Annotated in this window: 57 protein-coding genes; 5 read left to right on the top strand and 52 right to left on the bottom strand. The window is 42.2% G+C overall.

Annotated features, from left to right (window positions below; all coding sequences use genetic code 11):
- Window positions 1–61 precede the first annotated feature (61 nt).
- The 40 genes from CSD97_RS15805 to CSD97_RS15590 all read right to left on the bottom strand — a co-directional run bounded on the left by CSD97_RS15805 (window position 62) and on the right by CSD97_RS15590 (window position 42124).
- The gene (locus CSD97_RS15805; RefSeq protein WP_005644214.1) at window positions 62–2335 is read right to left on the bottom strand and encodes a Helicase associated domain protein; all 2274 of its coding nucleotides are present in this window, start codon (window positions 2333–2335) and stop codon (window positions 62–64) included.
- Window positions 2336–2659: 324 nt separating this feature from the next.
- Complete coding sequence (locus CSD97_RS15795) at window positions 2660–4006, bottom strand: sugar phosphate nucleotidyltransferase (RefSeq protein WP_098032687.1); 1347 nt, start codon at window positions 4004–4006, stop codon at window positions 2660–2662.
- An 18-nt stretch (window positions 4007–4024) separates the two neighbouring features.
- Window positions 4025–4969 (bottom strand): GDP-L-fucose synthase, encoded by a 945-nt coding sequence (locus CSD97_RS15790; protein WP_036657607.1) that lies wholly within the window; start codon window positions 4967–4969, stop codon window positions 4025–4027.
- Window positions 4966–6054, bottom strand: a complete 1089-nt coding sequence (gene gmd, locus CSD97_RS15785) for a GDP-mannose 4,6-dehydratase (protein ID WP_098032686.1) — start codon at window positions 6052–6054, stop codon at window positions 4966–4968. Before gmd ends, CSD97_RS15790 begins: the two co-directional genes overlap by 4 nt.
- Window positions 6051–6821, bottom strand: coding sequence for a glycosyltransferase family 2 protein (locus CSD97_RS15780; RefSeq protein ID WP_008777768.1), 771 nt, complete (start codon window positions 6819–6821; stop codon window positions 6051–6053). The genes gmd and CSD97_RS15780 overlap by 4 nt, the downstream gene beginning before the upstream one ends.
- Window positions 6822–7063: 242 nt before the next feature.
- Window positions 7064–7981, bottom strand: coding sequence for a glycosyltransferase family 2 protein (locus CSD97_RS15775; protein ID WP_244284044.1), 918 nt, complete (start codon window positions 7979–7981; stop codon window positions 7064–7066).
- 15 nt (window positions 7982–7996) lie between these two features.
- The gene (locus CSD97_RS15770; protein ID WP_098032685.1) at window positions 7997–8635 is read right to left on the bottom strand and encodes a thymidylate kinase; all 639 of its coding nucleotides are present in this window, start codon (window positions 8633–8635) and stop codon (window positions 7997–7999) included.
- The gene (locus CSD97_RS15765; protein WP_098032684.1) at window positions 8628–9794 is read right to left on the bottom strand and encodes a glycosyltransferase family 4 protein; all 1167 of its coding nucleotides are present in this window, start codon (window positions 9792–9794) and stop codon (window positions 8628–8630) included. The genes CSD97_RS15770 and CSD97_RS15765 overlap by 8 nt, the downstream gene beginning before the upstream one ends.
- A complete protein-coding gene (locus CSD97_RS15760) occupies window positions 9791–10321 on the bottom strand; it encodes a DapH/DapD/GlmU-related protein (RefSeq protein ID WP_098032683.1) in 531 nt (176 codons plus the stop codon). Before CSD97_RS15760 ends, CSD97_RS15765 begins: the two co-directional genes overlap by 4 nt.
- On the bottom strand, window positions 10318–11442 hold the full coding sequence (locus tag CSD97_RS15755) for a glycosyltransferase (protein ID WP_098032682.1): 1125 nt from the start codon (window positions 11440–11442) through the stop codon (window positions 10318–10320). The genes CSD97_RS15760 and CSD97_RS15755 overlap by 4 nt, the downstream gene beginning before the upstream one ends.
- A complete protein-coding gene (locus tag CSD97_RS15750; protein ID WP_034530101.1) occupies window positions 11439–12110 on the bottom strand; it encodes a hypothetical protein in 672 nt (223 codons plus the stop codon). Before CSD97_RS15750 ends, CSD97_RS15755 begins: the two co-directional genes overlap by 4 nt.
- 1060 nt (window positions 12111–13170) lie before the next feature.
- Window positions 13171–14220 (bottom strand): glycosyltransferase family 4 protein, encoded by a 1050-nt coding sequence (locus tag CSD97_RS15735; RefSeq protein ID WP_098032679.1) that lies wholly within the window; start codon window positions 14218–14220, stop codon window positions 13171–13173.
- Window positions 14220–15179 (bottom strand): glycosyltransferase family 2 protein, encoded by a 960-nt coding sequence (locus tag CSD97_RS15730; RefSeq protein WP_098032678.1) that lies wholly within the window; start codon window positions 15177–15179, stop codon window positions 14220–14222. Before CSD97_RS15730 ends, CSD97_RS15735 begins: the two co-directional genes overlap by 1 nt.
- A gap of 1 nt (window position 15180) precedes the next feature.
- A complete protein-coding gene (locus CSD97_RS15725) occupies window positions 15181–16089 on the bottom strand; it encodes a hypothetical protein (protein WP_008777777.1) in 909 nt (302 codons plus the stop codon).
- Between the two features lies 1 nt (window position 16090).
- Window positions 16091–17017, bottom strand: coding sequence for an acyltransferase family protein (locus CSD97_RS15720; protein WP_098032677.1), 927 nt, complete (start codon window positions 17015–17017; stop codon window positions 16091–16093).
- A complete protein-coding gene (locus CSD97_RS15715) occupies window positions 17017–17973 on the bottom strand; it encodes an acyltransferase family protein (protein WP_098032676.1) in 957 nt (318 codons plus the stop codon). The genes CSD97_RS15720 and CSD97_RS15715 overlap by 1 nt, the downstream gene beginning before the upstream one ends.
- Complete coding sequence (locus CSD97_RS15710; protein ID WP_159461936.1) at window positions 17970–18527, bottom strand: acyltransferase; 558 nt, start codon at window positions 18525–18527, stop codon at window positions 17970–17972. The genes CSD97_RS15715 and CSD97_RS15710 overlap by 4 nt, the downstream gene beginning before the upstream one ends.
- A 154-nt stretch (window positions 18528–18681) precedes the next feature.
- Window positions 18682–19740 (bottom strand): alpha-1,2-fucosyltransferase, encoded by a 1059-nt coding sequence (locus CSD97_RS15705; protein ID WP_244284043.1) that lies wholly within the window; start codon window positions 19738–19740, stop codon window positions 18682–18684.
- A gap of 8 nt (window positions 19741–19748) precedes the next feature.
- On the bottom strand, window positions 19749–21080 hold the full coding sequence (locus CSD97_RS15700; RefSeq protein WP_008777782.1) for a hypothetical protein: 1332 nt from the start codon (window positions 21078–21080) through the stop codon (window positions 19749–19751).
- A gap of 2 nt (window positions 21081–21082) precedes the next feature.
- Window positions 21083–22519, bottom strand: a complete 1437-nt coding sequence (locus CSD97_RS15695) for a lipopolysaccharide biosynthesis protein (protein WP_098032674.1) — start codon at window positions 22517–22519, stop codon at window positions 21083–21085.
- Window positions 22520–22541: 22 nt separating this feature from the next.
- Window positions 22542–23312, bottom strand: a complete 771-nt coding sequence (locus CSD97_RS15690) for a hypothetical protein (RefSeq protein WP_098032673.1) — start codon at window positions 23310–23312, stop codon at window positions 22542–22544.
- A gap of 166 nt (window positions 23313–23478) precedes the next feature.
- Entirely contained in the window at window positions 23479–23973 is a 495-nt protein-coding gene (locus CSD97_RS15685; protein WP_098032672.1) for a hypothetical protein, read from the bottom strand.
- 741 nt (window positions 23974–24714) lie between these two features.
- Window positions 24715–25254 (bottom strand): hypothetical protein, encoded by a 540-nt coding sequence (locus CSD97_RS15675; protein ID WP_008777786.1) that lies wholly within the window; start codon window positions 25252–25254, stop codon window positions 24715–24717.
- A gap of 117 nt (window positions 25255–25371) precedes the next feature.
- Complete coding sequence (locus CSD97_RS15670; RefSeq protein WP_098032671.1) at window positions 25372–26088, bottom strand: CpsB/CapC family capsule biosynthesis tyrosine phosphatase; 717 nt, start codon at window positions 26086–26088, stop codon at window positions 25372–25374.
- Window positions 26089–26090: 2 nt separating this feature from the next.
- Window positions 26091–28487, bottom strand: coding sequence for a polysaccharide biosynthesis tyrosine autokinase (locus CSD97_RS15665; protein WP_098032670.1), 2397 nt, complete (start codon window positions 28485–28487; stop codon window positions 26091–26093).
- Window positions 28488–28496: 9 nt separating this feature from the next.
- Complete coding sequence (locus CSD97_RS15660) at window positions 28497–29294, bottom strand: polysaccharide biosynthesis/export family protein (protein WP_008777789.1); 798 nt, start codon at window positions 29292–29294, stop codon at window positions 28497–28499.
- A 12-nt stretch (window positions 29295–29306) separates the two neighbouring features.
- Window positions 29307–30452 (bottom strand): MraY family glycosyltransferase, encoded by a 1146-nt coding sequence (locus CSD97_RS15655; protein WP_098032669.1) that lies wholly within the window; start codon window positions 30450–30452, stop codon window positions 29307–29309.
- Window positions 30453–30462: 10 nt separating this feature from the next.
- Window positions 30463–30999 (bottom strand): UpxY family transcription antiterminator, encoded by a 537-nt coding sequence (locus CSD97_RS15650; protein WP_098032668.1) that lies wholly within the window; start codon window positions 30997–30999, stop codon window positions 30463–30465.
- A gap of 464 nt (window positions 31000–31463) precedes the next feature.
- Complete coding sequence (locus CSD97_RS15645; protein WP_098032667.1) at window positions 31464–32672, bottom strand: site-specific integrase; 1209 nt, start codon at window positions 32670–32672, stop codon at window positions 31464–31466.
- A 327-nt stretch (window positions 32673–32999) separates the two neighbouring features.
- Window positions 33000–33788 carry a PRTRC system ThiF family protein gene (locus CSD97_RS15640; protein ID WP_005644258.1) on the bottom strand — a complete coding sequence of 263 codons (789 nt, stop codon included), beginning with the start codon at window positions 33786–33788 and terminating at the stop codon, window positions 33000–33002.
- Window positions 33785–34486, bottom strand: a complete 702-nt coding sequence (locus CSD97_RS15635) for a prokaryotic E2 ligase family D protein (RefSeq protein WP_034530108.1) — start codon at window positions 34484–34486, stop codon at window positions 33785–33787. The genes CSD97_RS15640 and CSD97_RS15635 overlap by 4 nt, the downstream gene beginning before the upstream one ends.
- Before the next feature lie 5 nt (window positions 34487–34491).
- Window positions 34492–35574, bottom strand: coding sequence for a hypothetical protein (locus CSD97_RS15630; protein ID WP_077154663.1), 1083 nt, complete (start codon window positions 35572–35574; stop codon window positions 34492–34494).
- A gap of 37 nt (window positions 35575–35611) precedes the next feature.
- Entirely contained in the window at window positions 35612–35833 is a 222-nt protein-coding gene (locus CSD97_RS15625) for a PRTRC system protein C (protein WP_005644262.1), read from the bottom strand.
- A gap of 4 nt (window positions 35834–35837) precedes the next feature.
- Window positions 35838–36785, bottom strand: a complete 948-nt coding sequence (locus CSD97_RS15620) for a PRTRC system protein E (RefSeq protein WP_077154662.1) — start codon at window positions 36783–36785, stop codon at window positions 35838–35840.
- A gap of 37 nt (window positions 36786–36822) precedes the next feature.
- Complete coding sequence (locus tag CSD97_RS15615) at window positions 36823–37041, bottom strand: hypothetical protein (protein ID WP_034530139.1); 219 nt, start codon at window positions 37039–37041, stop codon at window positions 36823–36825.
- A 49-nt stretch (window positions 37042–37090) separates the two neighbouring features.
- Complete coding sequence (locus CSD97_RS18855; protein WP_159461935.1) at window positions 37091–37312, bottom strand: hypothetical protein; 222 nt, start codon at window positions 37310–37312, stop codon at window positions 37091–37093.
- A 113-nt stretch (window positions 37313–37425) separates the two neighbouring features.
- Window positions 37426–37662, bottom strand: coding sequence for a hypothetical protein (locus CSD97_RS18935; RefSeq protein ID WP_172718843.1), 237 nt, complete (start codon window positions 37660–37662; stop codon window positions 37426–37428).
- A 197-nt stretch (window positions 37663–37859) separates the two neighbouring features.
- Window positions 37860–39956, bottom strand: a complete 2097-nt coding sequence (locus CSD97_RS15600) for a type IA DNA topoisomerase (protein ID WP_173675119.1) — start codon at window positions 39954–39956, stop codon at window positions 37860–37862.
- Between the two features lie 98 nt (window positions 39957–40054).
- Complete coding sequence (locus CSD97_RS15595) at window positions 40055–40321, bottom strand: DUF4099 domain-containing protein (protein ID WP_008777807.1); 267 nt, start codon at window positions 40319–40321, stop codon at window positions 40055–40057.
- Between the two features lie 42 nt (window positions 40322–40363).
- Window positions 40364–42124, bottom strand: coding sequence for a DUF3945 domain-containing protein (locus CSD97_RS15590; RefSeq protein ID WP_098032665.1), 1761 nt, complete (start codon window positions 42122–42124; stop codon window positions 40364–40366).
- A 946-nt stretch (window positions 42125–43070) separates the two neighbouring features.
- On the opposite strand from CSD97_RS15590, the gene CSD97_RS15580 reads away from it, so the two are divergent.
- Entirely contained in the window at window positions 43071–44327 is a 1257-nt protein-coding gene (locus CSD97_RS15580) for an ATP-binding protein (RefSeq protein ID WP_005644277.1), read from the top strand.
- A 186-nt stretch (window positions 44328–44513) separates the two neighbouring features.
- Here the strand turns inward: CSD97_RS15580 and CSD97_RS15575 are convergent, their stop codons facing one another.
- The 8 genes from CSD97_RS15575 to mobA form a co-directional block, all read right to left on the bottom strand.
- Window positions 44514–44804 (bottom strand): DUF4120 family protein, encoded by a 291-nt coding sequence (locus CSD97_RS15575; protein ID WP_005644280.1) that lies wholly within the window; start codon window positions 44802–44804, stop codon window positions 44514–44516.
- An 11-nt stretch (window positions 44805–44815) separates the two neighbouring features.
- Window positions 44816–45313, bottom strand: a complete 498-nt coding sequence (locus CSD97_RS15570) for a hypothetical protein (protein WP_009276708.1) — start codon at window positions 45311–45313, stop codon at window positions 44816–44818.
- 11 nt (window positions 45314–45324) lie between these two features.
- Window positions 45325–45579, bottom strand: a complete 255-nt coding sequence (locus CSD97_RS15565; RefSeq protein WP_005644282.1) for a hypothetical protein — start codon at window positions 45577–45579, stop codon at window positions 45325–45327.
- Between the two features lie 10 nt (window positions 45580–45589).
- Window positions 45590–45856, bottom strand: a complete 267-nt coding sequence (locus CSD97_RS15560) for a hypothetical protein (protein ID WP_098032664.1) — start codon at window positions 45854–45856, stop codon at window positions 45590–45592.
- 24 nt (window positions 45857–45880) lie between these two features.
- Window positions 45881–46417 carry a DUF4326 domain-containing protein gene (locus tag CSD97_RS15555; protein ID WP_009276706.1) on the bottom strand — a complete coding sequence of 179 codons (537 nt, stop codon included), beginning with the start codon at window positions 46415–46417 and terminating at the stop codon, window positions 45881–45883.
- A 223-nt stretch (window positions 46418–46640) separates the two neighbouring features.
- Complete coding sequence (gene mobC / locus CSD97_RS15550; protein ID WP_098032663.1) at window positions 46641–48668, bottom strand: conjugal transfer protein MobC; 2028 nt, start codon at window positions 48666–48668, stop codon at window positions 46641–46643.
- Between the two features lie 34 nt (window positions 48669–48702).
- On the bottom strand, window positions 48703–49956 hold the full coding sequence (mobB, locus tag CSD97_RS15545) for a conjugal transfer protein MobB (RefSeq protein ID WP_005644299.1): 1254 nt from the start codon (window positions 49954–49956) through the stop codon (window positions 48703–48705).
- A 1-nt stretch (window position 49957) separates the two neighbouring features.
- Entirely contained in the window at window positions 49958–50416 is a 459-nt protein-coding gene (mobA, locus tag CSD97_RS15540; RefSeq protein WP_005644301.1) for a conjugal transfer protein MobA, read from the bottom strand.
- Window positions 50417–51024: 608 nt separating this feature from the next.
- Here mobA and CSD97_RS15535 point away from each other — a divergent pair.
- The 4 genes from CSD97_RS15535 to CSD97_RS15520 are packed head-to-tail and all read left to right on the top strand — an operon-like array spanning window position 51025 to window position 53264.
- On the top strand, window positions 51025–51777 hold the full coding sequence (locus CSD97_RS15535; protein ID WP_005832182.1) for a ParA family protein: 753 nt from the start codon (window positions 51025–51027) through the stop codon (window positions 51775–51777).
- A gap of 7 nt (window positions 51778–51784) precedes the next feature.
- Window positions 51785–52204, top strand: coding sequence for a DUF3408 domain-containing protein (locus CSD97_RS15530; protein ID WP_005832181.1), 420 nt, complete (start codon window positions 51785–51787; stop codon window positions 52202–52204).
- 2 nt (window positions 52205–52206) lie between these two features.
- Entirely contained in the window at window positions 52207–52995 is a 789-nt protein-coding gene (locus CSD97_RS15525; protein ID WP_005832180.1) for a DUF4122 family protein, read from the top strand.
- A gap of 2 nt (window positions 52996–52997) precedes the next feature.
- Window positions 52998–53264, top strand: coding sequence for a hypothetical protein (locus CSD97_RS15520; protein WP_005832178.1), 267 nt, complete (start codon window positions 52998–53000; stop codon window positions 53262–53264).
- Window positions 53265–53336: 72 nt separating this feature from the next.
- Here the strand turns inward: CSD97_RS15520 and CSD97_RS15515 are convergent, their stop codons facing one another.
- From CSD97_RS15515 to CSD97_RS15495, 4 genes are all read right to left on the bottom strand, one after another.
- On the bottom strand, window positions 53337–54131 hold the full coding sequence (locus CSD97_RS15515; RefSeq protein ID WP_034522585.1) for a TIGR02391 family protein: 795 nt from the start codon (window positions 54129–54131) through the stop codon (window positions 53337–53339).
- Between the two features lie 24 nt (window positions 54132–54155).
- The gene (locus tag CSD97_RS15510) at window positions 54156–55679 is read right to left on the bottom strand and encodes an RNA-directed DNA polymerase (RefSeq protein WP_005832174.1); all 1524 of its coding nucleotides are present in this window, start codon (window positions 55677–55679) and stop codon (window positions 54156–54158) included.
- A 58-nt stretch (window positions 55680–55737) separates the two neighbouring features.
- Window positions 55738–56994, bottom strand: a complete 1257-nt coding sequence (locus CSD97_RS15505; RefSeq protein ID WP_005832172.1) for an ATP-binding protein — start codon at window positions 56992–56994, stop codon at window positions 55738–55740.
- 509 nt (window positions 56995–57503) lie between these two features.
- Window positions 57504–57671: ATP-binding protein (locus CSD97_RS15495; protein WP_008664993.1), on the bottom strand; the 168-nt coding region annotated here is incomplete at its 5' end.

The raw sequence follows: 57671 nt of genomic DNA, 5'->3' as shown, positions 1-57671 counted from the left end.
AATAAGGCTGCGGAAACTCTATTGTTTCGTATGAAATGAGAGTATTTCCATTTCTTCTGTATTACTTGTCTCCTTTCAAGGGTATAAATCCTATTTGTTCCAATTGGGCGATTTTTTGATCCGACAAGCTTCCTCTTCGATAATTCCGTCTTTGAACCGTACACCAACGCCCCAACGCCCCTTCACGACATCCAGGCCACCGTCCATTTTGGACATGAAACTGGTGCAACTGTTCCAAGTAGCTTCGCCAGACCTGCTCCACCGACCAGACAAATCCTATTCGATCTAATAGTGTTTGACGATTAGGGGAAAGTTTCCCTTGCTTGCGCATTTTCCGCTGTGTACTGCACCACTCGCCCAAATAGCCTTCGGCTGATTTGGGAAAGCGCTGCTGTTTGTCGAGAAAGATTTTCAACGCTTCATAATTTTTCATCCATTCACCGTTCAAGTCCTGACTCCACACAAATCCGATCTCATCCAACACACGAATGCGTTCTTTGCTCAAACGTCCTTTCTTACGTCTTTCCCGTTGAGTATAACACCAGGTAGCCAAGGCACCATCCTCCCGTTTGGGCCAGCGACCTTGAGTCGCAAAGAAGACTTTCAATGATTGGAATTCCTTCATCCAGTTTGAATCCAGCAGGTTCCATTCAAAGCCGACAGACTCCAGCAGTTTGTAACGCTCCTCCGAGAGTCTGCCCCGTTTGTAAGCCATGCGCTGCGTATTGCACCACAAGCCCAGCTTCCCCTCTGTAACCGAAGGCCAGTCATTTTCTTTCTTACGGAACTCAATAAGCCTCTCATACATGATCTGCCAAGGTTCCAACTCTGTCAATATCTCCTCAATACGAAGCCGTATGTCTGATAGGAAACCTGTGGTCAGAAAAGAGGTCACCCCTTCAAATCCCTTGGGTGAAGGCTGACAGGCAAGGCGTTCCATGTGCAAGGCCATCATGTCATATACAGATTTGCCCGATAGGTTGTTCACAAAATCCAATACGACAGGCTGTTTCCCGCTTCCGGCATCCAAGCAACGGCCCAGCTGTTGCAGGGTAACAATATAGGATTCTGTCCGCCGTAGAAACATGACGGCATCTATGCCCTCCACATGCAGTCCTTCTATCAGCATATTGACAGAGAACAATACATGCAATTTTCCAGATTCTTTTTGGAAAACCTTTAGTATTTGATTATTAGTCCGTTCGCTTTGAGTGTGATGGATCTCAAATGGTATGATTACCCGTCCGGCTTGTGTCAGCCAGCCACACACCTCAGGAACCATCTGTTTCAGATCGGTAAGATCACGGCAAAAAACCAGCAGTTTACATACATCTTTGGGCAAGAACTTTCGGATTACCTCAGGAGCTCCTAACGCCCCTTTAAAATCAACGCGAGCCACATCCAGTTTCTTTTGGACTTGTTCTTTTCGTCGAATTGAACATCCGCTTCGATCCAATCGCTTTTGTAAACGATTCAGTTCACCGTCTAATCCATAGGCACTTTGTACCAGGATTGGGACTGGTAAAATACGGTAATACCAAGCCTGAGGTAAGGTAAGTTCATAAAACAGATTTCCCTCGAAATAAAGATCCACCGTATCAATCATTCCCTCCGGGCGAATAGGAGTCGCCGATGTTCCTAATATATAGGCCTGCGGATTGGATTCAATTACCTCCTGCAAAGCAGCCCCCCATATTTCTGCACCGAAATGATGAAACTCATCAATCAAAATATGATCTGCTTTGAGTTGTTTATCATTTTTTCGATAATATATCAATGACTGAAACGTTCGATAGCAGATATAAGGAGAGGTAAAGCCTACCGCTTTTTTGATCTCCTCCAGGATTGTGACATTTGGAGCAAATACGCAAATTCGTTCTGTGGCATGGTCTGATATATAACGAGCCAGCAGATATGACTTTCCCGTCCCGGTCGCTTGCACAACGGTACCGATACGATGCTGTTCAAAGCCTTTTATAATAGCACGATAAGCTTTCTCGTTATGCGGGTAAAGTTCTACATGTCTGCCGGAATTAAGGCTTCTGAGGTAGTTGTCGTCAGAAACAGTCAAACCATGCAACTCATAAGCCAACGCCTCTTTCAGAAATCCACCATGAGCTACAATCCGAAAATAAAGACTCCCTTTACCTTGGGTTAATACTGTAAACTCCTCATAATATCTCTCAACATCCGTTCGGGTCAAGGGGCGAATATTCCAAACCTCTTTAGCAATAAAATGTACCATTCCCGGCTTGAATCCGACCCATAGGAAGCCGTCCGATTCTATTACGTGATAAGCAAGTTTTCGATAATAAACCGATAACGAAGAAACCATGTTATACAATCAATGTTTTCAAGATATCAAAAGAACAAAAAGTGATGTACAAGACGCAGTTTGTTCCAACACTTCTTGTTCTTTCTTCATTCCCATACGAAATAGCATAAGATAAATTCTTAATGGATTAACACCGGAATATTTTGATACTATCCACTGAACATTTGCATTTTTGGAATGCAATATAAATTTTGATTCTCCCATAAACTCGATTTTCATAATCAATGGAAGAATCACAAAAGCCCTTGCCTTTTATAATACTGAATTTTGTGTAAAATATTTAATCGGATTTGATTATCTGAAAGTTCTAGCCAAACTTTGTATCTACTTTTGCCAATTCCAATCAAACAATTCCACATCATCTTCAAGAAGATCGCTTCCGGTTTGCGTTTCTATCAGGGTCAAGTCATTTATGGCTTTTAGACCGTGGCGCATATCTTGAAGGATACAAACAGTATCTCCCCGTTTAACTGGGGTAATTTTTCCTTCTATAGCCAACAGTCCCTCTCCGTCAACAACCGTCCATACCTCTTTCCGTAGATGATGAGCTTGATATGTGAGACTTTTTCCTGCCTTTATAATCAATTGCTTCGTCAACGACTGAAAGCCATCTGAATATTGAACATTATGAATAATCTTGTATTCTCCCCAATGTCTTTCCTCATACATTGGACAACACTGTAGCCGGTCTGCATATTTTTTTATGTTCTCGCTCTTGTTCTTTTCGGAAATTAAAATACCGTCATTCGATGCTGCAATCACCAAATCTTTGGTTCCTATACACATAATCGGAAGATCCAATTCATTAATGATATGTGTATTTTCCGCCTCTCCATCTGTGATAACATTACCTATTACATGGTCTTCCAACTCATCTGTAAGTGTATTCCAAGTCCCTAAATCTTTCCATTTGCCAGAGAAAGGAACTACTGCTACCAATTTGGCCTTTTCTGCCACCTCATAATCGAAACTGATTTTGGGGAATTCACTATATCTGTTACGGATTTCCGAAAAAGAAACAGTCCGGATATATTGCTCCACAATATTCATCATATATCCCAACTTAAAAGCAAATACGCCACCGTTCCAAAATGCATTTTCTTTTATAAGATATTCCGCTGTAGCTACATTTGGTTTTTCCGTAAACCGTTTGACCGAAAAGATTCCACCTTTCAGTTTCGATTCATCAGGCACTACATATCCATATTTAGCAGATGGATAGGTTGGAGTAATCCCCATAAGAACCAGCTCGGCTACATTGTCATCCACCGCATGCACCATCTGCTCAATAACTTTGAAATATCCAGCTTCCGTAAAAGGGTCACAAGGCATAACAACAACTACTTCTTCATCGGCACATGATTTCTCATATTTCAGATATGAAGCTGCCAAAGCAATGGCTGGAAATGTATCACGTCTTTCCGGCTCCACCACTACATCGATGTATTCACCCAGCTGATTGTAAATAACATCAGCCTGAGACAAGCTGGTAGCCACGGTTACATGACCTTTTAAATCGGATTCTCCCAATTGACGAATAACCCGTTGTACCATCGACTCTTTTTGACCATCGGGAGAATTGAGTAATTTTATAAACTGTTTGGAACGGCTGTTATTTGACAGAGGCCAAAGGCGTTTCCCAGAGCCTCCGGATAATAAAAGAATTTGCATAAATAATGTTTTAAATCGTTACCTTTCTGCACGCATGGGATTATGCAAGAAATCATCATAAGCCAATCGGATACCATCTTCCAATTCAGTTTGGTAAGACCACCCCAAAGCCATGGCTTTCGATACATCCAAAAGCTTTCGGGGTGTACCATTCGGACGTGTCGTATCCCACTTGATTTCGCCTGTAAATCCTACAACCTTAGCCACCAATTCTGTAAGATCTTTAATGGTCAATTCTTTACCGGTTCCTGCATTCACAGTTTCATTCCCCGAATAGTTGTTCATCAAGAACACGCACAGATTAGCCAAATCATCTACATATAGAAACTCCCGGAGCGGGCTGCCGTCACCCCAGCAAGTCACTTCATCCAGACCCGCCTCTTTCGCCTCATGGAAACGGCGAATCAAAGCAGGAAGTACATGACTATGTTCAGGATGATAGTTGTCATTGGGACCATAGAGGTTAGTCGGCATCACGCTGATGAAGTCTGTGCCATACTGTCGGTTCAAAAATTCGCAATACTTCAACCCCGATATTTTAGCCAAGGCATACGCCTCATTCGTTTTCTCCAGTTCTGATGTCAGTAAACAAGATTCCGGCATGGGCTGAGGGGCTAAACGCGGGTAGATACATGAAGAACCTAAGAACTCCAATTTTTTACATCCGTTCTTCCAAGCTGCGTGAATCACGTTCATCTCCAGTATCATGTTGTCATACATGAAATCAGCCAATGCAGATTGGTTGGCAATGATGCCACCTACTTTGGCAGCAGCCAAAAAGACATATTCCGGTTTTTCTTCCGCAAAAAACTTTTCCACAGCTTCTTGCCGTGTCAAATCCAATTCTGCATGAGTACGAGTGGTAATATTCATATACCCTTGCCGATGCAACTCACGGACAATGGCAGAACCCACCATTCCACGGTGTCCTGCCACATATATTTTTGCGTTCTTATCCATCATTTTACAATCCCTTTCTCCAGGTATTCAGCTAAGTTGGTATGCATTACACTGGCTACATGCTCCGCTGCCACCTTCCGCATATCATGTGCGACCATAATTTTCACCAGTTCCTCGAAAGAAGTAGATTGCGGATTCCAACCCAATTCATTCTTAGCTTTCGTAGGATCGCCCCACAAATTAACAACATCCGTAGGACGATAGAAATCTTCACTGACAGCTACCAGTACTTTTCCTGTTTTCACATCAATACCTTTCTCTTCTATACCTTCACCTTCCCAACGCAGTTCAATGCCGGCATAGTGGAATGCCAATGTAGCAAATTCGCGAACGGTATGCTGTACACCTGTTGCAATAACGAAATCCTGCGGTTTGTCCTGTTGAAGAATCAACCACATACATTCTACATAATCTTTAGCATATCCCCAATCACGTAGGGAATCCAGATTACCCAAATACAGACAATCCTGTTTCCCTTGTGCAATACGGGAAGCAGCTAATGTAATCTTGCGCGTTACAAAGGTTTCGCCTCTGCGTTCCGATTCATGGTTGAACAGGATACCCGAGCAGCAGAACATATTATAAGCCTCGCGGTACTCTTTTACAATCCAAAAACCATAAAGTTTAGCGATAGCATAAGGACTATAAGGATGAAACGGTGTATTTTCATTTTGAGGAACTTCTTCTACCTTGCCATAAAGTTCGGAAGTTGAAGCCTGATAAATCTTACAGGTTTTCTCCAGATGATTGGTACGAACCGCCTCCAATATGCGGAGCACTCCTACAGCGTCCACATCAGCTGTAAATTCAGGTGCATCAAACGACACCTGTACATGGCTTTGAGCAGCCAAATTGTAAATCTCAGTAGGCTGTACTTTACCCACTAATTTCACTAAAGACATAGAGTCCCCCATATCCGCATAGTGCAAGTGAAAATGAGGTTTCCCCTCTAAATGAGCAATACGCTCCCGATAATCAACTGATGAACGACGGATGATACCATGAACATCATATCCTTTGTCCAATAGAAATTCTGCAAGAAACGAACCGTCTTGCCCGGTAATTCCGGTGATTAAAGCTGTTTTCATCTTGTTATTTTTGTTAGTAATACTTCATGAATTTTATAAATATACCTCAATGATTCCAAAAAGGCATTACTGTATATGCCATTACGTTTGAATGCTTTTTGATGATCGGATATAATTTGTTTATGGCTGGCAAAGCCACTGGTGGAAGTCCCTCCTGTGCGCATGGTTACAAAATCCATTGGGATATATGTTGTCTGTATTTTATGTACGAAAATAAACCGTAAAAGACATTCAAAGTCGGAAGCAATCTTATAAGACAAATCAAAGCCACCATACTTATCATATATAATTTTGCGGCAGTAGAAACTTGGGTGTGCAGGCATAAAGCCAAGTCGCATCCAGCTACGGTGGAAAAGTCTTGACGAATAATAACGGACACATTTACCCAGGTCATTGCCATCCACGAAATGAATATCTCCATATACTGCATCCACTCGGTTGGTAGCAAGCTCTTTCTCTAATTTTTCCACTACATCCGAAGAAGTATAAAAATCATCCGAATTCAAGATACCAACCACCTCCCCCGTGGACATCCGAATCCCCTTGTTCATAGCATCATAAAGACCTTTGTCCGGTTCACTTATAAACCGCAATCGTCCATTATAACGAGGTTCATACTCCCGGACTATTTCCATCGTATTGTCTGTACTTCCCCCGTCCACGATGATATGCTCTATGTCGGGATAACTTTGGCTGAGTACACTATCCAAGGTCGTGCAAAGTGTTTTACCGCTGTTCCATGTAGCGGTAATAACTGATACTTTCATGTAAGTTATAATGTAATGTTATGTTTTGGGCTTCTATGCGTTCTCTCTTCTATATTGTTAAGTATAACTAACAATGTCGGTATATTTGCCATAATTTATAAATCATACTTAATAATAGAATACATGAAACTGCCCCAAATATGTCGTCAGCCTTGATGAATGGACGATAGGCAGCAATTACGAAGGAATCCACCACATTCATTTGCTCGATTTCCTGCAACGGCAGGAGTTATAAACCTATATTACTCCAAAGATATGCCATAATGATCTTTCAAATATTGGCATATCTTTTTCTTGTCATTTCCACAAGCTCTTTTTATTTCAAAGATCTTAGCATCCACCAAAGTACGGTACCACCAACCTTGCAAGAAGTCCCAGAGGAATCCTTCCTTGCCATCTAAGAACCCCAACTTTATGATATAACGATAAACAAAGTAGCCGAAAGCCCTCCAAAATAAAGGCATCTTCGCATATCGGTTTTTCTGTGCCCGCTTTCGTTCAACCTCTTTCCCATGATCTTGTGATACGATTTGAGAACCCGTCAAATGAAACTCTGCATCCAGCAACAAAGCCGCTTCCCGCGAAGCATAATTATTATGCTTATCTGTAAACTGCCCGAAAGTCATTCGGTTGTCATCCACAAATTGATGTTTCAATTCTGCCGTCTCGCCGTCCAATATCTCCAAATGCTCATCCATCAACCGCTGCTCATAACGAGCCATTCCTTTCCGGAAAACACGCACGATCTTGACATTATTTACAATGCCATGATGTAAGATCTTACCACAATAAGCGCGCGAGCGAGAGAGAGAGAGGGCTGAAACGCCCTCCGGCATTACAGGTAATCTCTCTTTTAATTCTTCAACCAATTCGGGTAACAAATACTCATCCGCATCCAGACGAAGAATCCATTCGGTCTCTATCTGCAATGTATCCAACGCCCAGTTGAACTGTTCGGCTTGATTACCCGGATACTTATGTACCACTACCTCCACATTCTCAAACTCCCGGCAAATCTCTACTGTCCTGTCAGTTGAAGGCGAGTCAACCACAAATACCTTCTTGGCAAAAGGTGTTACATTCTCCAAGCACCTACGGATATGTATTTCCTCATTATAGGTGAGGATAATTACCGTAATATCCAATGTCTTATTCAACATAACTACATTTACATGTTACAATTTTTCTTTTGTTCTTATGGATTCTATAACCAGGGAAACGCTTTTTTCGATACTTCCTGTATTATCTATTTTTATGACTTCTGGCTTTTGAGCTATCTTTTGATATAACCTAAACCGATAATCAAAAGCCTCATTAAAGGTGTTTTCAATTCTGCAATTCAAAACATCTTCTCGATTACGGCTTATCACAAACTGAAAGCTATCATTAGGCAAAAGCCGTTGGTATAATTTATACCATTTGCCGTCAAGTATGTCGAGGTTATGAGTTTCACTTCCCATATCAATGATTATGTCATTTACCCATCTGTCACAGATTACATAATCAGTTCTTAACTTAGTTGGTTTTTTGCGAGCAAACCAACTATCTATATAAGAACTATATAAGTAGAACCAGCAAAACAAAGGGCTTTTATAGAAATAGTGCAACCACATTTCTCCCATTGCGGTATTCTCCTTTTTACTTAATCCTGTAAGTTTAGCTATGGCATGCATTATTTTTATCAATTTATGATGATAACGCATCCAAATATATCCAACAGTCTTACCTTCTGCTTCCAATTGGGCACGCACACCTTCGATGACTGTAGTTTTTCCACTGCCATCCACGCCTGATATGATGATGTATTTAGTCATTTTGTTTCAATAAGTTAATCCATTCCATCCCCACTTGACTCCATGTAGGATGCGCATTCATTATTATTTTACCCTTATCAGACCTTGAATTTCTCAAAGCAACATCGTTCCAAGCCTTTTCGATTGTAATGGCCAATCCTTTGATTGACTTATCAGCAGTCAGCAGTCCATACTTAAGATATTCCGTAGTACCTCCATTGACAAAGGTGATTACAGGTGTACCGCAACTCAGCAACTCAAAATATGTCAAAGGCACCTCACTTGGAATCACGATGAAAGGCAGAATTGCATACCAAGCAGAGCCAAAAAAAGCCCTAAGCTGTTCTCTCGTCAGTCTATCCTTGATAATCTTTACTCGTTCCGGATGTTTCAGTCCGGACAATGTCTTTTCAAACCGCTTATATTGGGAACCCACATCCGTACGCATCAACATGACAAGCCGGACACCATCATCCTTCACGCTGTCTAAAGCCTCCAGCAACACCTCTGCCCCACGAGTAGGTGCAGGAGCGCCACTAAATAGTAGCCATTTTCTTCCCTTCAAATCATATTTATCCAAGACACTGTTGTCTGGTACAATTTCATCAAACGAATCCTTGCCAGGGTATATGGTTGTCACATTTTTAAAGCCGCCTCTCTTCACTGCTTTGGCACTCACATCGGTCAAACCAATCACATGGCTCACACCAATATTTTTCAATGTATGAGCAAAAATGCACTTGGACGTTATAGCCTCCATCAGGTAAGGCTTTGCAGCGGCTAAACCACCGTTCTTCTTCAGCAGCATTCCACTCTTCAGGTCATACACCCCTCCTGTCATGTAACCAATCTTCTTGCAGTTGATTTGAGCAATCCACTTGGCTGGTGTCAGCCCATCACGAAAAGTAAAAGGGATGAAAAGTATCTCCGGTTTTAGTTCCGTGCATTGGACAAAGATTGCCTCATTATTCTTTATCACGGAACACACATGGACAGGTTTCGACGAATCGCTTCCTGCCCAATCATAATCAATGACATCCTCACTGTTGCTGCAAGCATTCAAAATGCTTGCCTCATAGCCGTATTCCACCATCACCTTGGCAACCTCCAATATTGTTCGCCAAGGCATGAGATGTTCCCTTCCCTTAAAACAGTCAATCGTAAAGAATATAATTTTCATTTTCTCATTCTGATTACATTTGCAGGATTACCTCCTACAATGGCGTAATCGGGAACATCATACGTTACAACGGCACCAGCAGCCAAAATAGATCCAGTACCAATGTGCCTACGTTTCGAAATGATGACATTTGCTCCAATCCACACATCGTCTCCTATGATGATGTTCGAGTCCTTGGTTTTTTCCACGTGACCTTGGAAGCACATCGGGGTTGATGTATCAGACACCTCATGTCCAAAAGTAATGCAATACAGGAACGGCCCCATCATTACATATTTACCTATATGGATGTCATTGGGAATGCTACAATTGGCACCAATACCACTATAATCACCTATCACGATATCCTTTCCGTTCCCAAAATAAATATTTCTGTTTATTGTTGATACTTTCCCGCACTCCTTAAATATGCGCTTGCACAGGAAAATACGGATTCGATTACTTACCCCCCCCAATACAGGAGTGTACGAATCTGGCAAATGGTTTGCGAAACCATAAAACAAGACCAGCCAAAACTTTCTCATCATATTTTGTTTTGATTTATTGTTGCATTCTTTAATACCTCACACAACTTCTTTTTCATTATATCCTCCGTAAAGTTTCTGAGGAATCTTTCACGTGCATCATGTCCCATCTTCTTTCGTAGGGATTCCGATTCGATAAGTTTCACAAGAGCATCAGCAATAGCTTCCGAATTCCTCGCCGGCACAACAAGAGCTTCCTTCCCATCCTCGACCGTTTCAGGGTTGCCACCTACAGAGGTACATACAATAGCCTTTCCTGCCCGCATTGCTTCCAGTAATGCAATGGAATGATTTTCTTGAAGAGAAGGCAGACAGAATATGTCCCATGCTTTTAACCAAGCAGGTACATTATCCTGATATCCCTCGAAACAGATTAACTCCTCAACTCCAAGTTCTCTTGCCAAATTGCGCAAAGCCTCCTCCTCTGGACCGTCACCAATGATATAGATGTGGAATTTTTCATCCACACGCTTCCTGACTTCCGGGATAGCTTTTATTAAGAAATTCAATCCCTTGATAGCGTCCAGTCGTCCGGCCATTCCGATGCTGACCCCATCGGATTTTAGCACAACAGGTTCTAGGGCAGGCTCGTTTTCCACAATACCATTATACACCACTTCCAGTTTGCTTTTGGGCACTTTGCGCTCCAACAGGTACAGTCCGCTATATTCCGCCACCAGAACCACCGTTCGTGCAAATCTTTTATACATCCAGGCTTGCAATTTATTAATGGCGTCTGCAATATACCGCCTGCCCTCAGTCGGAGGATTGTACAGACCATGGTAAGTACATACCATCGGCACCCGAAGAGACCGCTCCAAACATGCTACCAGCTTGATGACCACAGGCCCGTTAAAACCATGACAGAACACAACATCAGGCTTTACTTCGCGGGCAATGCCGCCCAAACGTTTCACCCAACTCATATCTTTTCTGTTTTTTATGGCAATTACCCGTATTCCGGCCTCAGTCAGAGGTTTTCGGTCATACTCACAATTCTGTAGGTCAATGCACACAGAAGAAATCTGCAATTCGAGGTCATATTCTCCCAGTGCAGCATAGGTCAGAAACAACTTGCCTATACCACCCGTACCAAATGCCCAAATAACGTTTAAAACTTTCATCCTTTATAATCTTTTCTATATGTTAAAGGATTTGCTTTCAAGGCTTCGTATGAATCACCTTTCATATCATAAAAACTGTCATACTTATTATATGCTATTATTGGATGCTCATCCTCGCGCATCTCCTTACGCAGATAATCCTGGCTGTCAACAATCTTCAAATCCATTGGAATTTTGTACTTCCAGATACCGACAGCCCTCAATTTGATACCTATTAAATACGTTTTCAAGCTTGAATAATCCTGTACAATGCGCAGGTCAAAATCACTACGGTCATGGTACATGTGTCGGCAGATACTTCCGTATATAGTAACAGCACCGATGTTATCACAATCTTTCAGTTCCTCAACAGCCCAATCTACATAATCTATTACTGACTGTATGCCCTTACCTTTGAAACCGGTATAGACTTCACGGAACCCTACCAGCCATGTAGAATCAAACAGCCAGAATAACGTATGTAGCACTACAAATAGAGCCAAGGCCACCCACCACGAATAAATACAAACTGAAGCCAATGTCACTATTACTGCAACGGGTATCAGCTCCAATCCTATACGAAAAGCTCTTTCTTTCCTGTCCAGGACATGTACCGCCTGCAATGTCCAGCTAACGGGGAACCATCTGAAAAACAGAAATTTGCCCCAGTTAATTGAATAACTACGCATATCTTGAATTATTTCATTAAACCAGTCTAAAGATTTCCTTCCATCTGAAATCTTCTTTTTCAAATAGTTGCTTAAATGTTCTACCTAATGTCCTCACGGCGTATGCCAATAGAATAACCTCAACAACCAAGATGATAATATTCAACGGGAACAGGTAATTTATTTTATCTGTAAACAATACATACTGAACAATGTATGATTCCAAACACAATGCAGCAATAGCCTGAATACCATACCCAACATTAGACTTCATCAGTAGTTTAAATATATCCGCCTGAAACAGATTGTACAAATAGATACATGTGCCCATTAAGGGCACTAACGATAACATCTGGTAAGGGCAGAGATTTTCTTTTTTAGTACACGCCAACAAAAGGCCCAAGTGTAACCCGGTACACACTAAAGTCATAATAGCATCGCGCCAAACCTTCTGTTTCAGAATTACATTCTTCGAACCTATGTATGCTCCCATCAGCATAAATGGAAACCAATAAAAGAATCTAAAGGTATGGTTTCTATACATGTGATAACTGCCTATGTCTTCATACATTACAAACCTCACTATCGGTATTATGCAAGCCACAACAAATACCCACCACTTAAAACGCATCAGATATTTACGAACAAAGTACAGCAGTACATAATACATCATAATGCAAGGGATAAACCATCTACTGGCACCTCCAACAATTTGTCCAATGTTCATGTCATCTGCAAAACAATAGAACGAGAATATCGCCTAAGCAAATACACTGGGGTATATTCTATTAATACGCCTCTTATACCAATTGTCGAATCGGTCTATTCTGCCAAGAAACAATGTGTATCCAGAACAAAACATGAATAGTGCATCACCAATCGTACCGCCAGTAGCAAACATTTCGTATTTGGGTGGATACATCATGTAACTATGCACATTTATAATCAATATCATAGCCACGAACTTTAACAGTTCAAGTGACAAGTCTTTACCCTTAGCTTGACTGTGATGGGGGGTAACCAAAACAGGGGAAGGAATGCCTGTTTGAATGGCATGCTCAAAAGTCATATACTCCATGGCTTATCTTCTCTTGTATTTATCAAGATAAGTTTTTACGGTAACTTTGATATCATACAGGTCCAGCACTCGCTTGTAAGCAGCTTCTACCTGCTGCTGATCGTTTTCATGTTTCAGAAATACCTCCAGTTTATCTGCACAATCAATAGGATTGCCATTCTTGAACACATAGCCGTACTTACCATAATCAATAACCTCTTCAGGGCCTTGGCCGGAAGATACCACCACAGCCACTTTTGCAGCCATTGCTTCGGCTACAGTATTTCCGAACCCCTCACGTATGCTTGGCTGAACGAATACATCATAATCACATACATGCTCAAAGATATACGATTGGGATTTCATGCCATGGAAGGTTACATTCTGTCCTAAGCCAGACTTTTGCACCATACCTTCAAGATATGGGCGTGAAGATCCATCGCCTATAAAATTGATCATAAAGTTATGGTAACCACGCTTCAAAAGTTCTGCACCAGCCTGTATCAAGATATGTTGTCCTTTGTCATCATGGTCAAGACGTCCAACCTGTACTATCTGCAACATATCTTTCCAATCACCCGATTGCCGTTGTTTGATAAGTTCCGGACGAATACCATTGGGATTACAGATACTCTCCGTTCCATTATATGCAAGAAGGGCTCGTCGAACGGAATCAGAGATAGCAAACACACGAGGTACAAGATCTATACTTTGGGTATTCTTCGGTTTGGGGAGTGCATGTAATGTAGCATTAGTAATCTTCTTATGCCAGGGTACAAGTATTAACTTATACATAGACGAACTATGAATATGAATTACATTGGGATGCAACTCGTACAGGAGATAATTCAGTCGCAACATCGGCAATAAAAGGTTAGCACCATTCTTGCGATGGCCATAATGGAGCTTTATTCGCTTGTCAAGACTGTCATAGAGCGTGCTCTCAACCGTAGAGTCCTCCATAACAATCAGATGCACATCATGCCCCAACTTTATCTGTTCATTACAGATGTTTACCAACATGGTCTCAATACCTCCGAATGTAAACATCCAAGTAACATGTACGATTTTCATTATTTTATATTTGATCTTAATAAATAATATCTGACATACACATAAATACAACCGGCATAAAAATACAAACCACCCAAATTGAATGTATATACGAATCTCAAATGTGTAGGAACCTTACCTCCAATAGATACTAGTTTTTGTTTACATACCATTGCATCTTTATAATTACCAATCAGAAGATTGCAATCCAGCATAACTTTATAAGCATTTCTAAGAATCGATACTCCTTTGGGCTTTTGCGAGAGTTCCTCACCATACCACTCAACAAGCAGTTGTTTAGAAAGAAGCCCCTTTGCAATCTGTTTTCTATCATTTCGAAGAACGTTTCTGGTTACGCTATCAGTACGATTTCTTTCGCGAATTGTAACAATTCTATTTGTATAAAGAATCTTCTGAGCCTCACGATAGAAACGCTTGAAGAACACTCCTTCGTATATTCTCAAATCTTCATCAAAAGGGTATTTCTGTAAAGTTTCCGTCTTGATGCAATGAACAAAGTCTCCAGTAACCTCCTCAAATAGAAAGTTCTCGAAAGTTAGCTCAGCCTTTTGCTTACCCATCAGCAACGAACAGCTCTGGTAGTATTCAACCATATCATCTGCGGCAAAGCAATAGTGCATATACTTTTGATTGCTAGCAATAGAATTTATAAAATTGATTGCCTCATTCACAAAATAGTCATCACTATCCAAGATGATACAATACTCACCAGTAGCCGCTGCAATAGCTGCATTACGGGCCGCATTGGTACCTCGATTCTGTGAAAATGGGATGAACTTAATATGTGGGTGTTTATCAGCATAGTTTTGCACAATCTTCGGAGTCTCATCATGAGAACCATCATCCACAACAATATGCTCCAGTTCCACACCCCATTGGAGGTTGCGAATCACGCTATCTAAGCATCTCGCGACACAATCAGCTCGATTATAGACAGGGGTTATTATTGAATATTTCATACTATTTCAATTTTAGCAGTTCCTTCTGACCATTCTTGCATAGATAAACAGTCTCGGGATATTGTTGGAATTCGAGGATCTCATCAGGCACGATATATTCCAATCGTTTGCCTTCGAGATAATAATTGTTTAAGTCCTCTATAGATATGCCCATGGATTCATTGTCGGCAATCTCCTGTACCATATTGATTGGGAAACTTAGAATGAAAGGATACTCGTATGTCAAGCCATGATCCATCAGGTTTCGAGGCATGACATAATGAACTATATTTGCTTCAAGTGTAGTGGGGTTGGCATAGATGATTTTTGACTGCAACTTCAAGCACAGCTTGGTGCTATAGATATGTGCGTCAACAGAGAAGTTATAACCCCAACTGCGAGCATCGCGGTGATTATGAAAATCCCATTCAAGCTTACCGTTATTAACAGGGATACTTGCTGGACGTTCTGTAATGTTCTTGCCTAAACGAAGTGAAATCTGATTTATATCCGGATTCTGTTCAATGAATGCAAGGTCATTCTTTGACAGTTCAACGTCACGGATGAATGCTGAATCATCGGTCAGGTACATGGTGTATTCACAACTGGAAGTAGCCAACATGTTATTAAGCAAATCGCGAAAGTTGGATTTTTGCTTACGTATGTGGTGATACTTCAATAGTTTTTTCAGATTGTATGGGGTCATGTAATCCGAGACGTGATAGCCAGAAGTCTTACGTGTTTCCTTAATAAACTCATATGCTGGATATTCCTTTTGAAGGATATCATAACCCTTCTGGAAATCATCACCACTGGTATTGTAAAGCACGGAGAGCTTATAGTTCGTCTTCTGCCAATGGCATTGGATACTTGATAGTAATGCCTCAAGCTGCAAAGCGCGATTGAACGAGAAAATAATAATATGAATCATACTATGATAGTTTTATCAATGGTTTGAAGCCACATATCTGTGGCAAATATTTAAATAAAAGAAACGAAACAAGGATGGTTGTTAGTGTGACGATTCCGTATGATAACCATATATTTAAATGCAATGGCGAAATTGCCAAAACAATATAAGGGTGTATTAGTAATATCAAAAGCGAAAATTTTCCGATGATTGCCAACTGTTTAGGAAGATAAGAACAAAACTGGATCAAAGCCAAACTTTCTATTGCACCAACTAATAACAGTTTCAACCAATTATCTTCATAATGATTCCAGTAGTTATCTTGAATACCAGACGGAATTATTACGACAATACATAAACCGGTAATTATCAGCAAGATAGAATACCACCCCCTATATAGGAAATACTTCCTAACAAACTCACCTATTGCTAGATAACCCATGGCTGTTAATGCTGTACTACAAAATAGAGGAAGTACAAGTTTGTGGCCATGAAAAGAATACGTACTGGTGATATAATAGCTCACAGCGGACAAAACTATCATTGCAAGGAACAACAGTTTGCTATTATGTATGTATTTATGTAGAATATAGTTGATGACATAACACCACAATGTGCATATAAAGAACCACGAAACGCCATGAATCATACTATATGGATTTGCAACTTTCAACAATGTGGTCATAAAGCCTTTCTCAAATATGCTTATGATAAACATCGGAACTGAGAAAAAAGCCATTGGGATCACAATGGTGTTGAGTTTCTTTATAGCCATCACCTTGAAAGAAGACTCCTGCTTGTAGAATACGCCCATAATGATAAAGAAGATGGGCATTACCCAACCATCTGTCCATGTTGTATGCATGCCCACAACATGCCACTGAATGATGACAAGCATTGCTAACCCACGAGCAACGTCAATGTTATCGTATCTTACTTTTTCAGACATTATTTTGAAATGAGTATTTTGAATCTTTGATTGATAACTTTGATTACAGGTATCTCAACAAAAAGTAAAATGAAAAATCCAATGATGATGGATAATGAATTTATATGCAAGACCTTATTAACAAACACAGGTATATTAACAAACAACATGTGAGTACAGAGAACGATTAATGAGTTTGCTCCATAATGGCAGAATGCATTAGATGTAAACTTCGTATATTTGGCAATGTCACCGGAAAGAAGCACAATACCGATAGTGGCTAAAGAGGAAACCAAAGCAAACTGAAACATTGAGCATGAAATATAGCATTGACTGACATTACATGACGGTGTATTGGGTAAATAAAGAAACCACGATATCAGCAGTAACCCAATACCCACAAAAGGATATTTTTGCTTTTTCAAGAGAAAGTCCTTAAAAAAGGATCCTCCAAGGAAAAAGGGTATACACATTAATGATACATTCACGTAATATGGCTGTAACACATTATACTTTCCACAATAGTATCCTACTATTCCTAATACCATACTTACGACAAATGCAAATAGGTTAGGAAGATACCGCAACAGCACATAGCCTATTAATGAGATTTCTGCTAATGAAAGCAAGAACCATACAGGTGTATTTGCATACCCATGTGTTGCTCCTAAAAGGGGGTCAAAGAAATCCATTAAATCAAGCTGTCCGTGTTTGGTAATGGTCTTGGCTGCCTCAAAAGCATACCCGATTATGTAGAATGAGATGTATGGAACCATTAACCTCTTTATACGCTTCAGTGGTTTATCGGCTTTAAAGAACAATCCACTCAGGGTAAAGAATAGTGGCATATAAAAGGTTGTAATCCACCCCTCCCAATTATTAAAATATATTAATCTGTTAACACCTGGTAGGTGAAAGAATACGACTAGTAGGATACCTATACCCTTAGAAATGTCAATATGCTCGTAACGTTTCATTTTTCAATAAATTGGATGTCTCCATTAGTTGACTTTATTACATTATGTTTCTTTTCAATAGCAGGAGTACCTGCTAACAACGTATTGGGGGTGTTATACTTTTTATTTGCAGTTGAATTAGCAGCAAGAATACAACCATTTGGTATCAATGTATTCTTGAGAACTAAACTACGAGTTCCTATCCAACAATAGTCACCAATATAGACCTCGCCAGCGGCTTGATATAATTCTCCTGTTTCTGTATTCATAACGGAATGCCAGTCTGTATCCATTACCATTGCACTCCAGCCAATAGCCGTACCAACACCCATGTGCATTTTGTTGACACATACAAATGTGCTTTCCGCAGTACTTGAAAAACCTGCTCCAAGCGATAATGTTCCTGTTTTGCCTACACTAAGTCTTGTGCCTTGTCCAAAACATACAGGTCCTTCGAGTTCTATTAAACCAGCTATCTCTAATATTGTTCGAGAATACTTCTTGTCAAATATACCAGTTGATGAAAAGCCTATGCTCAACATTTTGGGTGTGATTGGAGTTTTCTTAACTATCACCTTTCCATCAAGACAATTAAGTACACAGTTATATCTTACGAATATAGGAAGTTTGAGAGCATATTTTACCCCCCCCCCAGCCCAATAGTTTGACAGAAACGTAAATTGATTTAGGGATGGATAACAATTTCACGAAGCGAGAATCAGCCATATCTTAACAATGATTTGTGGTGTTAATTGTAATAGAAGGAGAAATAGTGATCTTATTTGGATTGGTGTTGAAGAAAGTACCCCACCACCCAAAAGAACTTGGAACTATAATATTATGCTTGCACATGGCCATAAGCTGCATATCACGGAAACTGTCTTCGCCCTTATTCCAGTCAACAAACTTGATGGTGTCCTTACGTATGTCAAGGCCGAATAACTTAGCGTTATCTCTGCACCATTCCACGCTACCTAGATTGGTGAAGAATACAAATTCCGGATTATCTACATGCTTTCGGATGTATTTTACAGCACGCTTGAAATAACCATACTTATAACACCATGCAAGCCCGCCAAGTGCATCACCTCTACGAGCATGAATAGCTACAGAATTGACGGTTTTGAGGTATTCAACCATCTGTAGGTTCTGTTCATCTACTATCTCGGGAAACCTGAATGACTCTCGTATCTGAGCCTCAATCAAATGGATATCATTTCCACGATTGCTAAATTTTAACCACTGGCCAGTGAAAATATCGCTATCTGTATGACAGAACAGTTTGTCACGAGAATCGTTTGCATAAGCGTATTTCTCTTCGTTGAGAGACTGAAGTACGCGCTTTACTGTATTTCCAATATATGACTCTCTGAGTCTGTCCTTCCACGTTTTATGCTGGTCTTCCGTACCTGTAATAATATTATGGTTAGGATCAAAGTCGCCACGAACATTTTCAAGTTGAAGACCATGACGATTCAGAACCTCCGTGAATACAACGGGATAATTCCAGTTGTGAATCCAGAATTTTGTTGCACGAATTTCTGATATTATCTGAGTCCACTCGTCGTCCGAAAAGAGAGACTTGATGTTCTTTGGTTCTTTGATACCAAAAATCTTCTCAAGTTCATAACCGTTCCATTGGCAAATGACCTCGTTACACTCAGGAATTTCAAAAACTATCGTTTCTATAAAAAACTCCTGATTCGGATTGGCATATTTCAGTGAAAGATATTCACAATAGGAAAGCATCTGGTTGCCCAGACCAGATTCTATGTGGATTATTATCATAGCTGCTACTAATAATTTTTGATAGATTTTTCATTTGTCGATGGCATTAGTGCCAAATTAGAGGATAAAAATGGTAGTATAAGCATATCTTGATATGATATTCCTGGTCCAGAGATACTCAATGCGAATAGAGTCAATAGATATAAATACATGCAAAATGTGATTGGGTGATATTCTCTATTTTCAAAATGAATTTTTACGAGCCTAACCCAAAGAGAGATAAAAAAGAATGCACCCAGAAAACCATATTGCGCAATGATATTACCATATCCTATGTCCGGCGTAAATGTTGGACTAATAATCTTGTTCTGGTCAACAAGACCTATTTTGAAATTATATAGCCGTTTTGCGACTTCCGGTTCTGATGGAGGCAGGAAACCCAATCCAAAAACCGATTCAACAATACCGTTTGTCAACATATATTCTGCCCTCTCATAAACCCAAGCAAAACGATATGTTAATGTCCCAACATCATCATGCGCTTTACCCGTGTGTGCATAATCTATAAACCGCCCATGAATAAATGCAAAAATATCACCTTTTGTACCAGCTTTTTCACCAAATCTTGATAGCAATGCATCTGACAATGGGATAAAAAGAATAGCACCAATTATTGAAAACTTTAGTATTGTAGATTTTTTACCACTTAAAAATATTCCAAGAAATGTAAATAAGACAACAAACACCATAATGGTTCTTGTCATTGTAATAAAGACTGCGGCAGCAAATACTATTGCTGAAAACTTGGAGATTTGTTTTCCTATGTAGTTGGGAAATAATAAAGACAGATAGAAAAACAAGGTCATGTAAACAGGATGATTGTTATATCTAAGCGTATGAGTGATTCGATCATACTCCGGTGTTGCCACTCCTAATACAGGCAAACCTGTTGAACACTGTATTATGTATAACAATGCATGAATAAGAGTAATATAATATAATGCCTTAAAAAGCCAAATGATATCATCTTTTGGTACGTCTCTTAGAAAAAAATATGCCGGAAACAGCCACAATTGGCGGCATCCCATAAAGGATTGAAAAGGAGTAAGACCATAATATATCATTCCCACTGCAAAAGATATAATTAGGAAAAGGGAGAGTCGGCTGATACAGAATAACAATTTAGAATCTTCTGTAAAAGCAAGCGTTTGGATACGTTGACTTACAGTTACTATTATCATATAGACAATAGCTAAATCAATACCATTTACGGCCATAACTGCCATTGGTACAATTTTCATGTAACGCAAAGCCATGAATACAAACAGCAATAGGCTATATCTTCTATAACCGGTAAAATGCAGAAGGAGCGCAATTAATAATACAACCAATCCCAGCATAATTACTTACGTTTTATTGGAAGCAGCTTTATACCCATTTTAAAATAAGGGTCTCTCACAAAAAGTAATAATAGAAGCGAACAGCCCAAAAGCAATGTAACGACTACTCTAAAATAGATATTTATATCCTCCATAAAATTTGAAACGACAAGGCAAAGCAGAGTTACAAAAATCTGTTTCAATAAAGTAGGAGAAACATCCCTTAACTGACTCCATATACCATAACCGATGGGCTTTCCACATACCGAAAGGTTGAGGAAAAGAAGTAGAAAAGAATATATAGATAAACCTGCGGCAAATAGATAGACGTTGAAATGTATTGTAATGAATACGATAATCAACATAATGCATCTCCTGCTGATTTCCAGATAAAGTATTTTTTTTGACTCTCCTTTTACAAGTAAAATATTTTGATTAACACTATGCAGTGGAAAGAGCAATCCACTTATACCTAACAACAAAAAATACACGCCGGCCTCACGCCATTGAGAACCCATCAATATTCCAAACAAATCTGAGGATATACCCATTAATAGCGACATTACAGAACCGACAAAAAGGATTGTTATCATTATTACTTTTTTATATGCTCCTTTTAAATCTCCTCCATCATTGTAGACTTTTGCTAATGTTGGATATGTTACATTTTGTATAACCCCTGTAGTTGATGTAGAGGCTATGGTTTTTATTCTGTCAGCTTGAGAGTAAAACCCTAAATCTGAAGCAGAATAATATTTCCCTATTAAAATGGACTGTATATTACCAATAATATTTCCTATAAGTCCAGAGATAAGAATATCCTTAGAAAAAGCAAAATATTTAGCAAAACTGACCTTTGAGAATTTTAATATAGGTACAAAATCTGTTGATATCCACAGAAACAACGATCGCAGGAACTGACTCAATACCATTTGGATTGCTAAAGCCCACACATTCTCATAAATATATGCAAAAATAATAGCAACAATTGCAGAAATTATAGATGATGATATAGAGATAATACATAGTTTTTTGAATTTTAGCTCTTTTTGCAATATAGTATTCTGAACAAGTCCTACAGCCTGAAACGGTAACATTAGGAACACTACCTTACTCAGATCAACAAGGATTGGTTGATTATAAAAATCCGCGATTAACCCCGAACATAAGTATAGTGCTATGTAAAAAACCATAGACAATACAACATTAAAATAAAGTATTGTAGAATAATCCTCTCGAGATACCATTTTTTCTCTGATTAGAGAAAGACCAAAGCCTGAATCTATAAAGCTATTTGCAACGGCATTAAATACTGCAAGCATACCAATTATACCATAGTCAGAAGGTGTGAGATATCTTGCCAAAATAAAGGTACACAATAGTTGAATACCCATATTAGAGAAGCGCTCTACACTATTCCAAATAGTATTTTTGGCTAGATCTTTCTTGATGCTGCTCATTGTGAATGGATTATTTGAATCATTATTCGTTTAACATTTGAGCGACTATTTCTTCCTTTTCCGGATAAAAGCTATTACCCATTATTAAATTGTTTTTCACGAACACAGCAGGATTCCCTTTAATGAGAATGTTATCACCATTTATAGAAAAGTCACCTGAAACATTTGAGTTACATGACACAATCGAACCATTTGGTAAGATCGTTCCTTTACCGATTGTAGAACGATTACCCACAAATACATCGTTTCCGATAATAACAGGTTTTAACCGGGGATAATACTTGTTTTTTTCTGTATTATAGACAAAATGAAAATCGGTGTCAAATATCTGGCACTCCCAAGACATTCTAAAATCATTTCCTATGGATATTTTCTTGTAACATACGACTTTACTTAGATGGCCAAATTTCACTTTATCAGCTACCGAAAAAACAGCACCTTCTCTAATTAATATTTTTACCCCCGTTTGGCATATAAAAAGACCACCTATTTCGATTGTTCCGCTATTTTTGACAACTAATCTTGAAAATCCATCCTCAATTACAGGGATAGGCTGTGTTCCCAATCGGACAAGAGAAGGTTTTATAGGGCAGTTAAACTTTATTGACCCCAGTTTAATATCCGTGTTCTTGCCAATCACAATAGGAAATTTTAAAGCATCAGAAATAGGGAAATACTTAAAATTAGTATATATTGTTTTCAGGAAATCAACATGCTTTCTGTATCTAAAAAGATAATGGATTCCTTTAGCCTTGTCTTCATCCAAAAGAATTGACAGAATTTTTTCAATCATAACCAATATGGAAGTTAAAATTAATCTACTTATTTTTTTACATTAGTTATTTTACAGCCAACCAGACTCGCTCAATATGTCATGGAAAAGTTTTCCAGTACCATTCAAGCAGCAACTTTTATGATTAGTCCATTCACCGCCGAGAAAATTATCTATAAGCCCAAGATTAATGAATGATTGATTGGGCTTCTATAGAAATGTTTGTATTCTCCTCCAAGTAGTCAGGAAGACTTTTGAGGTCAGGCAAGAATGCTCTGGCTACGACAGAACAGAGCCTGAGCATCTCGTTATTATTGATTCTATTCATTAATCTTGCCTTGTAGATGCTGCCCATAATCATCGCCTTGTTTTCTTCTGTGCTAAGCAGGTGAATCAAATATGCAGAGATGTGTTTATAATTTTCTTGACTCAGGCTAGAATAGAACTGATTCTTGATTTTATCGTCAATGTCTTCTGACACTATGAGAAATTTGGCCAGTTTCTTCGTAAAACACCAGTCTTTGACGTTGATAAAAACCTTCCCAAATTTAAGGAGAGAACCAACATACGGGACATCTTTGTATGTCTCGATAATGTCGGCTGCAACTTCCAACTCCAGTTCCCCATTCTGCTTTATAAAGTCGGCGTCTCTTTTACTTCTTTCTATTTCAAAAATATTCATGAGAATCACTAGTGTCTCTTAATAATTGTAAAGAGATACGTTAATTATTTGAATTACAATATTTATTTTCAAAAAATGCTTGTCGCACATTTGAATCAGCTATCTTAGGGACTGAGCCAAATTGCAATAGCTATGAATATTAAGAAATATGTTTTCAATCAAATGACTTCATTCCTTCTAAAACGCTATTTTGAGCGATATGCTAAGAGATTATCTTCTTTTTGAAGCTTTTGCCTATCACATGGTAAACATGGCTCAACAAAAGCGAATTGACAAGGAGTTCGATTTGAACGGAACTTTTTATGCTTTTGATTCAACAGCAATAGACTTGTGCCTGTCATTGGATAATTGAACCCGATTCAGGAGCACAAAGTCTGGTATCAAAGTCCATACCCAGTTGGATAGCAGCATCTTCGAGTAAAATCCTTTTGGGGAAACTCTGAGAATACAGTCAGAATACAAATATATGTGGCTATCATTATTTATTGTTTGGTAGCCATTATTGAGAGTGTATTAAAACTCAATAGGGACATTTATGAAGTAATGAGGACCTTGGTAGTTCTATACTTGTGAAAGACAATATCAAGGATTTATTTAGCTATGCTGAATACGACATTCTTTATAAAAATGACGGTCAGTTGGAATTGGATTTTACATCATAATGAGCCATATTGAGATGTTTTGCATTTTTTTAAGAGACACTAGTGATATTATCTACTAATTTTGAAGCATACGTATGCATCAAGCAATTTTAATATTCCACATCTTTTTCGCCAATGCCTTGATAGCCTTTTCCATGATTTTTTCTTGACCAGATTTGATTCTTGCCCCCAAACCATTTTTGATAAGCATACAATTGGCAAAGGCATTAGCGTCTATTTCAACCTGTTGGTTTGTATTCTTGTCCATACTATCTTCATCGCCCTCGTTTCTGATATAGTGCAGAAATTCATATTCCCATTGATTGATGACAGCAGGAAGTTCGCTTGATTTTCCTCTTTGCTTGAAATCTGCTATCACTTGATGTTGGTAAAGATGACGAGCTTCATGGCTGAGGATGTATCTCAAATCAAACTCGCAATCACTTCGCAAGCATAGTTCTACCCATTCTTCATTAATATACAAGGTGTTTCCACCCCATTCTGCAGAGTTAAATGCAGAAGGGAATCTGCCGTCATCTATGCAAAAACGTAAGGTGTACAAAGAACTGTCAATATGAAGTTCCTTACACGCTTCGTCAAAGTATTTTTGTATGCGTGTTTTAGTTTCTTGATTTATCATAATCTTCTACATAAAAAATTATCTTCCCACAGTGCCATAGTCCGAACCATCGCCGAGAATCTTCTTGAAACTGGGTAAATCATGGGAATCGATATAATTAGGAATTCTTTTCATGAATTATAATGTATTAGCATTCACCCCGTCCAAGAGCTTTGTCTGGTTATGTTTTATTGAAGAGAAAAGCATTTGCTGATAACGATGACAAGAATGTGTGTCGCATCCCATTCTATCATACATCCCATTTCTCAATATCCATTCCGCTTTCCCTTGCACACGCTTTCCGTACATACCCGCCAGCGATGGCAGATTCAACTGAAACGAAATATGTTCCTCTTTCAAAGTATTATAGTCTTCCTTCTGCATATATTCATACCGTTCCGGATGTGCCAGCAAAGGATAATAACCTTTCTTTTGAATGCGTTGCAGAACGGACAAAAAATCCATCGGAGGGTTGAAGTAGGAGGTCTCCACCAACAAAAAACGTTTTCCTTCTTCCAAAAGAAGCAAATCCTCTTTCTCCAATCGCTCTTCAAAAAGATTATCAAGCATATATTCCGCAGCAAGCTTCAGCTCCACCGCGCCACGGTACTGCTGCAACAGTTCCCGGAACTTACGCTGCAGCGCAAGGGTCTCGTTGGGGATGTCTTCCATGATGTGGGGTGTGAGCCATACTCTACGAATCCCTTGTTGCTCCATTTCCCGCAAAATTTGCAGAGACTCTTCCATAGATTGTACACCGTCGTCTACTCCGGGAAGCAGGTGACTATGGCAATCCACCATACCTTTGAGTAAGCCACTTCGAGAAAGGACTGTTGTTTTATGAAACAACCACATGATTACTTGGACCTGTCATTGTTTCCATAATAAGAACCGCTTCCATAACCATACTGATAGCCGTAACGATAACCATAACGTCCGCCAGAGCCTTCCGTCCCATTGAGGATTACAGACATATTCTTGTATTTCTTTTCTCGATAGATGTTTTCCAACTCCGGAAGCATGCTGCGTTCCAGCAAGCCTGCACGTACCACAAAAACGGTACGGTCGGCCAGTTTCTCTATGATTTGCGTATCGGCCACCAATTCAACTGGCGGGCAGTCTATCAATACAACATCATATTGCTGCTTTAAGGTATGGATTGCTTTCTGTAGACGGTCATCGAACAACAGTTCGGTCGGGTTGGGGGGGATAGTGCCGACGGGGATGAAACTGAATGAAGGGTGCTGCTCGTTCGTAACAATAATATCCGAAATTTTGTCGATATGTCCTCCTAAATAATTACTCAAACCAATTTTGGGCGAATGGATATAAGCTGAAGCAGAGGCATGGCGAAGGTCGCCGTCAATAACCAATACTTTTTTATTTTTGATGGCAAGACTTATGGCTATGTTCATGGTCAAGAACGATTTTCCACTGCCCGGATTGAACGAGGTAACTACAATCACATTGGAGGATTGATCTTTGCCAATCATGAATTCCAGATTGGTACGCAAGACACGAAAAGCCTCATTCATAATATCACGGCTTCCTTCTTTAACCACAATGGTATGTGCCTCATATGATTTTACTCTTTTCTTACCACGTATAGACAAAGGAATCTCTCCGATAAAGGGAACACTTAGGCCATCCAAGTCCTTTCTTCCACGAACACGGGTATTCATGTTCTCACGAATGAAGATGATGACTACCGGTATCAATATACCCAAGGCAAAAGCCACCAGGAAAATGTTCTTCTTTACGGGAGCGGTAGGAATCATGCTTCCTCCAGGTTTTGTTATAATACGGGTATTGTAGGCCGTAAATGCCTGAGAAAGCTCGTTCTCCTCACGTTTTTGTAACAGATATAGGTAAAGTGACTCCTTCACCTTTTGTTGGCGTTCCACGCTAAGCAGGTATTTGGACTGCTTCGGGTTGGAGGCAATCTGCGAAGTTGCCTGTCCCCCAATGGCCTCCAAACTTCTGATTTGTGCACGCAAAGCTACCATTTGGTTGTCAATGGAAGTGATCAAAGCGCTTCGCATATCATCCAACGACTTGTCCATTTCCCTGACTAAGGGGTTCTTGGCACTACTGTGAGACACCAAGCTATTGCGCTCCAATAACTTGGTATTATATTCATTCAGTTGTGTGGCAAGGCTTGCATTTTCAATGCCGGAATTGGCAGGGAGTAACTGATGTTTATTGTTTTCATTGGTCAAATAGTTCTTTATGTATCGGGCCATATATGCCTGGTTGTTCAATTCACGAATTGCGGCATTGGCTTCATTGGCTTGAGTCATATACATATTTGCCGCCGCCTGTACATCCGGCAGCAAATGCTCACTTTTGAAAGAAGATATATCATCATCCACATTGCCAAGCTCACCCTCTATCACACCCAAACGCTCATTGATGAACATGGAGGTACTGACCGCTATCTGATTCTTGTCCCTTACCCAGTTCTCATTGTAAACGGATATAAGGGTATTGAGCACATCTTCCGCCCGTTGGGTGGACACATCCTGAAAAGACAACGTGATGATATTGGACTTCTCATCGTTCTGGGATATATTCAAGCGAGCTGAACAGCCAGCTGATGCCGCAGACAAAGACTGGCGGGTTACATAAATTGTGCTTACCGTTTTATCTGAATAAGCAGCCGATGGAATAACGACAATAGGGCCTAGGGGGCTTTGAATACTGTCATTCAAATTGCCTTTCACAAAACCATCATTTTCTATTTCTGTTCCATTCCGTGTAAAAGAGGATAATTCCACTGCACCATCCTTTGCCAGATGCAGTTCGAAAGTTGCGGATTCATTCTCGGAAAGATTAGGAATCACCACCTGGACAGGAAGTTGGTTTCCATACACAGTCTGTTTATGAAAACGTCCGTCTGTCTGATAATTCATTTCCAAATGCAATCGAGACACCACTTCACGCATGATGTCGGGAGACTTCAAAGTTCCCATCTCGTTATAGACATTGGTGTTGGTCGTAAACAGTCCCAGATCGGAAAAAGACTCCATATCCGTAGAAGAAGATTTCCCTTTGGAATCGTCCTTAATCAAAATAGAGGCAGTTCTGACATATACCGATGGGGTTCTCAACAGATAAAAGGTCGCAACCCCCAAACATAAGGCCAATGAAATGGCAAACCAGTGCCATTTGTCGAGACAGAGGTAAAACAAATCCTGTATGGTAATGAAATCCTGCGTATTTTGTACTGTTGATTTATTCTGAATAGTAGCCATTTCTCTTTTTTATTTAGCGATAAGTACAGCGATGGAGGTCAATAAAGAAGCCAGGGAAATCCAGAAAGAGGTGCTGCGCACATTGTTCCCGTTTACGGTAGACTGACGGGCTTTGGTGGCATTAGGCTCCACATATACCACATCATTCTGTTGCAGATAATAGGCAGGTGAAGTATAAAGATGCTCAGCCGAACAGAGATTGACACCATAAACCCGCTGTTTTCCTTCTTCTTTACGTAATACTAATACCTTTTCTCTCTTTCCGTAAATAGTGAGGTCTCCCGCTTGGCTTAAGGCATCCAGGATTGTAAGGTTATCCTTGTCGATACTAAAACGGCCGGGATTGTTCACTTCACCCATTACGGCTACGCTGAGATTCATATATTCCACCGTAACGACAGGGTCTTTAATCAAATCATGCGACTGTAGCTCTTTCTTAATATAGGCAGCCACCTCTTCACGGGTCATACCGGCTATGTGAATTTCTCCCAATACGGGAAAGTCAATGTTCCCTTTGGAATCTACCGTATAACCGGACACACCACGATTAGAACCGGAAGAGCCCTCCATGCCGATCTGTTGAGAAACAATCGGCAAGTTAAACAGGTTGGTCAGGCGCAAATCCTGGCTGTTGACTAAAATAGACAATTTGTCTTTCGGTTGAATCTTAATCTCTACCGGAGCAGTAAGCGCCAATTCGCTTTCGCCCGGACGTAAATCTTGAAAATAAGTGACTTCTTTTGAAGTTGAGCAAGCTCCTAAAAACAGGAGTAATATTGCCCCAATTAAATTTTTGCAAAAATTCATATTGATATAAAACTATAGTTTCGAATGAGCTATATGGATTCTACGGGTTAACCATAGATTACCCAAGATCCATATAAAGATGTCCAGTATTAAAAGCAAGGTTACATTTATATAACGTGAAAGCAGAATATTGCACAGTGTAAAACAGACAGATACCAGTACAATGGCAATCATAACTGTACGCTGTCTCATGCCAACAGCAAGCATTTTGTGATGGATATGGTTCTTATCTGGCAAAAAGGGATTCTTTCCGTTTCGCACACGGTGCAAATAAACCCGTACCACATCAAAACAGGGAATGATAAGCGGTGAATAGGCTAAAAAGAAAGCATTAGGCTGTTGCATAGAGTGATTTACCGGAAACCCGTCAAGCAGTTTCAGACTTAAAATGCAAGTCATCATACCAATCGTCAAGCTGCCGGTATCACCCATGAATATTTTGTTCTTTTTGGCAGGATCTCCAAATACGTTATAATAGAAAAAGGGGACGAGCACTCCAAGTGTCGCAAAAGCGAGCAGGGCATAAATGTATTCACCTATTATAAAAAACACCAAACCATAAAAAAGCATAGCTACTCCACACAATCCGGAAGCCAATCCGTCTATCCCATCTATCAGATTGATGGCATTGATAATAAATACCACGGCGAATAAGGTAATGGGGTATCCAATCCATTCAGGAAGAGCGTGAATAAACAGCAAACCGTGCAGGTTATTGATCCACAGCCCGCCTGCAATGACCAGTAATCCGCAAATAATCTGTATGGCGAACTTGGCACGGTAACGGATACCAATCAGGTCATCAGCCATCCCAACCAGATAAAGCATCATAATGGTACAGAAGCCGAATGCCAACGGGCGGCTTTCACTGCCGATATTACCAAGAAGCTGACCGTACCCCAACAACATATTGAGTCCCAAAGCAAGTGCCACCGAGAAAAAGACAACCGGTTTGAAGGCTATCCCTCCTAAACGGGGTACTACCCCCTGATGGATCTTCCGTTCATCAGGCACATCAAACAGACGCTTACGAAATGATATCAACAAGATTTGTGAAATCAAGACGCCGGCACAAAATACGCTCAAGGCGAATACAAATAAGGAATTGACAACCCAAAAGGCACTGGGATTGTCCATTACATTCGAAACAACAGTCATAAATATCGTATCAGACAAATTGAATATATTCAGGAAGAACCTCCACCGCAACAGCGAGATAACCCTTTAATTCGACAAGCAAGCGTTTTATCTTGCTGCCTCGTATTTTAAGCAAACAGCCCTCATATCCATTGAGAGAGCCTCCGATAATCCGAATTTTACGTCCGCACATCTGAGGGGTTATCTCTTCCGGCAAATAATATTTGGGTGAATCGGAACTGCTGACGGCTTGTATGAATCTGTCCATTTCCAAATCAGACACAGTCATAGGTTCCCGGAACGTATTCCGCAACCAACGGTATTGAAGCGTTTTGGTTCTTTCCACAATGGAGTCCAAATGCCGACGGGAATCATAAACAAAGAGCAAATCTTGAATGACCGGAACTTTCTCACGTACCTTTTTACCCTTTTGCAAAATGATTTGCCACTTCAAGGGGACAAATACCTTTACACCCGCTTCTTGCAATTGTTTGTATGCCGGCTTTTTAGCATTGCACCGTTTCAAATCACGCATGACATACCATTGTGCGTATTCAGTATTTTCCATCGAAATGCTTTAGTTTAGGCAAATATTACCAATCCTGCTTGATCGATCTATTTACTAATAATCAAGCAGTTATATAATACTTTCCAAAAGTAGGAATCTTTTGTTCCTTTAATCATCCCTTGCATCGCTATTCTAGAAGGCAAGTATTCACTTATACTAAAACATACTACTCTTCTTAAGAGAAGTACATCTATATAATGAACTTGAAAGAGTAGCGATAGTCACTTTATCTTCTTAAGAGAAGTATATTTCGTTTGCAAAAGTACGAAAAAATCTAAAAATCAAGGCATAAAGTGAACTTTTTTTTTACTACTTATTTTTAAGAATCTTCAACATAATGCGTAAAATGAAAAACAATCATCCCCATATATCCTCTAACATGACTTTGTTTATCAAGTTATTATCGCTTTATAACTAAAAGATGTACTTCTCTTAAGAAGATATGTACCTTTTTCGGTATTTATTTATATAGACATCAAAATGAGACTATTCGCCTTGTCTACAATAGATGTGTCTAAAGAGGCAAGATAAATTCGGGTGGTTTGCTCCGAATCATGTCCCAGTGCCTCACTGATAACAGGCAAAGAAACATTTTTACTTTGAGCGATGCTGGCCCAAGCATGGCGCGCAACATAGGTGGTAAGTGGAATACCTAAACCTATTTGTTTGCCAATGTGTTTCAAATTTCTGTTGATACGGTGCGCTTCATTTTGGTATTGATGCCATTCGTCCACACCATTGTTCTGAATAATTGGTAGCAGGTAGGAAGTTTCAGAGGTATTGTATTTATCAATAAGTTCCTGCATTGGCTTTTCCCATTTGATAAACAATTGCTGACCGGTTTTTTTTCTCCGATAGGTCAGGATTCCATTCTGGAGGTCTTTCTTTTTCAGGAATGCCATATCCACAAAGGACATTCCACGTGTATAAAAACTGAACATAAAGATGTCCCTGGCAAAAATGAGAGACTTTTTATTAAGATCCAAATCCCGTATTCTTCGAATCACGCTGAGGGAAACCGCCCGTTTCTTTGTTTTGTCTATGCCGGTATAGACATGCTTGAAGGGATTTCGTTGAACAACAAGCCCTTCACTCACGGCCCGGTTATAAATGGCCCTGAGGTTACGCATATAATACGAACTGGTATTCGGACAGACACCGGTTCCTTTGAGCCAGCTTTCATAGGTTATCATCTGATTGGAATCCAGTTCATCCAATGGGATATCGCCCCGGTGTCCCCGAAACCGCTCAAAACTGTTCAAGGCATTCTGATAGGTGCCGGCTGTGCGTACCTTACCTATCTGCCTCAATTCTACCAGCAGTTCTTTTCCATATAAAAGGAAAGTGCAATTCCCTTCAGGAGCAGTGTAAAGTTCTATTATACGGTCCACAGTGAAAGGAGTGTCTTCCTGATTCAATCGGTTGATGCATTTCTTTATTCGGAAAAGGTCTTTATCAATTTGATTTTTTAATGCGGCAAGATAGCTTTTTCGGCCTTCTCCACTTCCTGCCGAGACATTGATTTCACCGGAAGCAGAAATCCACTCACTTGGAAACAGTTTGTAACCGGTGCGGATATGCCGTACTTTACAATGATGAATTATTTGATAATGAACCGTTCCCTCTTTAAGGATAACGGATGAAGGACTGAATTTTACTTTTACACTAGTCATAAACAATCAATTATTAGTTTAACATATGGAATAAAAACAGGAAGTAATTCAAAAAACTTCAAGCTGTTATGTATATCTCCAGCTAAACTATTCTTGATTGATAAAAGACGCTTTAATTATTTTTATCTAAAGCATTGTATTGAGTAATATGACATAATATGATAAAGTAAAAGACCGCGTTCTGTATATTGCGTGAAGACTTGAAACGGAGTGTCAGAGCCAATGCAAAGAATATCTTGCCATATAGAAAATGGAAAACTCAAAATGGAGAGGCTGTTTCCTGAACTCTTTCCATTCAAGCGAAAGAATTTATAACTGCTGACCTGTCTATATGATTATCGGGTTCACTTTCATCGTGTCCAGGTTCAGGTACAATCCGTTATGCTCGATCACTCCGTTTCGGAACATCTTCCATAGGATGCCGCATCCGAGTTGTGCCAGTGTGGAGTTAATAAACAGGTCCTGTCTTTCCAACGCTTCAGCCAGCGAACAACTCGGGCCGGAATCGGTTTCCTTCACTCTCGCGTATTTCACCATGCGGGTGATGACTTTTAGCGAATTGACGGTTTCATAAAGTTTGGACGCCGGCTGTTTGATTTTCTTCGGTACGGTACCCAGCACGACTTGCCCCGTGGTCTGCGTGTTTCCGAAATCCATCCAGTACAAGGGGGTCTCGTAAGTGCAGTATGTCGGTTGCGGCAAAGCCCTCAACAGATTCCACAAGTCGATCCGTGACTTGATGTTATCGGTACAGGTAATCGTGATATTGGCCAGGTTGTCCCGTCTGGTATCCTTCAATACTGCCGGATAGATGTCCGCTTGCGCCTTCCAGTCATTCCCGAAAAAGTTGTTTATCCGGGTGACGAGGCATTGTGCCTTGTTCTGTCCCAGGTCGGACGGTCCGAAAAGCTGGCGACCGATGTTGGCTTCCGTCACGGTGTCGGGGTCATACAGTGTAACGAACAGTCCCGGGTGTCCGAGTCCCCTCAGGGCTGTGTCAAGACGTGCCAGGCAGGTGAGTACCTGCGACCCGGTTCCTCCCGCTCCGATCAGGTTTACCGTTACCGGATGCTGCGGACTCATCAGGTAACTGTCGGTATAATGTACTCTTTTCATGTCAGTATGTCTTTAAGTTTCATATTGTTCAACGGTTTCAACTCTTTGAGGTCGAATGGTTTGTTCCTGGCCGCTTTCGTTACTAGCACAAGGTTCGACCGGGTCGGATTTCCGTTGCCTCCCAAGTGCGAAAACTCCGTCAGCCAGAATTTCTTTTCCCAGTATTGCAGCAGGCTTTCGTATGTCAGGTCCTTTGGCAAGTCTATATTGGCAGAGCCCAGGCATACGCTGGAGCCGGTCACGTTGAAGAACGGCGCGACATATAGCATCGTATCCTTGCCGGGCATGTCATCCTTGTAAGCATATATCCTCATCCCATGTTCCCCCGCCTCGTAAATCACTCCCGGCAGGTTGTATTCCGCATTTTCTATTTTGAGGTCGGAGCTGAAGAACATCATCCGCTTATGCGGGGGATTGTACCATACATACCGCTCGCGGCCCTTGCGTGAATCGCAATAGATCAGGCTGGACGGTACTTTTCCGTAAGGCGTGCTGCTATGCCTTTCCGAATATCCCTTTACAAGCCCGTTCATGAATTCCAGGGTCACAGGCCTGCCTTCCGCCATATTTCCCCGATCATCTATGTCCCGTATCTCCAAAAAAAAGTTCTTGTTATCCTCCGAGGCGTAGGCAATCAGTGCCGCCTTGGGGATAAGCAGGTTCTTCAAAGTCCTTGTAAGTTCGTTTGTTTCCATCATAGTGTTCAAATTATTATGTTGATGAATTTGTCCGCCCATTTGAAGAAGCGTTCCGGATAGTCATCCATGCGGAACAGCTTTTCCGTTTCGGGAGACAGGTCGAGTGTCGTAACCGGTATGATGTCGTAGGTCTCCCTGCTGTGAGAATTGTAACAATCCACGAGGTAATCCGTCACCATATCGTAACTGTCATAGATCACACGTATCTGTTGGTAGAGGTACATGGGGTGGAACTCCGGTTCTTTCTCATAAAAGGGATCGTAGCTGTATTCCATGATGCCACGTTCCGGTGACAGGAATTGGAGCCCCTCCTTCATGGCGGAGACCAGTGACCGTTCGTAGTCGTTCCGGGCTTTATACCTGTCAAGTGCCTTCGGCAGGTTCTTGTAGTAACACTTGCATTCCACCCTTTGGAGCAGCCTCTTTATTCTGCCGTTCTCGTAGGAGCGCAGGAGTCTCAGCCGTTTTTTCCTTTCCTCCGGAGTCTCTTCCGGTACTTCCTCTGAAATCCAGGTCAGGACATATTCCGTGTCGTCCTCATCCAGAACGGTCTGTATTCCGTTTGCCTTCATCAATTCATGGATGAACGTGATGGAGATACGTCTCAATTCCGATCCGAGAGCCTCCACGAACTTCATCGGGAAATAATACAGTGTCAGTTTTCCCCAATGATGGGCTTTCCAGAGCTTGAACAGCAACCGTCCGTCTTGCTCTTCGATATTGACGTTCAGCCCCTCACCGACAAGGGCATCCATCTCCTCGTGCAGCCTTGCGATCCCTTCCCCGAACGTCCGGCCCGGGGTATGTACCGCCTCCTTCTCCATCAGATAGGCATATCTGAAGAAGGAGTCACGCAGGAACCCGTAGTTGTCCCGCGTGATGAGATTGTGCCTTTTCCCGTCGGAATCTTCCACGACAAGACTCGGCAAAGGTTTTGGCTGAAACGTGGCGTTCAGAAAAGAGGAACGGCACCCCTCGGTGCCGTAATCCTTTCTTTCCTGTCCGTACCGTAACGGATATTGCGTACGGTCTGTCCGATGATGAGCCTTGCAAGCCGTTCCACCTGCTGTTCGTCCAATGGTACACATGATTTCTTCTGTTTTTTATTGTCCTTTCCCATTGCTTTTATCCTTTTGTCCCGATGGTAGTTTTGAATTCATACACCGCCTTGTCTTCCTTGATGACCGGCCCGTGCACCGTCGCCGTGGTCAGTTCCGGATAGAAGTTCGAGTAGTAGTTCATGACCATTTCGGGGCTGTCCGACGTGTTTGGGTCATCGAGTGTGACCATCCCGTTGCCTTTCTTGAATGTGAATGAACGTGTCATTCCCTTGATTTCTAATGCCATAATATTAAATGCTTTGATAATGTGAGACATTGGGTTCTAACATAGATTGCGGAAAATCGGGATATTCCTCATAATCTTCCGGGCGGTAGGTAGGGACTTCCTGTCCCCTCTGATAGTACGGATAGAGGTCTTCGGGATTTTGCTCCCGTTCCTGCCGGTATGAAATCTGTTGTTCCGCGTATGCATGCTGTGGAGGGAGCTGGTGGCTCATCGGCCGTTGCCCGGCATATTGCGGCTGTGGGGGAGCCTGATGCGGTGCAGGCCTTTGCGCAGGCTGCTGTGGCGGCCACATTATCTGCTGCTTGTCAGGAATTTGTCCGCCCGCTGGTCCTGATGCCTGGGATTGCGGCGGACAGTGCGGTGCAGGCTGCGGCTGTTGTGCCGTTGCTGCCGGTGGTTGTGACCGGAGCTGTTGCGGTGCAGGCGGTTCTTCCATCAGCTCGAACAGGCTTCCCCGGTTCATGGCCTTTTTCTGCTGCTCCAGCATCTCGTCAATCTTCTTCTGGTCCTGCGGCTTGGCATAAAGTCGGGCCTGTCCGAGAGCCGTCACTGCATCCTTATGGTTTCCCGCGGCAATCAGTTCCTCAGCTTTCTTGAGATGCTTCTCGTACTTCTCCCGTTTCTCTTTCTCCTCTTTCGTCTCCTTGGCCTTTGCATCCTTCGCCACCTTGCTCTCGGAAGCGGCCTTTTCCGTCTGTGCCTCGAACTGCGCCATGTTGGTGATCAGTCCCGTGGCTTTCTGCACCGGCCGGGCGACGGCTTGCAGGAATCCGGTATCCAGTTCCTGCGGAACTCCCTTGAGGGTCAACGGGATAATGTGGTTCTGGGCTTCGTCTTTCAGCCCGTTTGACTTCGGCAGTACGGATACCGCCATTTGTCCGTTCGCTTTACGGATGACGAGTGTCAGGTCGACTCCTTCTGTCATCATCTGGTTGATTGCTGTAAAAAACATAATTATATGGATTAAAGTGTGAATAACCGTATTCTTTCTATCTGTTGAAGAACTCCACCAGCAGCCTGTTCCGGTCGGGATGACTGCTTATCTCCAGTATCGGGTCCAGCAGTGTGGAGATGTGTACGGGTCCGCCCTTTTCCCGTGGAGGGAATTTGACGGTCGGTTCCGGGGTATGGTACTTTCTTCTTGCCGGTATCGGCATTGGTATCTGTACCGGTGCCGTCGGCGGTCTTGAGATGATTGCTTGATTCATGGCTTTATCATTTTAATTGTGGATACTCGGGCTTTGGCAGCCCGTTGAACTACAAGGGCTTTACGGCAGACGCTTCCGGAAAGGCAAGGCTTTCCGGAAAAATACCGCAAGCCCTCCGGGCGAGGATGATTTTTCCGCGAAACCCGAAGGGTCCCGGCCTTGCCGTCCGAAAAGAAGCGTTTGCCAACTTTGCCCTGTAGTTCCCGGTCTGCCAATAGCTGTATATGCCCTCTTTTCTTTCCGTCCCTGTTCCCGTTACCCTTGTCCTCATAAAGTGTGGAATACAAAACAGGGCCGTTCGTGGGGACAGCCCTGTTCTGCAAGGTATTACAGTGGTTTATATGCAGCATTTGTTTCATTTCCCGATATTGTATGCCGGTGGAATCAGAATACCAGGCAGCTGAGGATGCAGAAAAGTATCGCCGCCGCTACCAGAAGGCAGGCGATTTTATAGAGGAACCTGAAGAATCCCCTGAAACAGACGATGGCGACTGCCGTCCATACCGGCGAAATTCCTCTTGAATAGAGATAACTGAACACTATGAAGGCTGCGGCGGCCAGTGCCATTCTTTTTATCCATTTGCCGGTTCTCGGTTTTTCGATACATTCCTTTGCTTTCATGATCATTTGCTATTAAAAGGTGAAACATGCCATTTCCAATTTCAGGGGCCAGTATGCGGACCGCCTCCACAGGCAAGGTTTTCGGGGAAAATACCGGAGTAGGGCGAGGATGATTTTCCCCGAAACCTGCAAGGCCCGACCTTGCAGGTGGCAACGGGCGGTTCCGCTACCTTTGCCCCGGAATTGGAATGACGGTATCATTTACCTTTCCCGCCCTTGGATTTTGGGAAAGAAAGTTTCAGGTTAAAACTTTCGTCAAAGATGACCGTCGCGTCGAAAGGTACCCCTTTCTTGCCCTTGAAGCCCTTGATCAGCCGGGTGGAGCCGGAAGAGAAAAGCTGTTCGAGATGCAGGTCCGTCAGTTCCTTGTTCAGAAAACAGCGGAACACCAGCAGTCCGCATCCTTCACGGTCGCATTTTGCGACTTTGGACTTCACCACCACGTTGCCGGTCTTGCACTTGGGGCAGGCAAGGACGCATGATGACGGCTCCGGAAATTTGAGACGCAGTATCTCGCCGGTAACTTTTCCCGTGTATTCCCTGATGGAGAGCATGAAGCTTTCCGGATCGAGGGTACGCCACTCTATCTGTTCCAGCGCCTTTTCCCATATGCCGGTCAGCTCCGCGTCAGCCACCATCATGTCCTTTACCGATTCATAGAGGTAAAGCCCCTTTTCCGTCGGACGGATGTTCTTGCCGGAACGCTCGATGTAGTCACGTTTGAGCAGGGTCGTGATGATGGCGGCACGGGTGGCAGGCGTACCGATACCCGTATCCTTCACCGCTTCGCGTGCCTGTCCGTTAGTGATTTCCTTGCCGCAGTTCTCCATGGCCGTGAGCAGGGTGGCTTCCGTATAGAGAGGTTTGGGCAATGTTTTTTTCTGTGACAGTCCATGTCCCATGACCGGTATTTCCTCACCCTCTGTAAAAGATGCTGTGCCTTCGTCTCTTTCCGGCTCGTCTTTTTCCCGGTCCTCCTTTCGGGAGAACACCGCCCGCCAGCCCGGATTGGCGATGACAGTGGAACGGGAGCGGAAGTCCAGTCCCCCGCATACGCACTCCATGAGCAGCAGTTCTTTCTCGCAAGGGGGAGAGAAGGCTTCCAGCATTCTGCCGGCTATCAGAGTATAAACCGTGGATTCCGCCTCGGACAATCCCTCAGGGACGATACCGGTGATAATCAGCGCATGGTGGTCGGTCACTTTTGCGGCATCCACGCTTCGTGTATTCAGGGCGGAAAGGTCTAAGCTCCTTCTGTACTCACGGAACTCCGGCATGGCTGTTATCTTTTCCAACAATACCGGAATGTGCGCCATGACATCCTGCGGAATATACCTGCTGCCTGTCCTCGGATATGAAACCAGTTTTTTCTCGTACAGGGACTGTGTGATGGCAAGGGTCTTGTCCACCGGAAGATCGTAATGAATATTACAGTCCTTCTGGAGGGCTGTCAAATCGTACAGGAGCGGAGCCTGCTGGAATGCCTTCCCTCGCTTCACTTTAGTGATTGTTACCACCGATCTGGGGGTAATACTCTTGTATGCCGCTTCCGCCATATTCTTGTCCTTGAACTCCTTCGTGTGGATGAACTGCCGGTGCCCGTTGTCCCTTTTCAGCACTATATGCAACTGCCAGTATGGTGTGGAGACGAAGTTACGGTTCTCCTTGAAGCGTGCGCATATCATGGCAAGGGTCGGTGTCTGTACCCGTCCGATGGAGTTGTTCACCGAACCGGAGGCTGCCGCCAATGCGCGGCTGGCATTCACGCCCACCAGCCAATCCGCCTTCGCCCTGCTGTCCGCGGCTGCATACAGGCTGTCATATCCGGTTCCTTCCTTGAGGCTTGCCATTCCCTCACGGATGGCCTCGTCGGTAAGCGAGGAGATCCACAACCGTTTGAACGGCTTGGTACAGCCCAAATAAGAATATATCCACCGGAAGATGAGTTCCCCCTCACGTCCGGCATCGGTCGCCACGATGATGCTCTCGCATCCGGTGAGCACTTCGCTGATGACCTTGAGCTGCCTGCCGGCTGCGATGTCCGTCACCATCCCCCTGTCAGTGCGTACCTGCCGCACGACAAGACGGAACGGATCGGGAATCATCGGAAGGTCTTCGGCGGCGGTTCTCGTGTAGCCGTATGCATCCGGTAAGGCCAGTGACACCAGATGTCCCAGTGCCCATGTCACCATGTAACCGTTTCCCACTATGTAGCCGTCCTTTTTTTCTGTAGCCCCGACCACACGGGCTATGTCCTGACCGACACTCGGTTTTTCTGCTATGATTGCTATCATGATTCGGATAAAGTCAAGCCGTTTCCCGCTTGCCGGTGTGTGGTGGAACGGAAAACGGCGGTTATACATTCAGTTTACATATTATATATAAGGAGGGGCTACTGTTGTCCGATGGGTTTGATGCCGAGGATTTCGAGCAGCGGTCCGCCGTCCTTGCGCACCAGCTGTAGCGTGGCGTCCATCACCACGTCCACACCAAGCAGCACCAGGCTGAGCCGTATCACATTCGTTTTCTCCCCCTTGAGCAACGTGTCGAGTTCTCCCGACATTTCCAGCTCGTCTTTCAATATGCCGATACCTGCCAGTTCCTCCCAGTTTACGTCCTCTACCTTGAAAGGCGTGTTGTTTTCCTTGTTCATTTCCATATTTCTTTTCTTTTAGGATTCCACATTCATTTGATTCATGCATCATGCTATACTTGCGCCTTTGGATTTCCGGCTGCCCTGTTCCTGCCTCTGTGTTTCAGCCACGACATTTCGTTGCGAGGCGTCACGCTTGCGGTCGGGGTTCTCGTTGTAGAAGTCCAGCCTGCCCTGGTTGAAGTTCGCCTTGACATACTGGGAGATGGTCTTGCCGTCATATCCCTTGATACCCTCCACCAAAACAGCCTTGCCACTCTGCAGGTCGGAACGCTGCTTGCGGGTAAGCTCCACATCCCACACCTTATCCGGAATCTTGAATTCCGCACGCTGCTCGAAACCGTCCGGAGTGCGTGAATAACTGAGCCGTCCGGTTTCCAGGTCCGCCTTGATGAACGAGGAGAACTCCTCGCCCTTGCGGTTCACCATGTCATTGAGGAAGATGGTCCTGCCCTCCCGTAGTTGTTGCTGCTCCTCGGCGGTGATTTTCACGCCATTGATCTCGTTCGGGATATAGATTTCCCGTGCGCCCTCCGGGGAGTCGGGATTGTAGCGGGTATAGGCGGGCCTGCCCGTCACCTCGTCCAGCTTGACATAGGAGGAGAATCTCTCCCCGTCCTTACGCTCCATTCCCTCCACGAAAATGGCCTTTCCGGCATTCAGGTCTTCAACCTGCTGTTTGGTCAGTTCCACGCCACCCAATGACTGGCGGTTGAAGAGCTTGTCGTTATCGAAGATATATTCGATGCCCCTGCGCTCGGCGTTGATCTGGATGTGGGCGTCGAACTCCTTTCCGTTGTTGGAAATCATACCCTCGATGAACACCTTCTTGCCTTCGCGCAGGTCGTTCTGCTCCTGCTCGGTAAGCTTTACGCCTTTAATCTCCTTCGGGATGAAGACATTTTCCGCACGCATGGCGACCACCTCATTGGTGAGCTTGTCAATGCTGACAAAAGAGGGGATGTATTCACCGCCCCGTCCTTTCAGTTCCACGACACGTCCCATATTGCCTGTTTCAAGCAGGTTCTTCTTGTCCTCCTCGGAGAAGATATGCCCGAAGTACGGGCGGTCGAGTTCGGGTTTCTGCCGGATACCGTGGATGCCCAGCACGATGGGACCTCCCACGGACTGCTGGAGTGACAGCCGTGCGTCGGTACGCAATACGGCAGAACCGAAATTCATGCTGATGGGCACGACCTGGTTGGTCTTGTAGCCCCTGAGCATCTGGTCAAGGAGTCCGCGTTCCTGAAGATACTCGCAGGACAGCCCGTATTTCTTCAGTTCCTCCCAGTTGATCATGGATTCATTGTAGCGGTATTTCGGCTGCTGCGCGGTTTCCGGAGCGGCCTGTTGCTGTGTCTCAGTTTTTTTTGCCATTTCTTCTTGATTTTGATGGTTTATACTTTGGTTTTCTTTGGAGCGGGGAACAATCTCGTATTTCTTTAGAAATTCCTCCACCGCGTCTGATTTTCTGCCTGCGGCAAGATCCTCAATTGCCTGTCTGACTTCCGGGTTGTCCAGCGCATTCTCCTTGACGGAAAGGATGCCGAAACGAGTCGGGTCTTTCAACTGGCTCCAAAAGTTCTTCAGAAAATTCTCGAACATGCTGGCATATCGGTCAATTTTCAGGAAAGAGTTCCGGTGTTTTTTGTCTGCCGGAACCGTCTTGTACCTGCCGTTCTTGTCGATGTCGGATATTGCCTGTAGAAGCAGTTCCATCTTGTCGAGGATAAACACGATGTCGCTCAGCTGGGCGTTCTCGGTGACTTGCGTTTTTGGGGGTTCGTCCCTTACATTTTTCTTTGCCATAACTGTAATTTTTAGGGTTTATAACTGTTGTTGTCACCGCAAATATATAGTCATAAATTTGATAAATCACTATGTCTCAACGCGTTGTGCTATCTGTTTCATCGGATGTCATCACGTTTCACCGCAGAGGGAGAAAACGCAAGGCGGAAAAACGGAAGAATCAAGGATAAAAGTGTGAGAAACGTACCGGGTCCGATAAAAGAAGAGAGAGAAATACGCGAAGGGAAAGCCAAAAACAAAAAAGGCGGAACGGGAAAATGGGAAAGGGTGGAAAAGCCGCAAACGACACGAAGCCGATAAAGAGAAACTGTATTATGCAGAGTGGAGAGCGAGCTGTCTTTAGTCCCCGCTTCCTTCTGTTACTCCATAGGACTGGATGAGAATTTACGTGCGGTTGATGTTGACAGCATAATCCATTAGGACATCAGGTGTCGGCAAAATACCGCCGCCGGATTGTATCTTGGTTTTGTCCTATGCGTCGTAGGTCGCTTCGCTTGCTAAGTCCCGGAACGTTTCTCCAACTCGGACGGCGATACCGGAACGTTTTTTCGGGTGAAAAATTACCGAAGGGAATTTTTTGCCCGAAAACCGCAGGCCTGAACGTAGAAGGTATCGTCCCTCCGAGTTATCTTCTTAAAGGGACTTGACAAGTGAAGCGTGGCTTATGATGGATTTTTATAGAGGAATATGGAAAAATGTACCTTTAGCCCAAGAAAATTGCAATCATTTCGCAGAAGTAATCAGAAAATGATTACTCTTGCAGAACGATAATACATGAAAAAATGTTTTTGTTCACTCATCTATGGATGTTCATTTTTAATGAATGCGAGCAAATAATGAACATGGATTCGCTTATATCCGCCTTCTATTGGAGAAAATTGGTCTTTTACCCATTTTTCTCCAATAGAATAACCGTAATACTGATAATTTTCCATATTTTTGCAACATGATTATACCAAGGGATAAATATTTGCAAGAGCTAAGAAGTGTAATGCACAACGGAATGATTAAGATTATTACCGGTGTACGCCGTTGTGGAAAATCTTATCTTCTATTTGAATTATTCAAACAATCATTACTTGAAAACGGTGTGAATGAAGAGCACATTATTCAAGTTGATTTGGAAGACCGACGTAATAAACACCTCAGAGAGCCGGACAGATTATTGGATCACATCGATGGACATATCACAGATAACGATATGTATTACATACTATTGGATGAAATACAACTTGTTCCTGAGTTTGAAGATGTACTCAACAGCTATCTGAAAATTAAAAATACAGACGTATATGTGACAGGAAGCAATAGCCGAATGTTGTCCAGTGATGTAAAAACAGAATTTCGTGGTCGAGGGTATGAAATCAGAGTCCATCCACTGAGTTTTTCGGAATTTCTCAAGGCAGGACAGTACACAAATGAACTTTCTGCCCTACAGGATTATATGATTTATGGAGGAATGCCACAAGTCGTATCTTTTTCAAAGAAAACAGAAAAAGAAAATTATCTAAAATCCTTGTTTCAAGGAACTTATATACGCGATATAAAAGAGCGTTACAATATTAGAAACGATGATGATTTGAGTGAACTTATAGATATTATTGCTTCCAACATAGGCTGCCTGACCAATCCGACAAACCTTGAAAATACATTCAAGTCCGTAAAAGGTCATAGTATTTCAGATACAACCATACAGAGTTATCTTGGAATGTTACAAGATGCCTTTATGTTGGAAAAAGCCATTCGATATGACATCAAAGGAAAGCATTACATCAACACGCCTTCAAAATATTATTTTGAAGATGTCGGACTACGTAATGCCCGTCTGAATTACCGTCAAATTGATGGGGGTCATCTTATGGAAAATATCATATATAACGAACTGCGTATCAGAGGGTATTCGATTGATGTAGGGCAAGTGGAAGTGAGAATAACAAATGATGATGGAAAGAAAATGCGAAAACTACTGGAAGTTGATTTCATTTGCAATAGTGGGGATAAACGTGTGTACATACAATCAGCACTTGATATGCCCACTCAAGAAAAAATTGACCAGGAAACCAATTCCCTTCGTCATATCAAAGATGGATTCCCTAAAATAGTCATTGTGGGAGGTTTGACCCCTTCTCATGTGAATACAGATGGCATATCAATCATTAATATAATAGATTTCCTTAAAGATACAGAAGGAAATCTATTATGAATCCACCATAATATGTAGCATAATAGTGTGTAAAAATAGTAAGGACAATGTGCATAATGCACCCAAAATATAAATCCACCCCTGCTACAAATAGCTGTAACAGGGGTGGTTTTATCAGAAAGGGAGTTTTGACTTTACCTGCACCGTTTTTCACGCAATTGCAGATTAACTTGTGGTATAAAAATTTTATGTATGTATGCTCCAGCCGTGAAATGGTTCCATCATTACGGCAAAAGACTCATCCGGTCTGCCGTGATAGAGCAATCCACCCACAATGCCGTTTCTTCCATCCGGTGTCCTTTCCGCAAATCCGAATGAATACGGAGCGAAATCGTAATACAGTTCAATTTCATACCTGCCGCCAGAGTTCTTCTCCCATTGTTTGAGGCGTTCAATGCAATTCTGAAAGGTTGTGTCACCAATACTTTTGGCGTATTCCGCCACCTTGTCGTAGTGTTCCTGACATTTGATTTTCATATCCGGTAATTTTAAGTTGTTTGTAGCAATTCTTCGTATATTCCGAAATCGAGGCATCCGGCAACAGTAAAATCCTCCCCATCTTTGTCCGTCAATGATTTCAAGTCTTCCAGACTATTGCAGTAGAAGAATATCTCGTCATCCTTTTCCGTGTCGGATTCCATAGCCAAAGCGATCCTTACTTCTACTGTTTCCAGTGTGTCACACCATCTGATGACACAGTCCGCATAATGAGGTTCACATCCTTGCTCACTGTAGAACTTCAGATAAAGACCTCCTATTTCCTGTCTGACTTCATCGGGCTTTTTCCATGTACTGTCATCCACGATTTCAAAGCCTATTCCTTCAACCAACAGGCACGTGCCATTGTCATTGACCATCATGGTGCGCTTGCCGATATGTTTTTCTCGTATTTCCGCCCAATCTGGCAAGTCCCAACGTTCTACAGTCCAGATTCCACGGTAATTTTCTGGGATGGCATTGTATTCACTCAATATTATCTTTTTCATTTCAAATCGGTTTATGCTGTTATAAAAGTCACTTCATACGTTTTACATGGTTTCCCAAAGGCCGGGTAAGCATCAAACTCTCTGTATGCTTCCCAATCCACCGACATGGTATATCCGTTCGGAAAATTTTCACCGATGAATCGGGTTATCAGATCCTTGTCTTCATCGGTAAGGAACAATTCTTCTTCAATGCCGTACTCCAATGCAAAAATCGCCCATTCGGGAATGTTGTTCCAAACGAGCGGTGTATTATTGTTTTCCTTCATACTTTCAAGTTTATTGCGGTGATACCAGCAGTCTTTGGATGATGCCGTCAAGTTTCGTTTCCCATTTGTCCGTACCGTTAAGGAGAGACGGGTAAGTCAACTGTTGCCATTGCCGGTAGTCGAAGAGTTTCATCCGGAGCGGATAATAATCAAAAAGTTTCCGTCCTTCGGAGAATATTCTCAGGTGATTGACACCTACTTCCATCAGTTTCAGACCGTAATGGTCGATAATCTCATGAAATCTATTCATCGGTGTGAAATTGCTTCTTTTCCTCATAATTCATTTGTCATTATAATTCGTTCAACAATACATTTTATACAAATCGGTATCTGACAGCGTACACAACTCTTCATCCGTACAGTAACCGTCAATCTCTTCGCTGGCTTCCATAGCCTCATATATACCGTTACGCATATCGTTTGCCAGTTCATTCCGCAGGCTCTCCACTGACACCCTGAATATATGGTTGCCGGCATCTATTTCCCTGACGGGATAGACACATCCTTTCCAATGGATTTGCCCGATGACGATTGCTTCATTCGCATTTTCAGCCATCCAGTCCAGGTATTCTTTAATGATGTCCCCATGACAAGGATCCGGTTTGCAGAAACATCCCAATGTCTTGCCCTGCAAATTCCCGATCCGCTTGCGGAACTCTTTATCCGTACTCAGGCGATGATAAAAGTATTTCCTGTATCGGCCAAGCGTACTGCCTTTTGCCATCGTTGCTTCCAGTCTGAACGGATTCCCGAAATAACCGTCCTTGCCATATCCAGCCCTGCCAATGTACACGTCACAGGTTTCCTTGCGGATATTGACCACTCTTGTTCTGCCCATAGCCATATTTCTTTTATTCAGTTAAACATTCACCGGCTCGTGAGCCGATATTTTATTTCTTGCCTGCATCACTGTCCCGTGCCGGATTGTGCAAGGCTTTCCGGAAAAATACCGCAAGCGGAGCGCGGAAGATTTTTGCGGAAACCCGTAAGGGCTTGGCCTTGCTCAATCCAGGCGGGCACGGGACTACCTTTGCAGGCTGAAATAAAAAAGCGGACTTGTTCTATTCGTCTTTTTTATCATCTTCCTTCTGCGGAATCAGGTGTTTCAGATCCGGATCATTGGCTATCCTTGCCATCTCTTCCTCAATGATCTGCAGTACGTCAGCCTTGATGCGTGAATAGTTGCGGTCTATCTGTTGCTGCATGATGTCGTTGCCGTCCTCGTCCTTGAACTCGTTGATGACGGGTATCTTCTTGTAGGCTTTTGTTTCCGCCGCCACTTTTTCACTGTCGACAATAATCCGCGCATGGAAAATCTTCTGTTCTATCTCTTCTCCGAAATTGTCCGCCACGCTGCCCACGAATGTTCCCTGCGAGAGATTGGCTATTTTGGATGCCGGTATCAGAGAATCCAACTGCGTGTTGATGGAGGTGGATGTATCCTGCCGGTTGATGGAGATGGATTGCCTTTGTTGCAGGATTTTACCGAACCGCTCGGAAAGGCTCTTTGCGGTTTCACCTACCACTTGGCCGCTGAATATATTGCCGACCGTATTTTGGATTACCTTCGCCTCTTTTTCACCGTAGTCACGGGTCAGCTGGGAGAAATCCTGGAAGCCGAGACAGACTGCCACTTTGTTGCTTCGGGCGGTGGCTATCAGATTGTCAATACCCCGAAAATATATCGTGGGTAGCTCATCTATGATGATGGAGGATTTCAACTGTCCTTTCTTGTTTACCAGTTTCACTATACGGGAATTATACAGACCGAGAGCCGCCGAGTAGATATTCTGCCTGTCCGGATTATTTCCCACACATAGGATTTTCGGATGTTCAGGATTATTCAAATCCAACGTGAAGTCATCGCCTGTCATGACCCAATAAAGCTGCGGTGAAATCATCCTCGAAAGCGGGATTTTAGCACTCGCTATCTGGCCCTGCAACTGATCTTGTGCTCCGCCCTGCCAGGCATCCATAAAGGGGGAAAGATAGTTTTCGAGGGACGGGTAAGAGGTGAGAATCGTGAAAATATCAGCATACGGCTTGTTAAGGAATTCTATCGCGTGAGGGAAGGTACAATACTTGCCGTCCTTGTAAATTCGCAGATACCAGATGATTGCCGCGAGCAGGATAATCGGTGATTCCACGAAAAAATCACCCTGCTTCTGTATCCAGGTCTTGTTCAAATTGAGCATTATCGTGTAGGCACTTTCATAAGCATCGGAAATATCCGCCATGAACTTGGGATTGATAGGATTACAGCGGTGGCTGCGCCTCGGATCGTCAAAATTAATGACATAGAACTCCGGTCTTACCTTGTAATGCTCCTTGTGCTTAAGCAAATGGTTGTATGCAATTTCGGACAAATCCGGAAATTTGTAATCATAAATATACATGGCAAAGGATTTCTCAATCTGCTGTTTTATGTAATTGTTTACCACTGCATAGCTTTTCCCCGAACCGGGCGTTCCCAGTACGATGGACGCACGAAAAACGTTTACAACGTTGATCCATCCGTCCCATTCCTTGCCCTGATAGACAAACTTCGTGGGCAAGTTGACGGAATACTCGTTCTCCATAAGCCTTGTTTCCTGTATGAAACTCTCGTTGGCAGTATTGAAGACATCTTCCATAAGGTTATGTTTCAGCATACGACTGATCCACATACCCGACATCAAGAGAAGGATATATCCTGCGGTAAGTGTTACCGTATATATGACAGCGTTGGCCGTCGGGCTGAATGGCAGGTCAAGCATCCACCAGTTCATGAAAAACAGCACCAATCCCGAAAGGAAAGCGGCGTATATCCTGCCCCATGTCATCTCCTGATTTTTCACTCCTTGGGTACCCAGGCATGAGAGGGCAAGGAATATGACGGCAAATACTTTCGTTATAAGCAGGTTGCTGAACAGTCCTGCCGTCCGTTGGAAATTGAGCAGTATCCTGTCGACCACACCTATATTTATACCCATATCCACAAATGACCGGTAGCAGAACCAGTACACGTGAATGACAATAAACACAATGGAGATAGCTCGCATGAATTCCATGACTTTGGCCAGTCCTCTCAAATCATCTTCCTGTTGCATAATGAACTAATTTTAATATTAGAAAAATCGGTAATTAGGAAATTCCGCGTGAGCGGCGTTTCTTCTTCTTTTTACGTTGCAGTCTTCGGGCAAGAGCCTCTTCCTGTGGGTCGGGACCGTTCTGTTCCATGGCGAATATACCGAAAGCCTGTTCGATGGCGCTTTCCATATCGGAGGAGAATCCGCTTTGCAGACCGATGTCCGGCATGTGAGCATCCACATTGGGGATGTTGTCAGGATTATTGAAGAGCCGTTCAAAGGCATTCGCCGAGAACTCCTTGCCAAGTCGGGAGCCGTTATAGACCTCGCGGTTCTTGTGGTCGATGAAGGTCGCTCCATAGATGCGTCCTTCATCGTTTTCACGGAACAGCGCGTCTATGCCTTTGTCGGCAAGCAGACGGACAAATTCCTCTCTGTTGCCACGGCAGCCGTGCATGGCAAGGGTAATCTCGTTCCGTATCTTCGGTTGCCATTTTTTTGCTTTATACTCGCGGGCGTTGTAACCGATACGTTTTTCCAACCCTTCGTAACCGTAGCGTTTACCGATAAGGGAAGACTTGATGGGTGTGCATACCGGTTTTCCCGTATCATCTGTCATGATATAGACGATACCGTTATAGGGTACTTCACCAAATTCGCCTTTCACTTGCTTCGCCTCGATATTGAAACAGGAAAGCAACGCGCTGTATTCTCCGAAAGACTGGTAACGGTAGGTACCGAATACGCTCTTGACGATATTGGATACCTGTTTCTTCACGTCACCGCTTTGGTAGTCCGCTTTTTTGAGATACGGTTCCAGCAGTTCCTTCCGCTTGTCTTCCACCTGTTTCAGGCCGAACTTCCGTTCCAGTTCCCGGCAGGCTTTCATCGAGCGGTTCCACTCGTAGGCATCGTCAATCTTTTCCCCTTTCTCGTTCACGCAAGTGGATACGATATGGATGTGCCTGCGGCTGATGTCCTCGTGTACATATACGATGTAGGGCTGGTCGCCATATCCCATCTTCTGCATATACTCTTTGGCGAGGTCGGCAAATTGGCTGTCTGTCAGCCGGTCATCCAATGAGGGGTTTAACGAGATGTGCAGTACGGGCTTCTCCGTGTTCTTGTTGGCAAGCAGGTAATTCTCGAACGCCCATATCGTCTGCCGCATGACCTGTTCAGGATTGCCCGTGACATCGGTAATCATGCGGTTCTCGTAAATGATACGTGCCGTGGCATCATCCACTTTCTGCTGGTTATAGACGATTGCCCCGTAAAGGGAAACGCCTCTGTTGATTTTCGCCACCATATCATCCTTCCTCCCTTTTCCTTTTGATAAGGTAGGCTTCTTCAAACTCGTGGGTAAGCATAATAATCCGCTTGCTCAGCACTACCAGGTCTATGGTCGCCTTTTCTAGATTTCGGAGCAGGGCATATGCCCGTTTTTCCCCGAAATTGGTCTTGACCGCCTTGACCGTCTGGTTGTAATTGTTGCCGATACCCTGGAACTGGTGGTAGAAATTGGTCAGGCGGATGTAGTAGTCCATCGTTGCCTTGTCGATTTTAACCACCTTGATTTCGTGTCCGAAAAGCATCGCCTTGATAAATTTTGAATGTTCTTTCAATCCGGATTTCTGGAACTGGATGTTGAAACGCCCGTTTTCTTCCGAGTTCAACCGTACTACATAACGGTGCACGGCAGGGTCGGATTTTGGCTTCCGCCCCACACCTTTTGTCGATTTTTTCTTTCTGTTTTCTTCCATACGCATTGATGTTTCCTGTTTCTGATTTTCCGTCCCGGATTCACGACTTTGGAGTGAATCCCTCCCGAGCCGTCAGGCGAGCGGCAAGTTGTTTTGAGTGCCCGAATTTATTTCGGGTGCCTCAAAACACAACTTGCTATTACCGCTTGGTAATGAATTTTCCTTCGTCAAATTAAATTTTGACCTTCAGCCTCATTCTTCGGCTTCGGGAAACCTCCGCAGCGGTATCCGTTCCGTTGTCGGTGCAAAGTTATGGCGGTTTATCCTGTTGTAAAATAGCGGGTTATATGTAACGTGATGACATATGGTGACACAGGTCGTCACCTCCCTTGAAACATAGTGATGATATGAAAAAATACCTTTTTATTTGCAACATAAACGGTAAAACAAACCAATAGTCAAGTAACTGTCCGTTGTATTGCTGGTTAGCGAAAACACTTGTTGCAACAGGTGGGCAGTGATTGTTTACTTGCTTTGTTAGGGCAGATAACTATCGGTTGGTCGGTTTGCCGGTTGGTGAGCACAAAGTAACCATATCACTAACAAACCTTGTCACAAAGTAAACAACAGACAAGTAAAACAATAGTGTAATAAACCATTAAAAAAGTTCAGTTATGAAGAAGAATCCGTTATTCGTTGCGGTCAGCAACCAGAAAGGTGGGGTCGGCAAAAGTACCATGCTGGTAACGCTTGCCAGTCTCCTGAATTATTCGATGGATAAGAGTGTGGCCATCGTTGATTGTGACTCCACCCAGCGCAGCCTGTTCAATCTGAGGGAACGGGACATGGAGATGGTGGAGAAGAACAAGAAGTACATGGTGCTGTTGGAAGAGCAGAGGCTTAGGGGGTGCAGGATTTATCCTATCAGGCAGGCAAAGCCGGAGAATGCACGCCAGGTGGCCGGAGAGTTGGCGGCAAAAGCAGATTTTGATATCGTTTTCATAGATTTGCCAGGGTCTATGGACATATCCGGTGTGTTGCAGACCATTTTCAATGTGGATTATGTATTGACCCCCATTGCCGCTGACAATTTCGTTATGGACAGCAGTTTTGTCTTTGCCAAAAGCGTCATGAAGTTTTTGGAAAACCGGAAGAATATTCCTTTGAAAGACGTGTTCCTGTTCTGGACCAAGGTAAAGAAAAGAAGCAATACTGAAGTGCTTGACAACTATATGGCACTGATGAAGAAACAGGGGCTGAAAATTCTGGATTCAGCCATTCCGGACCTCTGCCGTTATGACAAGGAACTCTCATCCCGGACCCGCACCTATTTCCGCTGTTCACTCCTTCCACCGCCGGCAGGACAACTTAAAGGCAGCGGATTGCAGGAACTGGCAAATGAACTGATTGTAAAATTTAACCTGTAATTGAGGTATGGCAAAGAATATAGTAAAAGTAAATGAAGAGGAAATCAGGGGGTATATGGTCGGTAACATTCCTGATGCCATTGAGAAAGAGGATGTCATCGTGGTAGAAGTTCCAGCAGAGGAAACCGATAAAAGGCCGGATAAGGAAAAGGAAACAGCCTCGGAAAATCCCGAACCTCACCCAAAGCGTAAAAGTGAAAGCGGTTTCCGTCAGAAGTATCTGGTGAATACCCCCATGCCCGGACGTATCCAGGTGTACCTGAACCGCAAGCTGTACGACGAGATAAAGAATTATCTCAATGTGATAGCTCCCGAAGTAAGTATCGCGAGCTATATCAGTAACATCATAGCCGAGCATATAGAACTCAACATCGAGGAAATCACCCGAATGTATAAAGACCGTTTTTCACCCCCTAAAATTCAATAGTCATGGAAACAACATTAATTTATTTTTCAGTAAAAGCCATGTCGGCAACCTATATATTATATAAGGTATGGATGTTTATATTCAGTCCGAAAGTTTATAAATTCTGGGACAATCAGCTTCGTTATATGCGTATGGCACGTATCCGGTTATGGAAATCACGTAAAAAACGAATGGTGGAAAAAGCAAGGAAAGCCCGGTATAGGGCAAGACTGGACAAGGCTGAAGCATGGATCGCACAAGCGGAGAACGATATCCTAAAAGTCGGGCATGAAAAGAAAACCGAAACGCAGCCGAATCCCCTGGACGAGTACAATGAAGTAATCGGCAAGACGAAGATAGTCTATCTTGAAGACCCGGAAGTGGCGAGAAAAACTCCCACACGTTCTGAACCTATGAAAAAGGAACCCATAGAGGAGGATAAGGATATAAATACGGATGACGTGATTGATGACTTTACTCCCAAAAAAGGACTGACTGAATCAGAAAAACGGGAACTCATGTCAAATGACGGGTGCGTTCCTGACCCGGATTTTTCAAGGGCATTGACTTTTGAAGAACTGAACAATGTCGCTGATGTGCTTATTTCGGGAACGGATGACAGAAAGAAAATCCGAAATGCTGCCGAAACCCTGTACCAACTTCAGGATACAGACCTGTTCAGTTTTTTTTCAACCGAACTGAGTACTCAAAGCCAATTGGAAAAACTGCTCAAAGAAAATATGCCAAATGGAAAAGAGACATCAAAACAGTCTTTGGAACAGATTGGAATTGATTGGAATAAATACATGTAAATATGGAATCGAATATGAAGGACAAAAAACAACAAGCAGTACCGCAGTCAGAAGCAGAATCTTTTGGCATAAAAAGAAATCCTGCAGTTCGTGCCCCACGCATCTGTCTATCTGAAGAAGAAGTCATCAGAATTATGCGGAATGAAGACGCTATCAAAAAGAAGATAGGAAATCTTATTGATAGTATGCTTTGTGATGACTCGCAAATTTCAGAAATGGATAATACAAAAAATAAGACAGAGGCATTCGATATAGATGAATTCGTTTAATTGTTTCTTTTTGCTGTCATAGTTTCAGAAGGCATGTCGATGTGATATCGGCCTGCCTTTGATTTTTAAGTATTATTCAACTCTTTTGGCATTATCTAATCTCCTATGACAGTAAGAAATCAAAGACAAAATTTCTAAAGCATCTTGTTCACTCACTGGCCACTCAATTTTTGGTTGATGAGCTTCTGGATTCCTAAACATATTGCACAAACCTTCTAAGATTGCCTCGAAACCTTTCTGTTCATCTTTTTCCTGTTTGGATTTATACGAATTGATTACCAATATAGGATGATTAAACACATATTCCACTAACCGTATTCCATCAGTATTAATTAATGACAGTTGCCGTATTCTTGCAAATAACCCTTTGCAAGCTTCAAATACAGCATGAAAGTAGTTCTTATCAACTAGTTCTGTTGTGCAATATTTGAATATTTCTTGATGTGCATTCCTCATCTGAAGATTTACTAAAAGGTCATTTGCACGTTGTTGGGCTTCACTAATAGTTTTTGCAGTAGTAACGACCCTAAAACGGCCGTTTGATTGTAATTCATAACCTACATAAGATAGGCATTCATTAATCGCCTTTCTTTTTGTCTCAAAAATTTGATTATCTGTAAAACGCGCAGGGTTCAATACAATTTGGATGAATCTCAATATTTTGTTTGAACATTTATCAAAGTTCTGAACGGATGCAAGTGCACTGTAAAGCCTTTTCCATTTCGTTATTTCAGGAGTCACATCTTTAATATTACACTGCTGAAGGAAATAAGATATTTCAGATCCAGTAAGTCCATTCGATGTATCTCCTAGTATTTTTGAAATACGTTCCAATATACCTTGGTTTAAGCAATATCTTAGTTCCATAACTGTCAATATATATAAGTGTTATCAATAAATGTTGAACAAACTAATTTCATCAATGTCTATTACTGGAGTGTAACTATCCCTTACCCATTCAGTGCAAATTTTATATTGAGGAAACGCACCCTTATAAGGTTCATCTACCCAATCATTATTCCATAAATTAACGCCAGTCTCACCATTTACGATTTTACATATATTTTCAGTATATGTAACAGGGTGAGGCAAATTAAATGCTATACGTTGAATCCATATTTGAATTTCGCCAATATTCGGAAACCTCTGAAACTTCGCATAAACATTATTAACAATTCGCTCTCTTTCATCTGTCGAAGGAATTTTACTAAGGAGTTTACTGATGATAGAAAGAATTACCTTGTACGTTTTCGGACTATATAGTGCTATTTCTGTGAAAATTGATATCATCACAAGGTAATCGCCACAAATCGCAATTTTTTTGTTCAATCTTTGGGCAAAAGTTGTTAAAAGTTTTATTAGTGTACCGCTGTTTGGATGTTTTTTGGAAAATTGGTATATAAAAAGAGCCTCCTGCTGAAGATTGGACATTGTAGAGTATATCCTTTTCTGCGTTTTCCTATAAATTGGACCTTCTGAAATATATGCTTTCTTATCAGGTTTTATAGAATCACTGATGACATCTTCTGTCAGATATGTCTTTTTCCCATTCAATTGAAAATTGAGTTCTGCAAGAACTTCTTGAAGAAAGAATGCTATTCGTTCTGTATCCTCTTTTGAATTGCAAAAAATACGATAGTCATCTCGGTATCTTACTATATGATAGTTAGATATTCCATTTGTATTTAGTCTTTCGCTAAGTAGCTTATCTGCATACGCAAGTACTATTTCTGCAATAAAGTCAGATAACGTACTTCCCTGAGGTATACCATTTGTTTGACCATATTGCATACCTTGCATATAGTTGTCAATAATATTTCCCAATAGTCCTGACTTATTGCGTTTTTCTTTAGCTTGTTCTTTTCCCATCAATGCCCACGCAATGGTATGAGTATATATAGCACAGTAACAATTCGTAATATCGGTAACAAACATATATCTATAAGACAAAGCTAACTCAAGGCTTCTTTGTTCAACATTTTCCCACCAAGAACTTACTGATGCTGACATATGTGATTTGTCTGTGTCTCCTTTAACTTTAGGAATACTCGCAACTTCTATGTTTGGTACTTTCAGCTCAGCAAAGCGATCTTTTATCTCCTTCCAACTACTCTTATTTGTCATAGCCTTGACAAGCAGATAATAAAGGTATGGATTAATTAACTGAATAGGCCTATATGAATACTGTGCATCCTTCTTGACTAACATCTTATGATTTACGTTTTCATAATCAGAAGGCATTCTCTTAGGATCTTTTAGAATGTCTCTCAATTCTTTATTTCCGACAGAATTTTGGACATATTCTATCACGGGCTTAAAATCTATGTATTTGGGAAACTGCATATTACAATAGTTTTGCGATTCCAAGAAATACTGTCTTGCTTTTATATGCGAAAGTTCAAGAATGGTCTTCATCGACAATATTTTACTATATTTTTCTGATTGACTTTTATTATTGACGACACTTATGTGTTTATATATCTAAACTATCTTCTTTGAGTAAGAAATCAAATAACCCGACTGTGAGAATCCCTTCCTCATTTCGGCGAGGCATAATGTGATCTTTGACAACAATGATTTTCTTGAATGAATCATTGATATTCGTCAACGAACGGGATTCCTGTATTTCTTTCTCTCTATCCGGTATAGACAATGCCGACTGTATATAGTACTTCTTGCTGCCAAGAGTCGCTATAAAATCCACTTCAAGGTGGATGCGAGTCCACTTCCCGTCCTTATCCGGCTTCTTTATCTCCACCATTCCAACATCGACACTATAACCACGGACAATCAATTCATTGTAAATGATGTTTTCCATGATATGCGTTTCCTCTTGTTGGCGCATATCAAGAATGGCATTTCTTAAGCCAATGTCCGTAAAATAATACTTGGAAAGCGTATTGATGTACTTCTTTCCTTTAACGTCGTAACGTACAGCCCTATTCAAGAGGAACGATTCTGACAAGTAGTTCAGATATTTGGAAATAGTTTGACTGCCAATTTTCACATTTTTCAAACTTTTGAAAGTATTCGACAATTTTGTAGGGTTGCATGGAGCACCTATAGATGATGCCATAATGAGAAGTAATTCACGCATTTCATTCTCATTCTTGATTTTGTGCCTCTCGATAATATCTGCCAAATAAACAGTCTCAAATAGATTTTTCAGATAGTTTATCTTCTTTTGTTCGGTTTCAAATGACTGGACAAGAGGTAAACCACCGTAGGTGAAGTATTCGCGCCACGCATCTTGTTTGTCTCCACCTTTAGCCAAATAAAATTCAGAAAAAGACAGAGGATTTACATGAATCGTCTCTCCCCGGCCTCTAAACTCCGTTGGAATATCGGATGACAGGAAATGGGAATTGCTTCCTGTTACATACGTATCGGCATTTTCGATATGGCGGAAACTGTTCAATACATCGACAAATTCATCCATCAGCTGTACCTCATCAATAATGATATAGTAAAGTTCCTTGTCCTTGATTCTGTCGTGAACATAGTGAAGCATCATATCCGGATTCCTTAAATCCTTGTTCATCCGATCTTCAAGGTCAATCCGGATAATGTGATCATCTGCAATTCCATTTTCCAACAAATAGTGGTAGAATAAAACATTCAGCAGGTATGACTTGCCGCATCTGCGGATTCCTGTCACTACCTTGATAAAACCATCTTGACGGCTTTCTATCAGTTGCTGAAGATATCTGTCTCTTTTTATTTCCATCATCACATTAAATTTCTGCCAATATTGGCATTTTTTTACAATACAAAGGTAATGACTATAATCCGTCCATGCAAGGATTATATTATTTTTTTGCCAATATTGGCACTTATATATTATGGACTATAAGATAATGCTGACAAACAAGTATTTAAGAGAAATCAATGCAAAAATTCTATCTTTGCAAAAAAAATGAACGATGGCAATGACAAAAGCGATATTGGAAAAATGGATGGTGGCGCAGAAGCGTCACCGCCTTTCGGACAAGCAGGTACAGATGGCCCGTGTTATGTAAACTAAAATATTATGTAAAGTCAGAACGACACATCTTCGACAAACAAGCCTGTAGTTACATATATATTTGAAATACTTTCCATTATATTTTGTTTTTATCATTAGTTAGCTGGAAAATCCAGTGTAAGCTGCCCCCTAAAACCAAGCGATTCTGCCCCCTTAAAACATTCAACAATGCCCCCTTAAAAAGTCTTGACCGATGGGGTTATTATTATTTTAGTTTATTTCCCTCTGTATGCAGCCATTTTACGGACACTTTCTCCTGTCAGCTCAATCCGGTGCGCCGTATGTATAATACGATCCATAATGGCATCTGCTACTGTAGGGTCTCCGATTGCATCATACCAATTGTCCGTTGGCAGTTGCGAGGTGATGATGATGGACTTGCG

The sequence above is a fragment of the Bacteroides sp. AR29 genome, assembly GCF_900217715.1.
GTDB classification, from domain to species: Bacteria; Bacteroidota; Bacteroidia; order Bacteroidales; family Bacteroidaceae; genus Bacteroides; species Bacteroides uniformis.
This window is presented reverse-complemented; position numbering and strand designations above follow the sequence as displayed.

Coding starts and splice junctions, on each gene's coding strand:
- CSD97_RS15805 (WP_005644214.1), bottom strand. CDS start 2,335: ATGGTTTCTTCGTTATCGGTTTATTATCGAAAACTTGCTTATCACGTA.
- CSD97_RS15795 (WP_098032687.1), bottom strand. CDS start 4,006: ATGCAAATTCTTTTATTATCCGGAGGCTCTGGGAAACGCCTTTGGCCT.
- CSD97_RS15790 (WP_036657607.1), bottom strand. CDS start 4,969: ATGATGGATAAGAACGCAAAAATATATGTGGCAGGACACCGTGGAATG.
- gmd (WP_098032686.1), bottom strand. CDS start 6,054: ATGAAAACAGCTTTAATCACCGGAATTACCGGGCAAGACGGTTCGTTT.
- CSD97_RS15780 (WP_008777768.1), bottom strand. CDS start 6,821: ATGAAAGTATCAGTTATTACCGCTACATGGAACAGCGGTAAAACACTT.
- CSD97_RS15775 (WP_244284044.1), bottom strand. CDS start 7,981: ATGTTGAATAAGACATTGGATATTACGGTAATTATCCTCACCTATAAT.
- CSD97_RS15770 (WP_098032685.1), bottom strand. CDS start 8,635: ATGACTAAATACATCATCATATCAGGCGTGGATGGCAGTGGAAAAACT.
- CSD97_RS15765 (WP_098032684.1), bottom strand. CDS start 9,794: ATGAAAATTATATTCTTTACGATTGACTGTTTTAAGGGAAGGGAACAT.
- CSD97_RS15760 (WP_098032683.1), bottom strand. CDS start 10,321: ATGATGAGAAAGTTTTGGCTGGTCTTGTTTTATGGTTTCGCAAACCAT.
- CSD97_RS15755 (WP_098032682.1), bottom strand. CDS start 11,442: ATGAAAGTTTTAAACGTTATTTGGGCATTTGGTACGGGTGGTATAGGC.
- CSD97_RS15750 (WP_034530101.1), bottom strand. CDS start 12,110: ATGCGTAGTTATTCAATTAACTGGGGCAAATTTCTGTTTTTCAGATGG.
- CSD97_RS15735 (WP_098032679.1), bottom strand. CDS start 14,220: ATGAAAATCGTACATGTTACTTGGATGTTTACATTCGGAGGTATTGAG.
- CSD97_RS15730 (WP_098032678.1), bottom strand. CDS start 15,179: ATGAAATATTCAATAATAACCCCTGTCTATAATCGAGCTGATTGTGTC.
- CSD97_RS15725 (WP_008777777.1), bottom strand. CDS start 16,089: ATGATTCATATTATTATTTTCTCGTTCAATCGCGCTTTGCAGCTTGAG.
- CSD97_RS15720 (WP_098032677.1), bottom strand. CDS start 17,017: ATGTCTGAAAAAGTAAGATACGATAACATTGACGTTGCTCGTGGGTTA.
- CSD97_RS15715 (WP_098032676.1), bottom strand. CDS start 17,973: ATGAAACGTTACGAGCATATTGACATTTCTAAGGGTATAGGTATCCTA.
- CSD97_RS15705 (WP_244284043.1), bottom strand. CDS start 19,740: ATGATAATAATCCACATAGAATCTGGTCTGGGCAACCAGATGCTTTCC.
- CSD97_RS15700 (WP_008777782.1), bottom strand. CDS start 21,080: ATGCTGGGATTGGTTGTATTATTAATTGCGCTCCTTCTGCATTTTACC.
- CSD97_RS15695 (WP_098032674.1), bottom strand. CDS start 22,519: ATGAGCAGCATCAAGAAAGATCTAGCCAAAAATACTATTTGGAATAGT.
- CSD97_RS15690 (WP_098032673.1), bottom strand. CDS start 23,312: ATGATTGAAAAAATTCTGTCAATTCTTTTGGATGAAGACAAGGCTAAA.
- CSD97_RS15685 (WP_098032672.1), bottom strand. CDS start 23,973: ATGAATATTTTTGAAATAGAAAGAAGTAAAAGAGACGCCGACTTTATA.
- CSD97_RS15675 (WP_008777786.1), bottom strand. CDS start 25,254: ATGATAAATCAAGAAACTAAAACACGCATACAAAAATACTTTGACGAA.
- CSD97_RS15670 (WP_098032671.1), bottom strand. CDS start 26,088: ATGTGGTTGTTTCATAAAACAACAGTCCTTTCTCGAAGTGGCTTACTC.
- CSD97_RS15665 (WP_098032670.1), bottom strand. CDS start 28,487: ATGGCTACTATTCAGAATAAATCAACAGTACAAAATACGCAGGATTTC.
- CSD97_RS15660 (WP_008777789.1), bottom strand. CDS start 29,294: ATGAATTTTTGCAAAAATTTAATTGGGGCAATATTACTCCTGTTTTTA.
- CSD97_RS15655 (WP_098032669.1), bottom strand. CDS start 30,452: ATGACTGTTGTTTCGAATGTAATGGACAATCCCAGTGCCTTTTGGGTT.
- CSD97_RS15650 (WP_098032668.1), bottom strand. CDS start 30,999: ATGGAAAATACTGAATACGCACAATGGTATGTCATGCGTGATTTGAAA.
- CSD97_RS15645 (WP_098032667.1), bottom strand. CDS start 32,672: ATGACTAGTGTAAAAGTAAAATTCAGTCCTTCATCCGTTATCCTTAAA.
- CSD97_RS15640 (WP_005644258.1), bottom strand. CDS start 33,788: ATGAAAAGAGTACATTATACCGACAGTTACCTGATGAGTCCGCAGCAT.
- CSD97_RS15635 (WP_034530108.1), bottom strand. CDS start 34,486: ATGATGGAAACAAACGAACTTACAAGGACTTTGAAGAACCTGCTTATC.
- CSD97_RS15630 (WP_077154663.1), bottom strand. CDS start 35,574: ATGTGTACCATTGGACGAACAGCAGGTGGAACGGCTTGCAAGGCTCAT.
- CSD97_RS15625 (WP_005644262.1), bottom strand. CDS start 35,833: ATGGCATTAGAAATCAAGGGAATGACACGTTCATTCACATTCAAGAAA.
- CSD97_RS15620 (WP_077154662.1), bottom strand. CDS start 36,785: ATGTTTTTTACAGCAATCAACCAGATGATGACAGAAGGAGTCGACCTG.
- CSD97_RS15615 (WP_034530139.1), bottom strand. CDS start 37,041: ATGAATCAAGCAATCATCTCAAGACCGCCGACGGCACCGGTACAGATA.
- CSD97_RS18855 (WP_159461935.1), bottom strand. CDS start 37,312: ATGAGGACAAGGGTAACGGGAACAGGGACGGAAAGAAAAGAGGGCATA.
- CSD97_RS18935 (WP_172718843.1), bottom strand. CDS start 37,662: ATGAAAGCAAAGGAATGTATCGAAAAACCGAGAACCGGCAAATGGATA.
- CSD97_RS15600 (WP_173675119.1), bottom strand. CDS start 39,956: ATGATAGCAATCATAGCAGAAAAACCGAGTGTCGGTCAGGACATAGCC.
- CSD97_RS15595 (WP_008777807.1), bottom strand. CDS start 40,321: ATGGAAATGAACAAGGAAAACAACACGCCTTTCAAGGTAGAGGACGTA.
- CSD97_RS15590 (WP_098032665.1), bottom strand. CDS start 42,124: ATGGCAAAGAAAAATGTAAGGGACGAACCCCCAAAAACGCAAGTCACC.
- CSD97_RS15580 (WP_005644277.1), top strand. CDS start 43,071: ATGATTATACCAAGGGATAAATATTTGCAAGAGCTAAGAAGTGTAATG.
- CSD97_RS15575 (WP_005644280.1), bottom strand. CDS start 44,804: ATGAAAATCAAATGTCAGGAACACTACGACAAGGTGGCGGAATACGCC.
- CSD97_RS15570 (WP_009276708.1), bottom strand. CDS start 45,313: ATGAAAAAGATAATATTGAGTGAATACAATGCCATCCCAGAAAATTAC.
- CSD97_RS15565 (WP_005644282.1), bottom strand. CDS start 45,579: ATGAAGGAAAACAATAATACACCGCTCGTTTGGAACAACATTCCCGAA.
- CSD97_RS15560 (WP_098032664.1), bottom strand. CDS start 45,856: ATGAGGAAAAGAAGCAATTTCACACCGATGAATAGATTTCATGAGATT.
- CSD97_RS15555 (WP_009276706.1), bottom strand. CDS start 46,417: ATGGGCAGAACAAGAGTGGTCAATATCCGCAAGGAAACCTGTGACGTG.
- mobC (WP_098032663.1), bottom strand. CDS start 48,668: ATGCAACAGGAAGATGATTTGAGAGGACTGGCCAAAGTCATGGAATTC.
- mobB (WP_005644299.1), bottom strand. CDS start 49,956: ATGGTGGCGAAAATCAACAGAGGCGTTTCCCTTTACGGGGCAATCGTC.
- mobA (WP_005644301.1), bottom strand. CDS start 50,416: ATGCGTATGGAAGAAAACAGAAAGAAAAAATCGACAAAAGGTGTGGGG.
- CSD97_RS15535 (WP_005832182.1), top strand. CDS start 51,025: ATGAAGAAGAATCCGTTATTCGTTGCGGTCAGCAACCAGAAAGGTGGG.
- CSD97_RS15530 (WP_005832181.1), top strand. CDS start 51,785: ATGGCAAAGAATATAGTAAAAGTAAATGAAGAGGAAATCAGGGGGTAT.
- CSD97_RS15525 (WP_005832180.1), top strand. CDS start 52,207: ATGGAAACAACATTAATTTATTTTTCAGTAAAAGCCATGTCGGCAACC.
- CSD97_RS15520 (WP_005832178.1), top strand. CDS start 52,998: ATGGAATCGAATATGAAGGACAAAAAACAACAAGCAGTACCGCAGTCA.
- CSD97_RS15515 (WP_034522585.1), bottom strand. CDS start 54,131: ATGGAACTAAGATATTGCTTAAACCAAGGTATATTGGAACGTATTTCA.
- CSD97_RS15510 (WP_005832174.1), bottom strand. CDS start 55,679: ATGAAGACCATTCTTGAACTTTCGCATATAAAAGCAAGACAGTATTTC.
- CSD97_RS15505 (WP_005832172.1), bottom strand. CDS start 56,994: ATGATGGAAATAAAAAGAGACAGATATCTTCAGCAACTGATAGAAAGC.